At 59.3% G+C, this 57,671-nt stretch carries 53 protein-coding genes, 2 tRNA genes and 1 pseudogene (1 of these 56 running past the window's edge); 10 read left to right on the forward strand and 46 right to left on the reverse strand.

The window, feature by feature from the left end:
* Window positions 1-140: 140 nt before the first annotated feature.
* From AO277_RS08575 to AO277_RS08590, 4 genes are all read left to right on the forward strand, one after another.
* Window positions 141-1,535, forward strand: a complete 1,395-nt coding sequence (locus tag AO277_RS08575; RefSeq protein WP_044320033.1) for a D-2-hydroxyglutarate dehydrogenase — start codon at window positions 141-143, stop codon at window positions 1,533-1,535.
* A 66-nt stretch (window positions 1,536-1,601) separates the two neighbouring features.
* Window positions 1,602-2,267, forward strand: coding sequence for a fumarylacetoacetate hydrolase family protein (locus tag AO277_RS08580; RefSeq protein ID WP_044320034.1), 666 nt, complete (start codon window positions 1,602-1,604; stop codon window positions 2,265-2,267).
* Between the two features lie 182 nt (window positions 2,268-2,449).
* Window positions 2,450-3,394, forward strand: a complete 945-nt coding sequence (locus AO277_RS08585) for an SdiA-regulated domain-containing protein (RefSeq protein WP_010217056.1) — start codon at window positions 2,450-2,452, stop codon at window positions 3,392-3,394.
* 126 nt (window positions 3,395-3,520) lie between these two features.
* On the forward strand, window positions 3,521-4,426 hold the full coding sequence (locus tag AO277_RS08590; protein ID WP_044320035.1) for an SdiA-regulated domain-containing protein: 906 nt from the start codon (window positions 3,521-3,523) through the stop codon (window positions 4,424-4,426).
* A 45-nt stretch (window positions 4,427-4,471) separates the two neighbouring features.
* On the opposite strand, the gene rpiA is transcribed toward AO277_RS08590, so the two are convergent.
* On the reverse strand, window positions 4,472-5,143 hold the full coding sequence (gene rpiA, locus AO277_RS08595) for a ribose-5-phosphate isomerase RpiA (protein ID WP_002555749.1): 672 nt from the start codon (window positions 5,141-5,143) through the stop codon (window positions 4,472-4,474).
* A 163-nt stretch (window positions 5,144-5,306) separates the two neighbouring features.
* Here rpiA and ilvA point away from each other — a divergent pair.
* A pseudogene (ilvA, locus tag AO277_RS08600) lies at window positions 5,307-6,978 on the forward strand (threonine ammonia-lyase, biosynthetic).
* A 158-nt stretch (window positions 6,979-7,136) separates the two neighbouring features.
* Here ilvA and AO277_RS08605 read toward each other — a convergent pair.
* The 31 genes from AO277_RS08605 to AO277_RS08755 form a co-directional block, all read right to left on the reverse strand.
* Window positions 7,137-7,955, reverse strand: coding sequence for a DUF2242 domain-containing protein (locus AO277_RS08605; RefSeq protein ID WP_002552716.1), 819 nt, complete (start codon window positions 7,953-7,955; stop codon window positions 7,137-7,139).
* Window positions 7,956-8,188: 233 nt separating this feature from the next.
* A tRNA-Asp gene (locus AO277_RS08610) sits at window positions 8,189-8,265 on the reverse strand.
* A 66-nt stretch (window positions 8,266-8,331) separates the two neighbouring features.
* Window positions 8,332-8,407: transfer RNA gene (locus AO277_RS08615), tRNA-Val, on the reverse strand.
* Between the two features lie 149 nt (window positions 8,408-8,556).
* Window positions 8,557-9,321, reverse strand: a complete 765-nt coding sequence (locus AO277_RS08620; protein ID WP_161795781.1) for an SDR family oxidoreductase — start codon at window positions 9,319-9,321, stop codon at window positions 8,557-8,559.
* Window positions 9,322-9,371: 50 nt separating this feature from the next.
* Window positions 9,372-10,583 carry an O-succinylhomoserine sulfhydrylase gene (locus AO277_RS08625; RefSeq protein ID WP_044318131.1) on the reverse strand — a complete coding sequence of 404 codons (1,212 nt, stop codon included), beginning with the start codon at window positions 10,581-10,583 and terminating at the stop codon, window positions 9,372-9,374.
* A gap of 21 nt (window positions 10,584-10,604) precedes the next feature.
* Window positions 10,605-12,113, reverse strand: a complete 1,509-nt coding sequence (purF, locus tag AO277_RS08630; RefSeq protein ID WP_044318130.1) for an amidophosphoribosyltransferase — start codon at window positions 12,111-12,113, stop codon at window positions 10,605-10,607.
* Between the two features lie 12 nt (window positions 12,114-12,125).
* Window positions 12,126-12,713, reverse strand: coding sequence for a CvpA family protein (locus AO277_RS08635; RefSeq protein WP_002552712.1), 588 nt, complete (start codon window positions 12,711-12,713; stop codon window positions 12,126-12,128).
* Between the two features lie 118 nt (window positions 12,714-12,831).
* A complete protein-coding gene (locus tag AO277_RS08640; RefSeq protein ID WP_002552711.1) occupies window positions 12,832-13,497 on the reverse strand; it encodes an SPOR domain-containing protein in 666 nt (221 codons plus the stop codon).
* The gene (gene folC, locus AO277_RS08645; protein WP_044318129.1) at window positions 13,481-14,785 is read right to left on the reverse strand and encodes a bifunctional tetrahydrofolate synthase/dihydrofolate synthase; all 1,305 of its coding nucleotides are present in this window, start codon (window positions 14,783-14,785) and stop codon (window positions 13,481-13,483) included. The genes AO277_RS08640 and folC overlap by 17 nt, the downstream gene beginning before the upstream one ends.
* Window positions 14,782-15,702, reverse strand: coding sequence for an acetyl-CoA carboxylase, carboxyltransferase subunit beta (gene accD, locus AO277_RS08650; protein WP_002552709.1), 921 nt, complete (start codon window positions 15,700-15,702; stop codon window positions 14,782-14,784). The genes folC and accD overlap by 4 nt, the downstream gene beginning before the upstream one ends.
* Window positions 15,703-15,951: 249 nt before the next feature.
* Window positions 15,952-16,572, reverse strand: a complete 621-nt coding sequence (locus tag AO277_RS08655; protein WP_005733906.1) for a phosphoribosylanthranilate isomerase — start codon at window positions 16,570-16,572, stop codon at window positions 15,952-15,954.
* Window positions 16,573-16,633: 61 nt separating this feature from the next.
* On the reverse strand, window positions 16,634-17,458 hold the full coding sequence (truA, locus tag AO277_RS08660) for a tRNA pseudouridine(38-40) synthase TruA (protein ID WP_011168144.1): 825 nt from the start codon (window positions 17,456-17,458) through the stop codon (window positions 16,634-16,636).
* A gap of 130 nt (window positions 17,459-17,588) precedes the next feature.
* Entirely contained in the window at window positions 17,589-20,417 is a 2,829-nt protein-coding gene (locus AO277_RS08665; protein WP_044318128.1) for a motility hub landmark protein FimV, read from the reverse strand.
* A gap of 109 nt (window positions 20,418-20,526) precedes the next feature.
* Entirely contained in the window at window positions 20,527-21,537 is a 1,011-nt protein-coding gene (locus AO277_RS08670) for an aspartate-semialdehyde dehydrogenase (RefSeq protein ID WP_044318127.1), read from the reverse strand.
* 85 nt (window positions 21,538-21,622) lie between these two features.
* Window positions 21,623-22,183 carry a DUF1285 domain-containing protein gene (locus AO277_RS08675; RefSeq protein ID WP_044318126.1) on the reverse strand — a complete coding sequence of 187 codons (561 nt, stop codon included), beginning with the start codon at window positions 22,181-22,183 and terminating at the stop codon, window positions 21,623-21,625.
* 20 nt (window positions 22,184-22,203) lie between these two features.
* Window positions 22,204-22,806, reverse strand: coding sequence for a DUF4823 domain-containing protein (locus AO277_RS08680; protein ID WP_002552702.1), 603 nt, complete (start codon window positions 22,804-22,806; stop codon window positions 22,204-22,206).
* A gap of 123 nt (window positions 22,807-22,929) precedes the next feature.
* Window positions 22,930-23,592, reverse strand: coding sequence for a TetR/AcrR family transcriptional regulator (locus tag AO277_RS08685; RefSeq protein ID WP_004657874.1), 663 nt, complete (start codon window positions 23,590-23,592; stop codon window positions 22,930-22,932).
* Between the two features lie 155 nt (window positions 23,593-23,747).
* The gene (locus AO277_RS08690; RefSeq protein ID WP_044318125.1) at window positions 23,748-24,401 is read right to left on the reverse strand and encodes a LysE family translocator; all 654 of its coding nucleotides are present in this window, start codon (window positions 24,399-24,401) and stop codon (window positions 23,748-23,750) included.
* Between the two features lie 358 nt (window positions 24,402-24,759).
* Entirely contained in the window at window positions 24,760-25,545 is a 786-nt protein-coding gene (locus AO277_RS08695) for a TatD family hydrolase (protein WP_002552699.1), read from the reverse strand.
* Window positions 25,546-25,559: 14 nt separating this feature from the next.
* On the reverse strand, window positions 25,560-25,916 hold the full coding sequence (locus AO277_RS08700; protein WP_044318124.1) for a PilZ domain-containing protein: 357 nt from the start codon (window positions 25,914-25,916) through the stop codon (window positions 25,560-25,562).
* A 34-nt stretch (window positions 25,917-25,950) separates the two neighbouring features.
* On the reverse strand, window positions 25,951-26,937 hold the full coding sequence (locus AO277_RS08705; RefSeq protein WP_005733914.1) for a DNA polymerase III subunit delta': 987 nt from the start codon (window positions 26,935-26,937) through the stop codon (window positions 25,951-25,953).
* A complete protein-coding gene (gene tmk / locus AO277_RS08710; protein WP_002552696.1) occupies window positions 26,930-27,562 on the reverse strand; it encodes a dTMP kinase in 633 nt (210 codons plus the stop codon). Before tmk ends, AO277_RS08705 begins: the two co-directional genes overlap by 8 nt.
* 22 nt (window positions 27,563-27,584) lie before the next feature.
* On the reverse strand, window positions 27,585-28,709 hold the full coding sequence (gene mltG / locus AO277_RS08715; RefSeq protein ID WP_044318123.1) for an endolytic transglycosylase MltG: 1,125 nt from the start codon (window positions 28,707-28,709) through the stop codon (window positions 27,585-27,587).
* A 3-nt stretch (window positions 28,710-28,712) separates the two neighbouring features.
* Window positions 28,713-29,528, reverse strand: a complete 816-nt coding sequence (pabC, locus tag AO277_RS08720) for an aminodeoxychorismate lyase (RefSeq protein ID WP_044318122.1) — start codon at window positions 29,526-29,528, stop codon at window positions 28,713-28,715.
* A complete protein-coding gene (fabF, locus tag AO277_RS08725; RefSeq protein ID WP_044318121.1) occupies window positions 29,528-30,772 on the reverse strand; it encodes a beta-ketoacyl-ACP synthase II in 1,245 nt (414 codons plus the stop codon). The genes pabC and fabF overlap by 1 nt, the downstream gene beginning before the upstream one ends.
* 128 nt (window positions 30,773-30,900) lie before the next feature.
* Window positions 30,901-31,137, reverse strand: a complete 237-nt coding sequence (gene acpP, locus AO277_RS08730) for an acyl carrier protein (protein ID WP_002552692.1) — start codon at window positions 31,135-31,137, stop codon at window positions 30,901-30,903.
* A 191-nt stretch (window positions 31,138-31,328) separates the two neighbouring features.
* On the reverse strand, window positions 31,329-32,072 hold the full coding sequence (fabG, locus tag AO277_RS08735; RefSeq protein WP_003318510.1) for a 3-oxoacyl-ACP reductase FabG: 744 nt from the start codon (window positions 32,070-32,072) through the stop codon (window positions 31,329-31,331).
* A 15-nt stretch (window positions 32,073-32,087) separates the two neighbouring features.
* Window positions 32,088-33,026 carry an ACP S-malonyltransferase gene (gene fabD / locus AO277_RS08740; RefSeq protein ID WP_044318120.1) on the reverse strand — a complete coding sequence of 313 codons (939 nt, stop codon included), beginning with the start codon at window positions 33,024-33,026 and terminating at the stop codon, window positions 32,088-32,090.
* Between the two features lie 116 nt (window positions 33,027-33,142).
* Window positions 33,143-34,165, reverse strand: a complete 1,023-nt coding sequence (gene plsX, locus AO277_RS08745) for a phosphate acyltransferase PlsX (protein ID WP_002552689.1) — start codon at window positions 34,163-34,165, stop codon at window positions 33,143-33,145.
* A 4-nt stretch (window positions 34,166-34,169) separates the two neighbouring features.
* Window positions 34,170-34,352, reverse strand: a complete 183-nt coding sequence (rpmF, locus tag AO277_RS08750) for a 50S ribosomal protein L32 (RefSeq protein WP_002552688.1) — start codon at window positions 34,350-34,352, stop codon at window positions 34,170-34,172.
* A gap of 13 nt (window positions 34,353-34,365) precedes the next feature.
* On the reverse strand, window positions 34,366-34,893 hold the full coding sequence (locus AO277_RS08755; RefSeq protein WP_002552687.1) for a YceD family protein: 528 nt from the start codon (window positions 34,891-34,893) through the stop codon (window positions 34,366-34,368).
* A 106-nt stretch (window positions 34,894-34,999) separates the two neighbouring features.
* Here AO277_RS08755 and AO277_RS08760 point away from each other — a divergent pair, with 106 nt between their 5' ends.
* On the forward strand, window positions 35,000-35,578 hold the full coding sequence (locus AO277_RS08760; RefSeq protein WP_002552686.1) for a Maf family protein: 579 nt from the start codon (window positions 35,000-35,002) through the stop codon (window positions 35,576-35,578).
* Between the two features lie 55 nt (window positions 35,579-35,633).
* Here AO277_RS08760 and sppA read toward each other — a convergent pair whose 3' ends face one another.
* Genes sppA through rluC form a run of 3 tightly spaced genes read right to left on the reverse strand, consistent with a single transcriptional unit; the run spans window position 35,634 to window position 38,265 of the window.
* Entirely contained in the window at window positions 35,634-36,632 is a 999-nt protein-coding gene (gene sppA, locus AO277_RS08765) for a signal peptide peptidase SppA (RefSeq protein WP_005782203.1), read from the reverse strand.
* A 24-nt stretch (window positions 36,633-36,656) separates the two neighbouring features.
* A complete protein-coding gene (locus AO277_RS08770) occupies window positions 36,657-37,319 on the reverse strand; it encodes an HAD-IA family hydrolase (protein WP_002552684.1) in 663 nt (220 codons plus the stop codon).
* On the reverse strand, window positions 37,309-38,265 hold the full coding sequence (gene rluC, locus AO277_RS08775; RefSeq protein ID WP_044318119.1) for a 23S rRNA pseudouridine(955/2504/2580) synthase RluC: 957 nt from the start codon (window positions 38,263-38,265) through the stop codon (window positions 37,309-37,311). Before rluC ends, AO277_RS08770 begins: the two co-directional genes overlap by 11 nt.
* A 717-nt stretch (window positions 38,266-38,982) precedes the next feature.
* On the opposite strand from rluC, the gene rne reads away from it, so the two are divergent.
* On the forward strand, window positions 38,983-42,306 hold the full coding sequence (gene rne, locus AO277_RS08780) for a ribonuclease E (protein WP_442757256.1): 3,324 nt from the start codon (window positions 38,983-38,985) through the stop codon (window positions 42,304-42,306).
* 154 nt (window positions 42,307-42,460) lie between these two features.
* Here rne and murB read toward each other — a convergent pair whose 3' ends face one another.
* The 10 genes from murB to AO277_RS08830 form a co-directional block, all read right to left on the reverse strand.
* The gene (gene murB, locus AO277_RS08785; RefSeq protein WP_044318117.1) at window positions 42,461-43,480 is read right to left on the reverse strand and encodes a UDP-N-acetylmuramate dehydrogenase; all 1,020 of its coding nucleotides are present in this window, start codon (window positions 43,478-43,480) and stop codon (window positions 42,461-42,463) included.
* Window positions 43,481-43,514: 34 nt separating this feature from the next.
* Window positions 43,515-44,279: a 3-deoxy-manno-octulosonate cytidylyltransferase gene (gene kdsB, locus AO277_RS08790; RefSeq protein WP_044318116.1), complete on the reverse strand. Its 765-nt coding sequence runs from the start codon at window positions 44,277-44,279 to the stop codon at window positions 43,515-43,517.
* On the reverse strand, window positions 44,276-44,461 hold the full coding sequence (locus tag AO277_RS08795; protein ID WP_044318115.1) for a Trm112 family protein: 186 nt from the start codon (window positions 44,459-44,461) through the stop codon (window positions 44,276-44,278). The genes kdsB and AO277_RS08795 overlap by 4 nt, the downstream gene beginning before the upstream one ends.
* Window positions 44,462-44,478: 17 nt before the next feature.
* The gene (lpxK, locus tag AO277_RS08800) at window positions 44,479-45,474 is read right to left on the reverse strand and encodes a tetraacyldisaccharide 4'-kinase (RefSeq protein WP_044318114.1); all 996 of its coding nucleotides are present in this window, start codon (window positions 45,472-45,474) and stop codon (window positions 44,479-44,481) included.
* A complete protein-coding gene (gene pocB / locus AO277_RS08805; RefSeq protein WP_002552677.1) occupies window positions 45,474-45,905 on the reverse strand; it encodes a flagellar polar localization protein PocB in 432 nt (143 codons plus the stop codon). The genes lpxK and pocB overlap by 1 nt, the downstream gene beginning before the upstream one ends.
* Entirely contained in the window at window positions 45,902-46,579 is a 678-nt protein-coding gene (gene pocA / locus AO277_RS08810) for a flagellar polar localization protein PocA (protein ID WP_044318135.1), read from the reverse strand. Before pocA ends, pocB begins: the two co-directional genes overlap by 4 nt.
* 81 nt (window positions 46,580-46,660) lie before the next feature.
* Window positions 46,661-48,877 (reverse strand): DNA internalization-related competence protein ComEC/Rec2, encoded by a 2,217-nt coding sequence (locus AO277_RS08815; protein ID WP_044318113.1) that lies wholly within the window; start codon window positions 48,875-48,877, stop codon window positions 46,661-46,663.
* A gap of 136 nt (window positions 48,878-49,013) precedes the next feature.
* Window positions 49,014-49,802, reverse strand: a complete 789-nt coding sequence (locus AO277_RS08820) for an ABC transporter permease (protein ID WP_044318112.1) — start codon at window positions 49,800-49,802, stop codon at window positions 49,014-49,016.
* Complete coding sequence (locus AO277_RS08825; RefSeq protein ID WP_044318134.1) at window positions 49,799-50,731, reverse strand: ABC transporter ATP-binding protein; 933 nt, start codon at window positions 50,729-50,731, stop codon at window positions 49,799-49,801. Before AO277_RS08825 ends, AO277_RS08820 begins: the two co-directional genes overlap by 4 nt.
* A 183-nt stretch (window positions 50,732-50,914) precedes the next feature.
* Window positions 50,915-51,538: a glutathione S-transferase gene (locus AO277_RS08830; RefSeq protein ID WP_044318111.1), complete on the reverse strand. Its 624-nt coding sequence runs from the start codon at window positions 51,536-51,538 to the stop codon at window positions 50,915-50,917.
* Between the two features lie 162 nt (window positions 51,539-51,700).
* Here AO277_RS08830 and AO277_RS08835 point away from each other — a divergent pair, with 162 nt between their 5' ends.
* The 3 genes from AO277_RS08835 to AO277_RS08845 all read left to right on the forward strand — a co-directional run bounded on the left by AO277_RS08835 (window position 51,701) and on the right by AO277_RS08845 (window position 55,692).
* On the forward strand, window positions 51,701-54,148 hold the full coding sequence (locus AO277_RS08835; protein WP_044318110.1) for an acyl-CoA dehydrogenase: 2,448 nt from the start codon (window positions 51,701-51,703) through the stop codon (window positions 54,146-54,148).
* Between the two features lie 77 nt (window positions 54,149-54,225).
* Window positions 54,226-54,636: a PA2817 family protein gene (locus tag AO277_RS08840; RefSeq protein ID WP_044318109.1), complete on the forward strand. Its 411-nt coding sequence runs from the start codon at window positions 54,226-54,228 to the stop codon at window positions 54,634-54,636.
* A 201-nt stretch (window positions 54,637-54,837) separates the two neighbouring features.
* Window positions 54,838-55,692, forward strand: coding sequence for a pirin family protein (locus AO277_RS08845; RefSeq protein ID WP_044318108.1), 855 nt, complete (start codon window positions 54,838-54,840; stop codon window positions 55,690-55,692).
* Window positions 55,693-55,799: 107 nt separating this feature from the next.
* On the opposite strand, the gene aceE is transcribed toward AO277_RS08845, so the two are convergent.
* Window positions 55,800-57,671 carry the 3' portion of a pyruvate dehydrogenase (acetyl-transferring), homodimeric type gene (gene aceE / locus AO277_RS08850; RefSeq protein ID WP_044318107.1) on the reverse strand. The gene runs 798 nt beyond the window's last position, so 1,872 of the gene's 2,670 nt are visible here — the last part of the coding sequence; its start codon lies off the right edge, out of view; the stop codon is at window positions 55,800-55,802.

Raw genomic sequence — 57,671 nt, forward strand, 5'->3', positions numbered from 1 at the left:
TTTGGTCGGCATACATGCACCTCTAGCTACATGTTATGCCCGAACACAAAATTTCTGACAGTCTCTATGAGCCCCGCGAAACCTCATCCCGAACGTGAACCGTTCTCAGGATGCCCATGAATCGTTCGAGAGTTGATTCAATGACCGATCGCGTTTTGATTGATGAGCTGCAGACCCTGGTTGACCCCGGCAAGGTACTCACCGATGCCGGTTCTCTGGAAACTTACGGCAAGGACTGGACCAAGCAGTTCACTCCTGCGCCACTGGCCATCGTATTCCCCAAGACCACCGAACAGGTGCAGGCCATCGTACTCTGGGCCAATGAGCGGCTCGTGGCGCTGGTGCCTTCGGGTGGACGAACCGGGCTTTCGGCGGCCGCGGTGGCTGCCAACGGTGAAGTGGTCGTCTCGTTCGATTACATGAATCAGGTGCTGGATCTGAATCTCACCGACCGGACGGCGGTCTGTCAGCCTGGCGTGATCACCCGGCAATTACAGGCGCTGGCTGAAGAGAGCGGCCTTTATTATCCGGTCGACTTCGCTTCTTCGGGCTCCAGCCAGATCGGCGGCAATATCGGCACCAATGCGGGCGGTATCAAGGTCATTCGCTACGGCATGACCCGCAACTGGGTCGCGGGCCTGAAAGTGGTCACCGGCAAGGGCGACCTGCTGGAATTGAACAAGGACCTGATCAAGAACGCCACCGGCTACGATTTGCGCCAGTTGTTCATCGGTGCCGAAGGTACGCTGGGCTTTGTCGTCGAAGCGACCATGCGCCTGGACCGTGCGCCGAAGAACCTCACAGCGATGGTGCTGGGCACCTCGGACTTCAACTCGATCATGCCGGTGCTGCATGCCTTTCACGGCAAGCTCGACCTGACCGCCTTCGAATTCTTCTCGGACAAATCCTTCGCCCGGGTCATGGCGCGCGGTGATGTGCCGTCGCCTTTCGACACGCCATGCCCGTTCTATGTGTTGCTGGAGTTCGAAGCGACCACCGACGACCTGGCCGATCAGGCCCTGGCGACCTTCGAGCACTGCGTCGAGCAGGGTTGGGTGCTGGACGGCGTGATGAGCCAGAGCGAACAGCAATTACGCAACCTGTGGAAGCTACGCGAGTACATCTCCGAAACCATCTCGCACTTCACACCGTACAAAAACGATATCTCGGTCACTGTCTCGAAAGTGCCGGAGTTTCTGGCTGAAATCGACGCGATCGTTGCCGAACACTACCCAGACTTCGAAGTGCTCTGGTACGGCCACATTGGCGACGGCAACCTGCACCTGAACATCCTCAAGCCCGAAGGCCTCGACAAGAACGAGTTCTTCGTCAAATGTGCCCGGGTCAACAAGTGGGTATTCGAGACTGTCGAAAAGTACAACGGCTCGATTTCGGCCGAGCATGGTGTCGGGATGACCAAACGTGACTATTTAACGTACAGTCGCTCGCCGATCGAAATCGAATACATGAAGGCGTTGAAAGCGGTGTTCGATCCCAACGGGATCATGAATCCCGGCAAAATCTTCGCCGTTTGATCCGTCGCAACCTTTTGATCCGTCGCAACAATAAGCAGGCTACCTCTTACAGCCTCAGGAGACGTCATGAGCTACCAGCACAAATATGTCGATGGCACCAACATTCACTTCCCGCTGGGTAAAGTGGTCTGCATCGGGCGTAACTACGCCGAACACGCCAAGGAACTGGGCAACGCGGTGCCTACCGAGCCACTGCTGTTCATGAAACCCGGCAGCGCGGTGGTTGCGCTGGAGGGTGGCTTCACTATGCCGGCAGACCGCGGCTCGGTGCATTACGAAGCAGAGATCGTGGTGTTGATCGGCAAGCCCCTGAGCAAGAACCCTTCGCGCGAAGAAGTGCTAGACGCGATCAGCGGCTTTGCGCCCGGCCTGGACCTGACCCTGCGTGACGTGCAGTCGCGTCTGCGTGAGAAAGGCCTTCCATGGGAGCTGGCCAAGTGTTTCGACGGCGCTGCGGTGATTCCGCCGTTCGTGCCCGCCGAGACCTTCCCAGATCTGGAGGACATCGGTATCCGCCTGACCCTCAATGGCAAGGTGGTTCAAGACGGCAACAGCAACATGATGCTCAACCCGATCGTGCCGATGATCCAGCACATGGCAGCCAACTTCTCGCTGCAGGCCGGTGACCTGATCATGACCGGCACGCCTGCCGGTGTCGGGCCGTTCGAAGCCGGCGACCAGATCGCGCTGGAACTGGTCGGGCAGACGCCGTTCGAGAGCGTCGTCAGGTAACCCGACAGCATCTTCAGGCTGCACCCAAAGCCACGCGGGATCACTCCCGGGTGGCTTTTGTTTGTGGAGTGACTGATAGTTCAGCCGATTTTGCGTTTTTTTCACACCTGTTCTGGATAATCCGGCCGTCCCTGCAAGGGCACCACGTCGTCATGAAGTCTCATTTGCTCAGGAACACATGAATGGCCAGTACTGCCGCAACGCCGCCTCGTAACAAAAAACGCTTCGCTTACTTACGCAACATGCGCTGGTACTCGTGGTTGTTAGTGGTTGTCTTGCTGGGCTATGGGCTGGCCTTCATCATGCATTGGGATGATCGCGCGCTGCTCTGGTTTCAGGAGCGGTTCGAGAGCAAGGCAGGTCGTCACGCCAGTATCTGGCTGCCGGACTACCATGTGGATATCGACGCAAAGGTGCTGCCGGGCATGGAAAAGGACGAGGCGTCGGACCTGTCCTATAACCCGGTGACCAAAACGCTGTTTGCGGTCATGGGCAAAAATGCGTTTCTGGTGGAGCTGACGCTCACGGGCGATGTACTGCGCAAGATCCCGCTGGTGGGCTGGAGCAATCCGGAAGGTGTTGCCGTCATGAACGATGGCCTGATTGCGATCACTGATGAGCGCCAACACAAGTTGACCATCGTTAAAGTGAACGCCGACACCACCACCCTGAACATCGCGGATTTCCCCCAGTACGAACTGGGCAAGTCTGCCAACCAGAACAAGGGCTTCGAAGGTATCGCCTGGGACCCGCAGCGTCAGCAGCTGATACTGGGCGAGGAGCGACCTCCCGCGCTGTACACCTGGAAAAGTGATGGCAGTGACGTGCTGAAAGGCGACAAGCAACCGCTGTCGAGTCGCTCGCTGGACATGCGCAATCTGTCGTCATTGAGCATCGACCCGCGCACCGGCCACATGCTCGCGCTGTCTGCCGATTCGCACTTGTTGCTGGAAGTCGACGAGCAAGGCGAGCAGGTAAGCTTCATGACCCTGCTGGGCGGCATGAACGGTTTGAAGGACACAATTCCGCGCGCAGAAGGCGTGGCCCTTGATGAGGCCGGTACGCTGTACATGGTCAGCGAACCGAACCTGTTCTATTCGTTTCACCGGGCGCTTCACAAGCACTGAGCCAGGACGGCAACTACACAGGTCGCCGATACACAATCGGCAAAAATATAGCACCATGCCATTAAGCTTGCTTTCAGGATGGCATGGTATCAATCCCGTCCGCTCAATCTGTTCGAGTCACCCTTCATGCGTCGCTCTACTCGCTCTTTAGTCCTGCTTCTGGCCCTTGTACCCCTGATCGTTGTGTTCGTGATCGCCAATCAGCGATACCGCTATGTTGAAAGTGCCCTGTTCGACTGGCAGGTGTTCTGGCAGTCCGACTCGCTTCAGTCCATTGGCCTGGATCAGTACCGCGTCGTCACCGAAGCACAGGTGATCGACGGGCTGCAGGATGATGTCTCGGGCCTGAGCTACGACCCGGACCGCAAGAGCCTGTTTACGGTGACCAACCAGACCCCCGAACTGGTCGAGCTGAGCCTGGACGGTCGTGTGCTGCGGCGCATTCCGCTGGTCGGGTTCGGTGATGCCGAGGCTGTCGAATACATCAGCCCGGGCACTTATGTGATCAGCGATGAGCGCCGGCTCCGGCTGATTCAGATTCACGTCGATGACAACACCAAAAGTCTGGACGCCGCCCAGGCAGAACAATTGACGCTGGGCATCACCGCCAGTGGCAACAAGGGCTATGAAGGGCTGGCCTATGATTCGGTCGGCAAGCGCCTGTTTGTCGCCCGCGAGCGTGATCCGGTGCAGATCATCGAAGTGCGCGGCTTTCCCAGAACCAACTCCGAGGCTCCCGGCAATCTGCAGGTCATCTCCAACAGCAAGCGCGATGGCCGACTGTCGGTTCGTGACCTTTCCAGCCTGCAATTCGATGAAACCAGCGGCCATTTGCTGGCCTTGTCCGATGAGTCGAAGCGCATTCTTGAACTCGACACCAGCGGTCATCCGATTGGCAGCGGCTCGCTGGCAAAAGGGGCGATGGGGCTGAGCAAGGACGTGCCGCAGGGTGAAGGGATGGCTATGGACGCAGAAGGGACGCTGTATCTGGTGAGCGAGCCGAACCTGTTTTACGTGTTCCGCAAGCCTTGAGCCTGTGAGGGTCATGCCCACCTTGCGTGGGCACGACCGGTTTTATCAGCGCGTCAGGGTTTTCACGCCTTCGGTGGTGCCCAGCAGCAACAGGTCGGCCGGACGGGCGGCGAACAGGCCATTGGTGACCACGCCGACGATGGCGTTGATCTGTGCTTCCAGCTCCACCGGATTGGTGATGCTCATGTTGTGCACATCAATGATGATATTGCCGTTGTCGGTTAGAACACCTTCGCGATAAACCGGGTCGCCGCCCAGTTTCACCAGTTGTCGCGCAACATGGCTGCGGGCCATCGGAATGACTTCGACCGGCAGCGGGAACGCGCCCAGCACCGGCACCAGCTTGCTGCCGTCGGCGATGCAGATGAAGGTCTTGGCCACGGCCGCTACGATTTTCTCGCGAGTCAGTGCCGCGCCGCCGCCCTTGATCAGGTTCAGGTGCTCGTCGCTTTCGTCGGCTCCGTCGACATAGAACTCCAGATCGCTGACCGTGTTCAGCTCATACACCGGAATGCCATGGCCCTTGAGGCGCGCGGCGGTAGCTTCCGAGCTGGCGACTGCGCCATCGAATGCCGCCTTGTGTTTAGCCAGCGCATCAATAAAGCAATTGGCCGTGGAGCCGGTGCCGACGCCCACAATGCTTTTGTCATCGAGCTTCGGAAGGATGAAGTCGACAGCTGCCTGGGCGACTGCCTGTTTGAGTTGATCCTGGGTCATGCGGGCTCCACGGTGCCTGATGTAGGTAAAAAGAGGGGGTATGTAAAAAAGGCCCGCATTATAGCGGCGACTGCGCCGCAAAGCCCTGTCATTCGTATGGTCGTCTTTCGGTGCGCAGAGTAGACTTCCCGACCTTGCCCGCTTCGTCAGTGATGCCACCCCGATGCTTGAACAGTACGTCAAGAAAATCCTCACCTCCCGCGTGTACGACGTGGCGGTCGAAACCCCGCTGCACGGCGCTCGCCAGCTGTCCGAGCGGCTGGGAAACCGGGTATTGCTCAAGCGCGAAGACCTGCAGCCGGTGTTCTCCTTCAAGATTCGCGGCGCGTACAACAAGCTGGCGCAATTGACCGCAGAAGAGGCCGCACGCGGCGTGGTCACGGCCTCGGCGGGTAACCACGCGCAAGGTCTGGCACTGGCAGCGCGTGAACTGGGCATTCTGGCGACTATCGTCATGCCGCGCACCACCCCGGAAATCAAGGTCGAAGGCGTGCGCTCACGGGGCGCCACGGTGGTGCTGCACGGCGACTCCTTCCCCGAGGCGCTGGCCTATTCGCTGAAACTGGTCGACGAACAGGGTTTCGTCTACATCCACCCGTATGACGACCCCGATACGATTGCCGGGCAAGGCACCGTGGCGATGGAGATTCTTCGTCAGCAGCCGGGGCAGCTGGATGCGATCTTTGTTCCGGTCGGGGGCGGCGGTCTGATCGCCGGTATCGCAGCGTATGTGAAATACCTGCGCCCGGAGATCAAGGTGATCGGCGTCGAGCCGGACGACTCCAACTGCCTGCAAGCGGCGATGGCCGCCGGGGAGCGCGTGGTGCTGAGCCAGGTCGGGCTATTTGCCGATGGTGTGGCGGTGGCGCAAATCGGCCATTACACCTTTGAAGTGTGCCGTCATTATGTCGATGAGGTGATCACCGTCAGCACCGATGAAATCTAGGCGCAAATCGGCCATTACACCTTTGAAGTGTGCCGTCATTATGTCGATGAGGTGATCACCGTCAGCACCGATGAAATCTGCGCGGCGATCAAGGACATCTACGACGACACCCGCTCGATCACCGAGCCTGCGGGCGCGCTGGGTGTTGCCGGGATCAAGAAATATGTCGAGCAGCGCGGCATCAGCGGTCAGACACTAGTGGCCATCGACTCCGGAGCCAACGTCAACTTCGACCGTATGCGTCACGTGGCCGAACGTGCAGAGCTGGGCGAAGGTCGCGAGGCGATCATTGCCGTGACGATTCCTGAACAACCGGGCAGCTTCAAGGCGTTCTGCGAGGCCATCGGCAAGCGGCAGATCACCGAATTCAACTACCGCTATCACACTGATCGCGAGGCGCACATCTTCGTCGGCGTGCAGACCCATCCCGAGAACGACCCACGCAGCGCCCTGATCGCCAGCCTGACCGGCCAGGGCTTCCCGGTGCTGGACCTGACCGAATCCCGAGAACGACCCACGCAGCGCCCTGATCGCCAGCCTGACCGGCCAGGGCTTCCCGGTGCTGGACCTGACCGACAACGAACTGGCCAAACTGCACATCCGCCACATGGTCGGCGGCCATGCCGAACGCGTCGACAATGAAGTAGTGCTGCGTTTCGAATTCCCAGAGCGACCGGGCGCGCTGTTCAACTTCCTCAACCGCCTGGGCGGACGCTGGACCATCTCGATGTTCCATTACCGCAACCACGGCGCAGCAGACGGCCGTGTGGTCGCCGGGTTGGTTGTGCCGGAGGAAGAGCGGCACCTAGTGGGCGCAGCGCTGGACGAGATTGGTTACCCGTATTGGGATGAAAGCGAGAACCCGGCGTACCGCTTGTTTCTGGGCTGAGGACGTGGATACCTCTCGTTCCTCATGCGGACCGGCATACCCACGCGGAGCATGGGCACGATAGAGGTTCTCTGGACACCTTGATTATCGTCCCCACGCTCTGCGTGGGGATGCAGTTCTGGACGCTCTGCGTCCGCCGTGCATGATCACGACAGCCGTTATTGAGCGGGCTCAGCCTCGGCTGGCTTGGCGCTGTCTGCTGGCTCGGCTGCCGGTGTGTCGACCGTTTCCGCCTTGAACGATGCAGGCTCGGCTGGCGCTGGCAGTGGTTCGCTTGCCGCGGGCGGCGTGGCTGATTCGGCAGCGGGTTCGGCCTTGGCGGGCGACTCCGTTGCTGCTGGAGCCAGTTTGGCGGGTTCGGCCGCCTTGGCCGGCTCGGCTGCGGCAGGGGCTACATCAGGAACACCCAGATCTGCCTTGGGCTTCTCGACAATATGCGCAGCTTTTTTCACTTCCGGTGGCAGGAAGTTTTCCACGAGGCCGAAAAAGCGCTCGTAGAACTTCGCCGATGACACGGTTTCACTGGCCACCTTGACCATCGAGTCGTCAGTGGAGCCTATCGGCATCGAGACAGAGCCCAGCACTCCAACCCCGAGGCTGGCCGAGTTGTTGGTCTTCTTCAGCGCATAGCGGTCCTGCAGAGCGTTTGCGAACATGGTCGAACTGCCATCCTTCGCATCAGCGGCGCACACCAGATTGAAGCTGATTTCAATATGCGCATCGCCGGTCTGTTGAAAGCTCTTGCGACCGGCAATCATCTTCGGGTCGCTGCTGGTGATGATATAGCCCTGGCTCAACAAGGCACGCCGCCCCGCTTCGCAATAAGCCAGGTCGGTGGCGGGATAACTACGGGAGAAGGTCCCGGCGTCATCGAAATGTTCGTGGTCATAAACCGCCTGCTTGGGCGATGAACAACCAGCTGCCATCAACACGGCAGAGATCCAGAATGCGGTACGAACGTTCAGTAGCTTAAACATCGAAAATCCTGAGGAAGGAAAAGACTGCCAGCAAGACTGCGAACTGGGAAATGGCGGTAAGTCTGCAACAAGGCCGACGCTGGATCAACGTACAGATCAAAAGGATTTGGATACAACACGTGTTCAGGCCAACCACCCTACTCGCCTGCGGACAAAACGCAGACAACAAAAAAGCGACCCGAGGGTCGCTTTCGTGTTTGCTTCAAGGAGTTCAAGGGCCTTGAAGCGGTGTATGGCGCAGCGGACGGGACTCGAACCCGCGACCCCCGGCGTGACAGGCCGGTATTCTAACCGACTGAACTACCGCTGCGCATTGTGGACTTGCGTCCTTTTGATACTTTGAAAGCCCTCGTACTTCAGCTTTCAAACTCAACGATGGTGGGTGATGACGGGATCGAACCGCCGACCCGCTGCTTGTAAGGCAGCTGCTCTCCCAGCTGAGCTAATCACCCTTTGCTTCGTTGAGGCCGCAAAATTTACGCACCTAACGAACCTAAGTCAATAGCCTGATTGAAGTTTTTTAAAAAACAGGCTCAATCGCAAAACCGCTACCACACATCAAAAGCACAACAAAGAGTCAATGTTGGCAGACTGCACGAAACTATTCGGCGTAGACCATCTTGCGCGTCATGCCGCCGTCGACCACAAATTCCTGCCCGGTCACAAAACCGGCGTTTCTGGACAACAACCACGCAACCATCGCGGCCACATCTTCTACCGTCCCTACCCTGCCGGCAGGATGCTGGGCGTGATCGGTCTCGGACAACGGCTCGGCCTTGCGCAACGAGGGGTCGCGCGCATCAATCCAGCCGGGACTGACGGCGTTTACACGTATCTCCGGCCCCAGACTGATTGCCAGCGCGTGCGTCAGCGCCATCAGGCCGCCCTTGCTGGCCGCATAAGCTTCGGTATCGGCCTCGGACTGGCGGGAGCGAGTAGAGGTAAGGTTGACGATGCTGCCACAGTGCGCACGCAGGTAAGGCGCGCAATGCTTTGCGAGCAGCATCGGACCGCCGAGGTTGACTGCCAGTACACGGTTCCAGTGCGACAGCTCAAGGCTTTCCAGCGTAGTGTTGTGCGGAACGGCAATCGCGGCGTTGCACACCAGCGCATCGAGACGGCCAAACTGCCTGAGCACCTCGGCCACACCTGCCGCGACCTGCTCTTCACTGGCAACGTCCATGGCAATGAACAGGGCATTTTCACCCAGTGCACCCGCCACTTTGAAGCCCCTTGCACGATCCAGATCGGTCAGCACCACTTGCCAGCCCTCGGCAATCAGCCACGCCGCGATACCCAGCCCGATGCCGCGCGCGGCACCTGTCACCAGAGCAACACGGCCGTTGTGGGTGCTGGCAAATTTCAACGCCCACTCTTCGCCCGTCTCGCCACTGTTTTTGTTACCGGACTTGTCGTTCACAATGCCGCCAGACCACGAGCCAGGTCGGCTTGCAGGTCCGTCACATCTTCCAGGCCCACTGCAACCCGTATCAGGCTGTCCCGAATACCCGCTGCCTCACGCTCCTGAGGTGCCAAACGACCATGAGACGTAGTGCTCGGGTGAGTGATCGTGGTTTTGCTGTCGCCCAGGTTGGCGGTGATCGAAATCAGCCGCGTGGCATCGATGAAGCGCCATGCGCCATCCTTGCCACCCTTGACTTCGAAACTTACCACCGCGCCAAAACCCTTTTGCTGACGCTGTGCCAGCTCATGCTGCGGATGACTCTTGAGTCCGGCGTAGTGGACCTTTTCGATACCGTCCTGCTGCTCGAGCCACTCGGCCAGCGCCTGGGCATTGGCACAATGAGCGCGCATCCGCAGGTTCAGGGTTTCCAGGCCCTTGAGGAAGATCCACGCGTTGAACGGGCTGAGCGTCGGCCCGGCCGTGCGCAGGAAACCGACCACTTCCTTCATCTGCTCGCTGCGGCCGGCAACCACGCCGCCCATGCAGCGACCCTGGCCGTCGATGAACTTGGTAGCCGAATGCACGACGATATCAGCACCCAGCAACAGCGGCTGCTGCAAGGCCGGCGTGCAGAAACAGTTGTCGACGATCAGCATCGTACCTTTGGCGTGAGCGATTTCAGCCAGTGCAGCGATATCCACCAGCTCGGCCAATGGATTGGACGGCGACTCGACAAACAGCATTTTGGTGTTGGGCTTGATCGCCGCGTCCCAGCCGCTCAGCTCTGCAAGCGGAACGTAATCCACCTCGATGCCAAAGCGTTTGAAGTACTTGTCGAACAGGCTGATGGTCGAGCCAAAGACGCTGCGCGACACCAGCACATGATCCCCGGCACTGCACAGGCTCATCACGACCGCCAGGGTCGCCGCCATGCCGGTGGCCGTAGCGACGGCCTGTTCGGCGCCTTCCAGCGCGGCGATGCGCTCTTCAAAAGAGCGCACGGTCGGGTTGGTATAACGCGAGTAGACGTTGCCGGGCACCTCGCCAGCAAAACGCGCGGCCGCATCGGCAGCCGTGCGAAAGACATAGCTGGAGGTAAAGAACATGGGATCGCCATGCTCACCTTCCGGGGTGCGGTGTTGCCCGGCACGTACGGCAAGGGTATCGAAACCCACACCTTCAAGGTCGCTGTCCAGCCGACCTGCATCCCATTCCTGAGTCATGCCGCCCACTCCTTGTCCAATTTAGTTGTTGTACAGATCGATGATCGCGCTCACGGCCTGAGTCTTGATCTTGGAGGCGTCGTTACGCGCGCTCTCGATCCTGTTCAGATAATGCTCGTCGATGTCACCGGTCACGTACTTGCCGTCGAAAACCGAGCAATCGAAGTTGTCGATCTTGATTTTCTTGCTGCCGCTGACCGCTTCGATCAGGTCATTCAGATCCTGATAAACCAGCCAGTCGGCACCGATGAGGTCGGCCACGTCCTGAGTGGTGCGGTTGTGGGCAATCAGCTCGTGAGCACTCGGCATGTCGATGCCGTAGACGTTGGGGTAGCGCACAGCCGGGGCTGCAGAACAGAAGTAGACATTCTTGGCACCGGCTTCACGGGCCATCTGGATGATCTGCTTGCAGGTCGTGCCGCGCACGATGGAGTCATCCACCAGCATCACGTTCTTGCCACGGAACTCCAGCTCGATGGCGTTGAGCTTCTGGCGTACGGATTTCTTGCGCGCAGCCTGGCCCGGCATGATGAAGGACCGGCCGATGTAGCGGTTCTTGACGAAACCTTCGCGGAACTTGACGCCCAGATGATTGGCCAGCTCCAGCGCAGCGGTACGGCTGGTGTCCGGAATCGGGATGACCACATCGATATCGTGATCCGGACGCTCGCGCAGGATCTTGTCGGCCAGCTTCTCGCCCATGCGCAAACGCGCCTTGTAGACCGAAATGCCGTCGATGATCGAGTCAGGACGTGCCAGATAAACGTGTTCGAAGATGCACGGCGCATACTTGGGGTTGGCCGCACACTGACGGGTATGCAGCTTGCCATCTTCAGTGATGTAGACCGCTTCGCCCGGTGCCAGGTCGCGAATCAGGGTAAAGCCGAGCACGTCCAGCGACACGCTTTCCGACGCGATCATGTATTCGACGCCTTCGTCGGTATGACGCTGGCCAAACACGATAGGACGAATGGCGTCCGGGTCACGGAAGCCGACAATGCCGTAGCCGGTGATCATTGCCACGACCGCATAGCCGCCACGGCAACGATTATGCACGTCGGTCACTGCGGCGAAGATATCCTCTTCGGTCGGCTGCAACTTGCCACGCACGGCCAGCTCATGGGCGAAGACGTTGAGCAGCACTTCCGAATCGGAATTGGTGTTCACATGGCGCAGGTCGGATTCGTAAATCTCCTTGGCCAGTTGTTCGACGTTGGTGAGGTTGCCGTTGTGCGCCAACGTGATGCCATAAGGCGAGTTGACGTAGAACGGCTGGGCCTCTGCAGACGTCGAGCTGCCCGCCGTTGGATAGCGCACATGACCAATGCCCATATGCCCGACCAAGCGCTGCATATGGCGTTGATGAAACACATCACGCACCAATCCGTTGTCCTTGCGCAGGAATAACCGGCCATCGTGGCTGGTTACGATACCGGCAGCGTCCTGGCCGCGGTGCTGGAGGACGGTAAGCGCGTCATACAGCGCCTGATTGACGTTCGACTTGCCGACGATACCGACGATGCCACACATGCGACACAACCCCTACTTAGTGGAACTGGATTTACCGAGCACATCCTGCGGCATTGTAGACGGCAGGATCTGTTCCTTGAACGGCAGATCAGCGGGTACGCTGATGCCGCTGGCGAGCCACTTGCTGGACATCCCTAGAATCAGGTTTTTCGACCAGTCAGCGACCATGAGAAATTGCGGCACCAGCCTGGACTGCTGCCACCATTGATCCTGTTGCACCGGCCCCAGGCTCAACAGCCCTACCGCCACAACGACAAGCAGGCCTCCGCGTGCTGCGCCGAAGACCATGCCGAGAAAACGATCGGTCCCGGAAAGCCCGGTGACGCGAATCAGCTCGCCTATCAGAAAGTTGACCATGGCGCCTACCAGCAAGGTGGCGACAAAAAGAATGGTGCAGCTCGCAATCACGCGGGCCGAAGGTGTTTCTATGTAATTGACCAGATACTGCGACAGCCCCGCGCCAAACATCCAGGCCACAACGCCTGCAATGATCCACGTCGTCAACGACAGTGCTTCTTTTACGAAGCCGCGCTTCAGACTGATCAGGGCGGAGATGGCGACAATTCCCAGAATTGCCCAGTCAACCGGAGTAAATGGCACGTTGCAGCCTGCAGACGGATAAGGCGGCGCATTTTAGCAGAGCGCCCGCCTGCCGGTAAGCAGCGATTACCGGCGCGAGGCATTTTCCTTTAACGCAAGGGCACGAGGTGCCGAACGGTCAGCCCCGCTCAGGCTGAAAGCGCACCACAATACCTTTGAGCTTTTGCTGTTTGTCGAGCTGATCGCGCAGACGATCAGCTTCGGCACGCTCGATAAGCGGGCCGACAAATACCCGATTAACGCCATCGGCAGTGCGAATGTAAGCGTTGTAACCTTGAGTTCGCAGGGTCTTTTGCAGGTTATCGGCGTTGGCACGGTTGGACATGCTTGCCAGTTGAACCGACCAACTGATCGACAGCCCGTTGGCATCGACGCCAGCAGGTGCTGCTGGCTTGGCGGGTGCCGCAGGGGCTGCCGGGGCCGGGGCCAGAGCAGGCGCAGGTGCCGGCTTGGCAGCAGGCTTCGGGGCCGGGGCGCTGGCAACCGGGGGTGCAGCCGGAGTACTTGGGGCAGGTGCGATCGGCATGGAAGGCGGCTGGCTGCTGCTCATGTCATCGTCGTTGGGCACAGGCTCCTGAGGCAGGGCCTGAGGCTCCGGAACAGGCACCGGGTCGACCCGGATCTGCGAAGCCGCGGGTGCCTGGGGTGCGGACGGTGCATCGACCTGCACCTGACGCGTTTCATCTTCCCGCGTGAAGAGCATGGGCAAGAAGATGACCGCCACAGCGATCAGCACCAGTGCTCCAACCATTCGCTGCTTGAATACGTTATCCAGCAAAGCCATTTGCAGCGTCCTCATCGGTGTACCGGGCCACCCATTCCAGGGCCTCGGCAACACAGTAAAATGATCCGAACAGCAGAATCTCGTCATCGGGCGTGGCGTGCGCGCACTGAGCTTCCAGCGCCAACGCAACACTCTGATAGGACGTCACGCAGGCGCCAAGGTTCTGCAAGGCCGAATGCAACTCTTCTGCCGGTCGGCTGCGCGAGGTAGGAAGCGGCGCAACGGCCCACTCATCGATGACCGGCACCAGATGCGCGACCACACCCTCGAGGTCCTTGTCGTTCAACAGGCCAAATACGGCGCGACGCTTGCCGACAACCGGCTGGCGCGCAAGGCATTGCTCCAGAAATTGCGCCGCATGGGGGTTGTGACCCACATCGAGAAGCAGATTGAGCCGCTTGCCTTGCCAGCTGACAGTTCTGCGATCAAGACGACCGGCGAGCCGGGTCTGCGCCAGAACCTGCCCTACTGCATCCGTTTGCAGCGGGTACCCCAGCAAGGCAAACGCCTGAAGTGCCAACGCTGCGTTCTGCATAGGCAGGTCCAGCAGTGGCAGACCGCGCAGTTCGACCTGTTCGCCGTGAGCAACACCACGCCAGTCCCAACTGTCCTTGCCTATCGAGAGGTCGAAATCACGACCACGCATCAGCAGCGGGCAACCCAACTCACGAGCCTTGGCCAGCAGCGGCTCGGGTGGTTCTGGATCGCCGCACAACGCTGGGCAACCGGCACGAAAGATTCCGGCCTTTTCGAAGGCGACCGACTCACGGGTGTTACCCAGATACTCGGCGTGATCAACACCGATACTGGTGACCAGCGCGAAATCCGCATCAACAAGATTTACCGCATCCAGGCGACCACCCAGACCGACCTCCAGAACGACCGCATCCAGCCGGGCCTGTTCGAACAGCCAGAATGCCGCCAGCGTGCCCATTTCGAAATGAGTCAGGGTTACATCACCACGCGCCGCTTCAACCGCCGCGAACGCATCGCATAACTCCAGGTCGGTTGCCTCGACACCCTGCACTTTCACCCGCTCGTTATAGCGAATCAAATGTGGGGAGCTGTAGACACCGACTTTCAAGCCCTGAGCCTGCAACAAGGCAGCGACAAAGGCGCAGGTTGATCCCTTGCCGTTGGTGCCCGTCACCGTAATCACCCTGGGAGCCGGACGCGTCAGCCCCAACTGCTGCGCTACCTGCCGAGAACGATCCAGCCCCATGTCGATGGCGGATGGATGCAGTTGCTCCAGGTAAGCGAGCCAGTCGCTCAGGGATGTAGAGGTCATATCGTGGCCGGTGCCGGTGGAACGACGATAGGCTCGATGACCGGCGCTACAAAACGAGGCGTCGGCAGGTTCATCATCTGCGCCAGCAGGTTACCCAGACGCGGACGAAGCTCGCTACGCGAGATGATCATGTCGATAGCACCGTGATCCAGCAGGAACTCGCTACGCTGGAAGCCCTCTGGCAGCTTCTCGCGAACGGTTTGCTCGATCACGCGAGGACCGGCGAAACCGATAAGCGCCTTGGGCTCGGCAACGATGACATCGCCCAGCATGGCCAGACTGGCGGAAACGCCGCCGTAGACCGGGTCCGTCAACACCGAGATAAAGGGCAGGCCTTCTTCGCGAAGACGTGCCAGAACGGCCGAGGTCTTGGCCATCTGCATCAGCGAGATCAGTGCTTCCTGCATGCGCGCACCGCCGGAAGCGGCGAAGCAGATCATCGGGCAACGATTTTCCAGGGCGTAGTTGGCGGCGCGCACGAAACGCTCGCCGACGATGGCGCCCATAGAACCGCCCATGAACGAGAACTCGAATGCTGACGCCACCACCGGCATGCCCAGCAGGGTGCCGCTCATGGAAATCAGCGCATCCATTTCACCGGTCTGCTTCTGCGCAGCGGTCAGGCGGTCCTTGTATTTCTTGCCGTCACGGAATTTCAGACGGTCGACCGGCTCAAGATCGGCACCCAGCTCTTCGCGGCCTTCAACATCCAGAAAAATATTCAGGCGTGCGCGCGCACCGATACGCATGTGGTGGTTGCATTTGGGGCAGACGTCCAGGGTCTTTTCCAGCTCCGGGCGATACAGAACCGCCTCGCAGGACGGGCATTTGTGCCAGAGGCCTTCGGGAACCGAGCTCTTTTTGACCTCGGAACGCATGATCGATGGGATCAGTTTGTCTACCAACCAGTTGCTCATGCTTTATATCTCCAGTACCGGTGTGGCTCGAACGGCTGGCGATAACGCGCCAGTCGCATGCCCTCGGATAAATTCGTGTATGGACGATGATGAAGGATAGCGATCGACCCAAGCCAGACCTGCACATCCCTCACCCCGATTTTTTACAACGACGGCGTTGCACTCTGGCACCACCGCTTACTTGATTCGACCCGCATGCCTCGTGGCAGGGACAGGCTTATGGACGGCGGCCGACCGGCAACCGTCACATCAGGTGCCATGCACCGCACTCATGAACGCAAGGATCTTTTCCCGATCCTTGATGCCCCTGCTCTTTTCGACACCGCCGCTGACATCCACGGCGTAGGGCCGAACCTGAGCAATGGCCTGTGCCACATTCGCCGACGTCAGCCCGCCCGCCAGAATGACCGGTTTATCCAGATCGTCCGGAATCAGCGCCCAATCGAAGGTTTCTCCGGTGCCGCCAGGAACACCCTCTACATAGGTGTCGAGCAGCACGCCTCGCGCATTGCGATAGGTACGGCAAACCTGAGCGATGTCATCACCCGCCTTGACCCGCAAAGCCTTGATGTAGGGGCGATGATAACCATCGCATTCATCAGGTGTTTCATCGCCATGAAACTGCAGCATGTCCAGCGCAACCGCATCCAGCGTCTCGTTGAGTTCGCAGCGGCTGGCGTTGACGAACAGGCCGACAGTGGTAATGAACGGCGGCAACGCGGCAATGATAGCGCGAGCCTGCAGCACTGTTACTGCACGCGGACTTTTCGGGTAGAACACCAGGCCAATTGCATCGGCTCCTGCCTCGGCTGCAGCCAGAGCATCCTCTATGCGGGTAATCCCGCAGATCTTGCTGCGAACGGCTGACATATAGTGAGCAACCTCAGACCTTTCGGAAAGTCCCGGATGTTAGCAAATGCTGCTCGGGTCGTCAGCCGTCCAGTTCTGCAAAGCCCGTAAGAAAATGCGGACCTACAAAACGCTCGGGCAGCGGAAATTCATCACGGTACTCGACCTGAACAAGGTACAGACCATAAGGATGGGCTGTCACACCACCGGTACGCCGAACCCGGCTTTCCAGCACGTCCCGCGCCCACTCAACCGGACGTTCGCCAGTGCCGATGGTCATCAGAACACCGGCGATGTTGCGCACCATATGGTGCAGGAAGGCATTGGCGCGCACGTCGATCACGATCATCTTGCCGTGACGCGTCACGCGCAGGTGGTGCAACTGCTTGACTGGCGACTTGGCCTGACACTGGCCGGCGCGGAAAGCGCTGAAGTCGTGAGTACCGACCAGATACTCGGCTGCCAGTGCCATCCGCTCTACATCAAGTGGGCGATGATTCCAGGTAATTTCCTGATTCAGGTGCGCCGGGCGAATCTGATCGTTGTAGATCACGTAGCGATAACGACGGGCAATGGCCTTGAAGCGGGCATGAAACGTAGCGGGCATGACCCGGGCCCAGGTTACGCTGACGTCATGGGGCAGATTGATATTTGCGCCCATGACCCAGGCCTTCATGGTGCGCTCGGCCTGCGTATCGAAATGCACCACCTGCCCGCAGGCATGCACGCCAGCATCTGTGCGGCCGGCACACATCAGTGATACCGGTGATGCAGCCACTTTTGACAAAGCGTCTTCAAGAGTTTCCTGCACGGTCAGCACACCGGATGCCTGACGTTGCCAGCCGCAATAGCGCGAGCCCTTGTATTCAACGCCCAGCGCGATTCGGGAAAAACCCTCGGCAGCCATTTCGGCTGCCGGGTTGTCTATGTTCGCCAAAGTGGTACAGCCTGTCGGTTCGCAAAAAGTCGGTCATTATACGGCCGCAAGAAAAACACGCTACCAAGCCGGGCGTTTGCAGGTTGTTGCCTTAGGGGGATCAGGCCAGCCGCGAAAGCATCTCCCGCGCTTCGCTTTTCTGTCCGTCATCGCCCTCGGTGACCACTTCGTCAAGAATATCCCGGGCACCGTCTGCATCGCCCATGTCGATATAGGCGCGCGCCAGATCAAGCTTGGTCGCGGCTTCGTCAGTGCCGGCCATGAAGTCGAAGTCCGGTTCGTCATCCAGTGCCGCGGCATCTTCGGCCGTGAACCTTGGTTCATCAAGCGGCGGATGCTCGAGATTCTGTGAAAGGCGGTCCAGCTCGGCATTGACGTCGTCGATTTCGGTCGCGAATGCCTGGCTGGCCTGATCGGTTTCAATCTCGTCCGCCAGCGACAGATCAAAGTCTTCCGGAAGCTCAAGGTCATCACTGACAGGCGGCACAGACTGCGTTTCACCCAGATCAAGTGGATCATTGCCAAGGCCGAGCAGGAAGTCATCCTCGTTCTTGAGCGCCGGATCTTCTTCGGACAGGTCCAGATCGAAGTCGGCAAGGTCTTCCGGCGTAGTCGCCGCACGGGCCTCTTCCTGTTGCTGCATGATCGACTCGAAGCTCAGCTCCTCGTCATCCGCTGCTGCCTGCACCTTCGGCTCATCCAGCATCAGGTCGTCAAGCTCGTTCACAGTGGTGACTTCAGGCGTGGGCGCTTCTTCGAATTCATCCAGGCTCAAGTCAAAATCGTGATCGAACGGGTCCGCTTCTTCAGCACGTTCTGCGGCCAGCGGCGTAACCACTTCAGGTGCGGGCTCGGGATCTGCTGTTACAGCGACTTCAGGCTCAGGTTCAACCTCTTGCTCTGCCGAATCATCGGCCAACAGCTCTTCAACATACTTGGCGTCAAGCTCTGCAACCAGCGCAGCAGCACTGGCAGCTGCCGCCGCGGCCACTGCCGGAGCAGCCGACGCAGTAGCAGATTCAGAAACCGCTGGCGCAGCAACAGGCGCTACCGGCTTCAGGGTCGAGTTAAGTTCTTCCTGCTGCTCGACCTCAGCTTCACGCTTTCCCGCTGCCACCAGTTTGCGTTCGTGGGCGGCGTAAGCTTTGTTATTACCCTGCTCGGCGTAGATTTCCATCAGCTTGAGGCGAATATCATCGCGCTTCGGATCTTCCTTCACTGCTTCTTCAAGCAGTTCGACAGCCTGATTCATGCGCCCGTAAGCAATATGGATCTCGGCCTGAAGCAGCGGATCGGCAGGACGTTCGCGAGCGGCGGTGGCAGCGGCGGCACCAGCAGCCCCCATGCGAACGTTCGGTGGTGGCACGTCCAGGCCATCGAAGCTGGCTGGCGGTGCATTCATGTCCATGTCTGAAACAAAATCCGACTCCTCAGCCAGAGCACGCGCCATACGCTTGTGCTTCTCGGCTTCGGCCTTCGCAGCGCGACGACGCGCCAGGAACAACAGCAACAAGGCCAGAATCAACAATACGGCACCGCCGATCAGGCCAAGCAGTACCGGGTTGTTGAGGATTTTCTGCAGCACGTCTTCATCTTCGGCTGCAGCCACCAGCTCCACAGCCAGCGGCTGATCGGCTGCAGGAGTCGCAACCTCGGCGGCACCTGCCGGCAATGCATCCTCAGGAGCAATCTCCCCAGCCGGTTTGACCGGAGCTCCATTGGCATCGACCAGCGAAGCAGGCACTGCCGCATTGGCAGGCGTGGTGGCTTCCGGGGTGGCAGCAGCCGGAGGCACAGCTGCACCGGCGGCCTGCATTTTGGCCAACTGACCGTTTTTCAGCTCAATCAGTCGCTGTAGCTTGTCGAGCTGGCTTTGCAGGTCGTTCATGCGGCTTTTCAGCTCGGCATTGTCACGGCGCGTGGTGTCCAGAGCTTCCTGAGCCACCGCCAGCTTGTTGCCAAGATCACTGTCACCCGCTGCACCTTTTGCCGCAGGCTTGCCGCTTGCCGAAACCAGGCTCAGGTTGTCGGAGGTATCGACCTTTGAAGGAGCAGCGCCAGCGCGATCACGGCGGGTGGCATCGACCTGGCGCGTGCCGGCAGGCAGGCGACGGCCTTCACGCCAGGCGCTGTACTGCCGGGAAACTTCTGCAACTGCCTGCGGTTGTGGCAACGCGGTGGTTTGCTGCGGAGTCGGAAGGCGCAGCACCTGCCCCTTCTTCAAGCGGTTGATGTTGCCGCCGATGAAGGCTTCCGGGTTCAACGCCTGAATGGCCAGCATGGTTTGCTGGACAGTGCCGCCAGTACGTACCTTCGCGGCAATTTCCCACAACGTATCGTTATTGGCGGTGACATATTGTGCCTGTTTGTCCGCGGCTGGCGGCGGCAATACCGGCGCACTGGCGGCAGGTGCTGGAGCCTCGGGTGCCGCAGCCTCTGTCGACGGCGCGACTGTCGCCAGTTGCGCGGGTGCGGCAGGAGCAGCAGCTGGTGCCGGGGCGGCGGCCGCAGCGGCGGCCTCTGGAGAAAACTTCGGTGGATCGAGCAGAAGGCTGTATTCACGCAGCAACCGGCCATTTGGCCAGAGCACCTGAACCAGGAACTTCACGTAAGGCTCGCGCACCGGCTTGCTGGAAGTAATGCGCAGGACACTTTTACCGCTGGCGTTGATAACCGGGGTAAAAGTGAGATCGTTGAGAAATGCCTGACGGGTAACGCCCGCCTGAGCGAAGTCAGCAGTGGTCGCCAGGCTCGGCACAACTTGCGTTGCGTTAAGCCCCTGCGCCTCAGTCAACTCTATTTCCGCTACCAGGGGCTGATTCAGGGTCGACTTGACCGACAATTCCCCGAGCCCCAGCGCCTGCGCCATACCCGATGACAGCGCTGAAGCCGCAGCGATTGCTAATACCAGTTTACGAACCTGAACCATAGCCCATCCCTTGTTTAAAGATTCCCCGAGATCCGGGGAGGTAGTCCTGCATTTGGGTGTAAGGCGTATCGCCGCTAAAACAATTATTCAAATTGTTGCCAAGTATCTTTTACACATAGTCTTTTATCAACAATTCGCCAACCTGCACAGCATTGAGCGCAGCGCCTTTTCGTACATTATCTGACGTCAGCCACAGATTCAGCTGCTCGGGATCGTCAATTCCCGCCCGAACGCGCCCCACATAAACCACGTCCTGCCCTACGGCATCACCCACTGGCGTAGGGTAATCACCCTCATCGACCAGTTCGATTCCGGCGGCAGACTCGAGTGCCGCATTGATCGCCGCAACATCGACCGAACCTGCGGTGCGCAGCGTTACGGTAAAGCTGTCGCCAAAGAACACCGGCACTTGAATGCAGGTAGCAGACACTTTGAGCAATGGCAGCGTCAGCAGTTCGCGTAATTCATCGACCAGACGCCTTTCCAGCGGCAAATGCCCCGACTCGTCAGGCGTCCCGACCTGGGCCAGTAGGTTGAACGCCATCTGACGATCAAAAAAGCGGGTTTCCAGCGGGCGGACATTCAATAGCTCGGTAGTCTGACGCGCCAGCTCACTGACGCCTTCGCGCCCGAGTGCGGAGACCGCCAGACAGGCCGTTACTGTCACCGACTGGATATCGATCAACCCGCGCAACGGCGCCAAAGCCAGTGCGACCGCAGTGGCAGAGGCGCTCGGGCTGGCCACCAGAGAGGCGGCCGCGCCGCTGTGCAAAAGCGTAGCATTTATTTCCGGCACGATATTAGGTGCCTGCACGACGGGAAATGCACCGGACAAGTCGACGACCGAGCACCCCGCCGCCACGGCCTTTTCGGCGTAACTGCGGCTTACCGCCGGGCCAGCGGCGAAGAATGCCAGGCGCACCTTGCTGAAGTCGAACTCATCGACTTCCCGTACGCGTACATTCTTGCCCCGAAACGGCACCGAGTGACCCGCAGACTCGATACTTGCCAGCAGGTGCAGATTGCCGACCGGGAAGTTGCGCTCCTCCAGCACCTGGACAACGGTTTCGCCGACAGTACCGGTTGCGCCGATTACGGCGATATCAAAGGACTGGCTCATGCAAAAACCTCAGGGAAATCAGGGAGCGGCACTTTAACTGTCGCACTGGCGACAGGCAATTCAAGCCGGCAAATAGCCGTGTTTTTCAAGGTTCAAGACCCACCGGGAAAAACACGCCGTGACTCCAGACACCCAGCCAGCGCTGCCCGTTGATCTCGCGGGAGACCGCCAGCTCGACCAGTTGATAAAAGACATTGCGGTGAATCAGCGCCTCAAGATTGCTCCGCACATGGATATACGGCGCTGGCTCCTGAGTATCAGGGTTTGTCACAACCCGCAAAGGGTGCTCCGGCCCCGCTTCAGTCTGATCCTCGACATTGGTCAGGAAGCGCAGCACCTGACCCTCACCCTCTCCCAGCACCTCAAGGGTTACGGCGACAAAAGGCGCGTCATCGACCTTGATGCCAACTTTCTCGACAGGGGTAATCAGAAAATATTCATCGCCGTCGCGACGCATGATCGTCGAGAACAACCTGACCATCGGTTTGCGGCCGATCGGGGTGCCCAGGTAATACCATGTCCCGTCTCGGGCGATACGCATGTCGATATCGCCACAGAAATCCGGATTCCACAAATGAACAGGCGGCAACCCCTTGGTTTTGGGGATCTGCGCAAACAGATCACCCGCCTTGTTTGAATCGGTCACTCCACTCTCCTGACGCTGGCTTAACGTTCGACGCCCAATAAGGTACGAGCGTAGTCCTCAAGAGGCGGACCCAGCAAATCTTCGGGGCTTTTGTCGTAAAGCGTCAGCAATCCGCCACGGCTGCGAATGCGCGCGCTGTCGATAAGATAACGGGTGCTGGTTTCGATCAGCATCAGTTGAATGACACCGCTGTCGACACCCAGACGGTCCACGGCTTCCTGATCGGCCCACTGATCGCCGGTGCCGATGCGATCATCGGCCTTGGCAAAACGGGTGTAGAGCAAATAATGTGCGCCTGCACTGCGCGCCTCGATCATGGCCTCATCCAGGCCCATTGGCCCACGGGCACGACGGACCATCGGGAAGTACTCGATGAACCCCTTGAAGGCCTCTTCAGCCACCACATTGGGCCGCGGATAGGCATTGCCTGGCGGCACGAAGGCACCTTGCGCGATGTAAATGAACGAGTCGGGCTGCACACGCCAGTTGGCAGTACGGCGAGTGTCGCTGTGATCGAGCAGACCCGCATCGCTGAATTGCTCGCGAACCCCCTCGCCCATGTCACTGACTTTCATGCAGCCACTCAACGCCAAAAGCGCGAGCAGCATAACCAGGCTACGCATCATCCCCTCCCAAATACCGGTGACGGAAAACCGGCGAATGGTCGTCGGATGCAGCTTCCGCGCCATCTCTGGCACAGCAGGCACCAAAGCCTTGAAGCAGATGCTCAAGACCGGACCGGGGCGTTATTCCGTAGCAGGGTCGGGTTTGGGCTCGGCGATGACGTCGGCATCGCGCTTGCGCTTGTTGCCCATACGCACGCCGATGTCCATGAGGAAGTGGAAGAAGCCTTCCTGATCTTCCAGCACATTGCTCCAGAACGGCGAGTGGTACAGCGCAACGGCGCCATGCACCAGCGCCCAGGCGGCACAGTAGTGGTAGTAAGGCGGGACATCTTCGAGCTTGCCTTCGGTGATGCGGCCTTTGATCAGCAGGGTCAGGTGTTCGAAGTTGGAGGCGCGGATCTTGTGGAGCTCTTCGACCAGCTCGGGCACCTGATTGCCCTTGACCACTTTTTCCTCCAGGCGGTCGAACAGGCGATAGCGCTGCGGATCACGCATACGGAATTCGAAGTAGGCACGTGAGAGCGCCTCCTTGTCCTTGTCGACATCAGCGGAGTGCAGCAGCTCGTTCAGGTCCCGCTCATAGTCGAGCATCAGGCGCAGATAGATTTCTGCCTTGGACTTGAAGTGCTTGTAGATGGTGCCTTTACCAATGCCGACGGCGTCCGCGATCATCTCGACAGTGACGCTGTCTTCGCCCTGCTCCAGGAACAGCTTTAGCGCGGTGTCGAGAATTTCCTGCTCACGGCGGCGAAATTCACGGACCTTACGAGGTTCTTTCTGCATAGAGAGGTCTGTCAGGATCGAAATCGAAGCCGGGTATTATGCCCAATCGGCGCTAAATTGCACGGATCATCCTTACTTGTCGACCTTTATGAACGAAACCGGCGAAAAATTCGCATTTTGGCGTCAGCTTCGCAAACCGGACACACGACGGTATGCTACGACGCAGGCATTACCGGGGATGCAGCGACAAACTCCAGGTAACCCGTGATCACTACATACAACGTGAAATAGGCAAAGATCAGCGCCGAGGCAATGTAGGACCAGCGCAACATACGCTCCCCCATGAAACGCCCACCCTGATGTGCCAGCGCACACAGCGAGATCGACCAGACCACGCCCGCCGCAACGAACCCGGCAAGAAAGGTCGAGGCACTGGCAAGATCAGAACCCTGTCGAGCAATCAGCGCACCGCCGACTGCAGCAAACCAGAGAATGGCGCTGGGTGATGACATCGCCAGAAAAATTGCGCGCAGGAACAACGCCAGGCTGGATTTTTCCGATTGAACATCCTGATTATCGAGGCCGGCACTGACCGCGGTGGCACTCATGACCATCCTGAAGCAGAACCAGGCCAACACCGCCGTACCGCCGAGCCAGAGCACGTAGCGTACGGCTTCATATTGCAGCAGCACCGCCATGCCGAGCATGGCCAGGACCGCATAGGCCAGATCGCCGACACAGGTTCCCAACCCAAGCCACAGCCCCTTGGAAAAGCCGCGCTGCATGGACAGCGTGATCATGGCTATGTTTGCCAGGCCAATATCCAGGCATAACGACAGACTCAGTAGAAAACCGTTGGAAAACTCCACTCGAACACTCCGACCAGGCACTGAAAAACCTCGGCATGCCTGACCTGCTGGCGTACACGGGCAAATTTGATGCGATGGCCTTGTATCCCGTCCGGCAAAAAGTGCTCATCAAGGACTCAAGAATCGCTTTAGTATTCCAAAACTGTTTAAAAAACGATCACAAGGCACTGGACGGTACGCCATGCTGGGCAATACTTAAGCCACTGACGGGTCATCATTCCCCAAATGACTCGCCAGTAAAGGTGCCTAAGGACTAGCGTGCCTTTGTTTTACTCCTAATGGTCTTAACCCGGCTTCACCCCCCCAGAATCCGGGTTTTTTTTGCCCGCGATTTGCCGTCAGTCAACGTGTATGCCACTCAGCGTTGAACATGCGCCAGCGGGAACAGGCGAGCGAAGTTAGCGGTGGTCTGCTCGGCGAAATGTTCGTAGGACTCGCCCCGTAGCATCGCCAGAAACTCGGCAACTTCGCGTACGTACTGCGGCAGATTCGGTTTGCCCCGATAAGGGATAGGCGCAAGGTACGGGGAATCGGTCTCGACCAGCAGCCGGTCAGCGGGGACTTGCCTTGCGACATCCCGCAGGGCGTCGGCGTTGCGAAAGGTCACGATGCCGGACAGCGAGATGTAGTAACCCATATCCAGCGCCGCCCTGGCCATCTCCCAGTCTTCGGTAAAGCAATGCAGAACGCCCGCCTGAGGCAGCGCGGCATCACGCAGAAGGCTCAATGTATCGGCGCGCGCGCCACGGGTATGGATGATCACCGGCTTGCCAGTGACACTGGCTGCCTCCAGGTGCAACCGAAAAGAAGCCTGCTGCAGCTCGGCAGCTTCGGGTTCGTAGTGATAGTCCAGACCGGTTTCACCTATCGCCACCACTCGCGGGTGATCCAGCTCCTTGAGCAACCAGTCCAGAGGCGGCATCTCACCGGGCTTCACGTCCAGCGGATGAATGCCTACCGAGCAGTCGACATCGGCGTAGCGCTCGGCGAGCGCCTTGACCGCGCCCGCATTGTCGGCGCTGACACCGATACAGAGAAAATGCCCGACCCCTCTGCCCCGAGCGGCTTCAAGGGCTGCATCCAGCGAACCGTCGTGCTGGGCAAGGTCAAGGCGATCAAGGTGACAATGGGAATCTACAAGCATGGGTTAAAACACAACTACATCGTATGGGTTGGACGATCGGACTTCAGAGCACCGACCAGATGAGTTTCGATCAGATTGCGCGCGGCATTGTCGCCATCATTGAATTGCACGCCGACACCGGCAGTCCGGTTGCCCTGCGCACCTTTTGGCGTAATCCAGGCGACGCGGCCAGCCACCGGAACCTTCTCCGGTTCGTCCATCAGATTGAGCAGCATGAACACTTCATCACCCAGCTTGTAGCTTTTGCTGGTGGGGATGAACAGCCCGCCGTTTCTGATGAATGGCATGTAGGCAGCGTAAAGCACGGATTTGTCCTTGATGGTCAGGGACAGAATGCCATTACGTGGACCTGTGTTCAGCGGCAGACTCATGACAACACCTCAACGGTTCCGGATAACGCCGAGTCTACGCCTGTCCCGGCAGGCCTGCCCACTGCACCAGCAATGCTTCAAGCAGCAAGACCCGGTTTAGATTGGCCTTGGACATGACTTTTTGCCTCTGTGCCAGAATCCAGTCCTGGATCTCCAGCACTTTTGCGCGAGAAGACTTCTGCGCCAGGTATTGAACGACCTTGCGCATGTCGCCAAGACCAAGGCCTTCCTCGTCCTGCGTCATCTGATAGCGCAGGATCAGGTGCGACCAGTCACAGAACCAGTCGAACAACAATAACAACGGGATATCCTTCCAGCCTTCGGCCAGCTGGGTAGCCGATTGCTGTTGCTTGAGTAGCTTCTTGACGCCATCCACCACCAGCGCGCGTTGTTCGCGAACGCCTTGCGTGTAAAGTGCCACGGCAGCCAGCGGCGACCCCGCTGCCAGCGTCAGCAATTCGAAGCGTTCTTCCTGCGTGCAATCAGGCAGGGCATTGCCCAGCCAGTCCAGACTCATCTGCTCACTGGGCAATGGGCAGGCCTGCTGCACACAGCGACTTTTTACCGTTGGCAGCAAGCGGCTCGGCTGATGGCTGACCAGCAATAGAACGGTATTGCCCGACGGCTCCTCAAGACTCTTCAACAAGGCATTGGCAGCGTTGATGTTCATCGCTTCCACCGGCTCGACAAGCACCACCTTGCGACCGCCCATCTGGGCGGTCTGCACCACAAAGCTCACCAGGTCACGGACCTGATCAACCTTGATCGGCTTGTCTGCTTCTTCCGGCTCCAGCACATAGTTGTCCGGATGACTGCCAGCCGCCAGCAGCAGACAGGATTTGCAATGCCCGCAGGCCTCAAGCGCTTCGGGAGCCTTGCACAGCAGGCTGGCCATCAGGCGCTCGGCCAGTGCCCGCTTGCCGATACCAGCCGGACCGTGCAGCAGATAGGCATGAGCGTGCTGAGCACGACCGGCCATCTGCTGCCAGAGTGATGCCTGCCAGGGGTAGGCTTCAGCCACGTCGCAGCTCCAGCAACTGCGGCAGCAATGCATCAAGGGAAGCCTGAACGTCAGCCAGCGGCTGGGCCGCGTCCACCAGACGATACCGCGCAGGATCCGCCTTCGCCCGCTGCAGATAAGTCGAGCGCACCGCGTCGAAGAAAGCCCGGCCTTCCTGCTCGAAGCGATCGAGTCGGCCACGTGCTGCGGCACGTGACAGACCGATTTCCACCGGCAGGTCAAACACCAGCGTCAGATCAGGCCGCAGATCGCCTTGAACAAACTCTTCCAACACGGCAATACGCTGCTGAGACAAGCCGCGGCCACCACCTTGATACGCGTAGGTTGCATCGGTAAACCGATCACAAAGCACCACCTCGCCACGCGCCAGAGCCGGGCGAATGACCTCGGCCAGGTGTTGTGCGCGCGCGGCAAACACCAGCAGCAGTTCGGTGTCGGCACTCATGGCTTCATCACTGGGAGCCAGCAGCAGTTCGCGAATGCGCTCGGCCAGCGGAGTGCCGCCCGGCTCGCGGGTCAGCAATACCTGAACGCCCTGCGCGCGCAGCTGTGCCGCCAGGTATTCGCGATTGGTACTTTTGCCAGCACCTTCCGGGCCTTCAAGGGTGATAAACAAGCCAGTCACAGGTAATCCTTAATTATTGCCATCATTGCGCATTCGGCTCGGGCTGAGGGGCATCTGTTGCAGTCGCAGGCTCGGGCTCTGAAGAGGGAGAATCAGTTGATGGTGCCGGTGCAGCAGGTGCCGGGCTGGAGCGATAATCTGCGCGGCGCTTGAGCTGATAGTCACGCACCGCTGAGTTATGGGCATCCAGATCGTCCGAGAACACATGGCTGCCGTCCCCCTTGGCCACGAAATACAGGCTGCTTCCCGCTACCGGGTTGAGCGCGGCATGAATCGCCTCGCGCCCCACCAGTGAAATCGGTGTCGGCGGCATACCGGCTATCACGTAGGTATTGTAAGGCGTGGGTTCCTTGAGATTGGCCCGGGTCAACTTGCCGTTGTAGCGCTCGCCCATGCCATAGATCACGGTCGGATCGGTCTGCAACTGCATGCCCAGCTTCAAGCGACGCACGAACACACCCGCGATCTGGCCACGCTCCTGAGGCACACCGGTTTCCTTCTCGACCAGCGACGCCATGATCAGGGCCTGATAAGGATTGGAATACGGAGCCTCAGACGACCTGGCGTTCCATTCTTCATCCAGCACTTCTTCCAGACGACTGTAAGCCTGCCTGAGCAATTCGGCATCGGTCATGCCGCGCACATAGCGATAGGTGTCAGGAAAGAAACGCCCTTCAGGGAATACATCAGGATGGCCGATTTTTGCCATCAGCTCGCCGTCGGACAAGCCAGCCAGCGTTTGATCGAGCTTGGCCTGTTTGGCCAGCGCAGCCCGCACCTGGCGGAAATTCCAGCCCTCGACCAGCGTCAGGCTGTATTGCACAACCTCCTTGCGCTTCCAGACGTCGAACAGCCCCTTGACGTTCATGCCCGGCACCATGCGGTATTCGCCGCTGTGCAGTGCCTGTCCGGAGAGGTTGAAACGCCAGTAGAGGCGCAACCAGAAGGCGTCCTTGATCACGCCATCGGCCTGCAGTCGATTAAGCACACCGGTCGGCGTTGAGCCGGCCGGGACATCCAGCAGTTGCTCCTGAGCGACTTCGAGCGGCTGGCTCAGCGCCTGATGTTGCTGCCAGAACGCAAAGCCGAGCAAAAGGCCTGCCAGAACGACAGCTGTTTCCAGCAACACCAATATTTTTCGGATCACAAATCAGATATCCAGAAGGGTGCGAGCAATACCTTGCAGTTTACGGGTGAGCGGCCCGACCGGCCAGCTCAAGACTGTAAAGCCGCGAACCGGCCAGACGCCGTAGACGCTATTGCATAGAAACACTTCGTCCGCCGATTCAAGGTCGGACAGGTGCAAATCACGGATATCGACAACCAGTCCCAGGTTTCGTGCCTGATCCAGTAACTCGGCACGCATCACCCCCGCTACCCCGCAGCGGCTCAGATCGGCAGTCAGCAGGCGGCCCTGGCTTACCAGAAACAGATTGCTGTAGACACCCTCGATCAATCGCCCGGAGGTATCGCGCATCAAGCCTTCGGCATGCTCGCTATCGCTCCATTCCGAGCGGGCCAGCACCTGTTCCAGGCGATTCAGATGCTTGAGTCCAGCCAGAAGCGGCTGTTCCGCCAGACGCGTCTGGCAGGCAAACAGGCGCACGCCCTGCTCGGCATGCACACCCGGATAGGCTGGCGCAGAGCCGCCCTGCAGGATTCGACGCGATTGGGCATTGGGGGCTGGAGCGTAACCGCGCTGGCTGTCGCCGCGGGTAAGGATCAGCTTCATGACCCCATCGCCAAGCTCTGCAGCGAAGCGGGTCATTTCTGCACGGATAAGCGCATGATCGGTTGCGATCGACAAGCGCGCGCATCCGTTTTCGAGACGCTTCAGATGGCGCTCCAGGAGCAATGGCTGCCCGGCCTTGACGACGATGGTTTCAAACAGTCCATCGCCGTAGGCCAGCCCCCGGTCCTTGAGGGACAAGGCGTCTGCGGGGCAGCCATCGACCCAGGCGGGCATTACTCGGCGAACCGACGGAATACCAGCGAACCGTTGGTGCCACCGAAGCCGAACGAGTTCGACAGAACGACATCGATCGGCATGCGGCGTGCTTCGTGAGGCACGAAATCCAGATCGCAGCCTTCGCTTGGCTCATCCAGGTTGATGGTCGGCGGAGCCACCTGATCAACCATTGCCAGCACACTGAAGATCGCCTCGACAGCACCAGCAGCGCCCAGCAGGTGGCCGGTCATCGACTTGGTCGAACTGACAGCCAGCTTGTAGGCGTGATCACCAAACACCGACTTGATCGCAGAGGCCTCGGCCAGATCGCCCGCAGGCGTCGACGTACCGTGTGCGTTGATGTACTGCACCTGATCGGCATTGACCTTCGCATCACGCAACGCATTGACGATGCAGCGTGCAGCACCGGCACCGTCATCAGTTGGCGAGGTCATGTGATAGGCATCGCCGCTCATGCCGAACCCGACCAGTTCAGCGTAGATGGTCGCGCCGCGTGCTTTGGCGTGTTCAAGCTCTTCAAGCACCATCGCACCGGCACCGTCAGACAGGACGAAACCATCACGGCCTTTGTCCCAGGGACGGCTGGCACGGGTCGGGTCGTCGTTGCGGGTCGACAGCGCACGCGCGGCACCGAAACCACCCAGCCCCAGGCCACAGGCAGCCATTTCAGCGCCACCGGCAATCATCACGTCCGCTTCGTCATAGGCGATGTTGCGAGCCGCCATGCCGATGCAGTGGGTCGCCGTGGTGCAAGCCGTGGCGATGGAGTAATTAGGCCCCTGTGCACCCAGATGGATAGACAGGAAACCGGAAATCATGTTGATGATCGAGCCCGGCACGAAAAACGGTGAAATCCGTCCTGGGCCTTGCTCGTGCAGCAGACGACTGCTGTTTTCGATGTTGGTCAGACCACCGATACCCGAACCCATCGCGACGCCGATGCGTTCACGGTTTGCATCAGTGACTTCGAGGCCTGCATTACGCACCGCCTGAAAGCTGGCCGCGAGGCCATACTGAATGAAGAGATCGAGCCGGCGCGCTTCTTTGGGCGCGAGGTATTCTTCGACGTTGAAACCCTTGACCGAACCGCCGAAACGGGTGGTGAAGGCCGACAAGTCCGTGTGCTCGATAAGGCCAATGCCACTGCGGCCCGCCAGAATGCCCTGCCAACTGCTGGGCACGTCATTGCCCAGTGGCGAAAGCATGCCCATCCCGGTGACCACGACGCGTCTACGCGACACAGGACTCTCCTTCTCTCTTGTTTACGGAACAATCAGTTACGAACAATCACAGCGTTTTCTAAAGAAAAAACCGCACGCCGGTTAAAGCAGTGCGGTTTTCCCGTGACAGCAGTCAGCGATTACAAATCTTAAGCCTGGTGGCTAGTGACGTAGTCGATTGCTGCTTGAACGGTAGTGATCTTTTCCGCTTCTTCGTCAGGGATTTCGGTCTCGAATTCCTCTTCCAGAGCCATTACCAGCTCGACAGTGTCCAGGGAGTCAGCGCCCAGGTCTTCAACGAAAGAAGCAGTGTTGACAACCTCTTCTGATTTGACGCCAAGTTGCTCTGCAACGATTTTCTTGACGCGCTCTTCGATGGTGCTCATACCTAGTTTTAACTCCTAGTGGAAATGTTCAGGCATCTGGCCAGTGGGTAAGTGTATAGAAGAGGTTTTGCGAATTTCAAGCTTAACGCTCTTCCCTTATGCCCAACCGTACCTTTGCCCATGCATAGATTGCAGCTTTATAACGGATTTTAGACAGCTCGTATGACATTTTTTTGAAACAGGTGGTCACATTAGCTCATGTACATGCCGCCGTTAACAGGGATTGTGGCCCCGGTAACGTACCCTGCGCCTTCGGAGGCAAGAAAAGCGACTACATGCGCAATCTCTTCGGCCTGCCCCAGACGGCCCAGGGGTATCTGGGTAATCAGTGACTCACGCTGAGCCTCAGGCAGCTCACGCGTCATATCGGTGTCGATGAAACCAGGCGCAACCGAATTCACGGTTACTGCCCGCGAGCCCACTTCACGGGCCAGAGCCCTGCTGAAACCTTCCAGCCCGGCCTTCGCGGAAGCATAGTTTACTTGACCGGCGTTGCCCATGGCACCCACAACCGAACCAATGCTGATAATACGGCCCCAACGCGCTTTGGTCATGCCGCGCAAAACACCCTTGGAAAGGCGGAAAAGGCTGTTCAGATTGGTGTTGACGACGTCATACCATTCGTCATCTTTCATGCGCATCATCAGATTATCACGGGTGATGCCGGCATTATTGACCAGAATCAACGGTGCACCGACGCGCTCCTGAATGGTCGACAGGACCGAATTCACAGACTCGGCATCGCAGACATCGAGCATCAGGCCAAAGCCTTCAATGCCGTTTTCCTTGAACGTCGCACTGATGCGCTCGGCGCCGGACTCAGAGGTCGCGGTGCCCACAACGACAGCACCATTGCGACCCAATTCCAGGGCGATGGCTTGACCAATACCGCGACTCGCACCGGTTACCAGTGCAACTTTACCTTGAAGGCTCATACAGGCTTCTCCTAATCAGGCCAGTGCCGCGCGCGCGGCGGCAAAGGCGTCCGGGGTATCAAGGTTGTAAGTAATCACGCCTTCGGCGCAACGCTTGTTCAGACCGGCCAGGACTTTGCCCGGCCCACATTCCAAAAGCTGGTTCGCACCACGGCTCGCCAGGCATTGAATGGATTCAACCCAGCGAACCGGCTTGTACAACTGTTCCAGCAAGTCACGCTTGAGCGTCGCCAGATCACTGACAGCACTGGCACTGACGTTTTGTACCAGCGCGATTTCCGGCGCCTGCCATTCGATGGCCTCAACAGCCTCGGCGAAACGTTCGGCAGCCGGGCGCATCAGTTCGCAGTGCGATGGCACGCTGACCGGCAACGGCAAGGCGCGCTTGGCACCACGGGCCTTGCACAGCTCCATGGCACGCTTGACGGCCTCGGCGGAACCGGCAATCACCACCTGACCCGGCGAGTTGAAATTCACGGCACTGACGACTTCGCCCTGCGCCGCTTCGGCGCAGGCTGCGATAACGTCGGCATCATCCAGCCCCAGAATGGCGGCCATGCCGCCCTGACCCGCTGGCACCGCTTCCTGCATCAACTGGCCGCGACGCTCGACAAGCTTCACGGCGTCGGCCAGGCTCAGGCTTTGCGCGGCCACCAGTGCGCTGTATTCACCCAGGCTGTGACCGGCGACGAACGCAGGAACCGCACCGCCCTCGGCCAGCCACACATGCCACAAGGCAACGGAAGCGGTGAGAATGGCCGGCTGGGTCTTGCCGGTCTGATTGAGCAGCTCGGCAGGACCGTTCTGGGTCAACGCCCACAGGTCGTAGCCAAGGGCTTCGGAAGCCTGCTCGAAAGTGTCGAGGATCAGCGGATGCTGCGCGCCTTGCTCGGCGAGCATACCGAGCGATTGCGATCCTTGACCCGGAAAGACGAATGCGAGGGATGCAGACATTTGACAAGCCTCTGAATTATTGTAGCCAAAATGGGCGTCCGGACAGGCCGAACGCGGGTATTCAAATTTACATGACTGATCGGTTGGATGACTGACCAGTCTGATGCGTCACATTTTCAGGCTCCGCCGTTCTGGAGAAGCAATTCAAGCCGCCCCTTCAGGCGCTGCGGCAGGTTTTCACGGGATTCAACGATCGCTCGCTGAATCGCACTCTGGAACCCTGAAACACTGGCCGAACCGTGGCTTTTCACCACAACCCCCTGCAACCCGAGCAAGCTCGCGCCATTATGACGAGCAGGTGCCAGATCAGTCTGCAGTCGCTTGAGCAACGGCAACGCCAGCGCTCCGACCGCCCTGCTCAGCAGGTTGCGGTTGAACAGTGTATCGATTCTGGCGGCAATCATGCTCGCCAGCCCCTCGCTCGACTTGAGCAGTACATTGCCGACAAAGCCATCACACACCACAACGTCAGCCTCACCCCGGTACAAACCGTCGCCTTCGATGTAGCCAATGTAGTTGAGCCCCAGGGCTGCCTGCAGAAGACCAGCGGCAAGCTTGACCTGCTGATTGCCCTTGATGTCTTCCGTGCCCACGTTAAGCAAGGCAACCCTGGGTTTTGTGACGCCCAGGGTCTCGGCAAGAACAGAGCCCATTACGGCAAACTGATAAAGCGCCTCGGCGCTGCAATCGACGTTCGCACCCAGGTCGAGCAACTGGCAATGGCCAGACCGGGTGGGAATGGCTGCGATCATCGCGGGACGGTCGATACCGGGCAAGGTCTTGAGCACAAACCGCGAAAGCGCCATCAGCGCACCGGTATTACCAGCGCTGACACATGCCTGGGCCTGCCCGCTCGCAACAAGCTCAAGCGCAACGCGCATGGACGAGTCAGGCTTGCCACGCAGGGCCTGGGACGGGCGCTCGTCCATTGCAATGGCTTCACTGGCATTTACGACACGCAGACGCGAGTGATCCACGGCACCGTGACGGGCAATGAGTTCTTCAATCAGGGAGGCTTGGCCGACGAGGACCAGATGAAGCGAGGGCGTAGCTGTCAGGCACGCGAGGCTTGCCTGAACAATGTTGCGGGGACCGAAGTCCCCGCCCATTGCGTCGATCGCTATGATCGGAGCGGACAAGAAATTACTCGTCAGCGCCCTTGTCGATCACTTTACGACCACGGTATACGCCTTCTGGCGATACGTGGTGACGCAGGTGAATTTCACCAGTGGTCTTTTCTACCGACAGAGTGCTTGCCTCAAGAGCGTCGTGCGAACGACGCATGTCACGGGCAGAGCGGGATTTTTTGTTCTGCTGAACAGCCATAATTGATTAACTCCTAAACGTTTGGGTCACGCTTTAACTGCGCCAATACACTGAACGGGTTGGACCGCGTTACCTCGTCCACGCTCGGTTCGGGCTCATCGAGACCCGCCGGTTGCTGGCATTCTTCAGGATGATGAGCAGGCACAATGGGCAAGGCGAGCAATAGCTCCTCCTCGATCAATGCCAGCAGATCCAAAGGATCTTCGCCCAGTTCCAGCACGTCATAACCTTTCGGTAACGACTGGGTATTCGCACCCTCCTTCACCACGGCGTAACTGCATTCGCTGTGGATCGGCAGGGTCACCAGCTCAAGACAACGCTGGCAAACCATCTTGACCGGGACGTCTATCGAACTGTGGATAACCACAGAACGGCGCTCGTCACGCTCAAAAACGAATTTCGCCTGCACCGTACCGACAGTGTCGGCAAGCGGGTCGCAGAGTCTCTTCAAATCGCCCAGCAGCACTTCACCCTGAAGGGTAGTGCCGCGATCAGACAATTTGCGCGGGTCAACGTGAGATGGAATCGGGTCATTCAACATAGGCCCAGCATTCTAGGGATGCCCCCTTGGCATGTCAAAGGAAATTCAGGCCTGTTCGTCACTCCGGCCACTCTTTAGAATCGACGCTCAGCCTACGGAGAACCGCATGCCATCCCTGCTCCTTGCCTCCAGCTCTTCATACCGGCGCGAACTGCTCACTCGCCTGCGCCTGCCATTCACCTGCAAGTCCCCGGACATTGATGAAAGTCACCGACCGGACGAAACCGCACACGACCTCGTTCGACGCCTTGCCTTAAAGAAAGCCGAGGCGCTGGCGGGCGAATATCCGCATCACCTGATCATTGGCTCCGATCAGGTTGCCGTCCTAGACGGGCAGATACTCGGCAAGCCACATACCTTCGAGCGCGCACTTGAGCAACTGACGGCTGCCAGTGGCACCAGCGTAACCTTCCTGACCGGACTGGCCCTGCTTAATAGCTCGACAGGCGAGCATCAGGTCGATTGCGTACCCTTTACCGTGCACATGCGCGAACTCGATCAAGCCAGCATCGAACGCTATCTGCATGCAGAGCAACCTTATGACTGCGCCGGCAGCTTCAAGGCTGAAGGGTTGGGGGTTAGCCTGTTTCGCAGCACCGAAGGCAGCGACGCGACCAGCCTGATCGGCCTGCCACTGATACGCCTTGTGGACATGCTAATAAAGGAAGGGGTCAGCGTACCCTGACGCTCAGACAAAGAACCCGGCCATTGGCCGGGTTCTTCATTTCTGCATCAAGCCGTCAGCGCAGGCTTGGACCGTTGAAGCCGACCAGCATGGCAATGCGCTCAGCGATACTGGTGCCCAGCTTTTTCGAAAAGCGGTCGAAAGGCGACTCTTCGACGGTGTATTCAACGATATCCTTTTCCTTGATCACATCCCGCGCGACATAACTGGCGCTGCCAAGACCGTCCACCAGACCGAGCGCAACGGCCTGCTCACCGGTCCAGATCAACCCCGAAAACAGCTCGGGATGATCCTTGTCCTTCAGACGATCACCACGACCCTGCTTGACGCTGGCAATGAACTGACGATGCGTTGTGTCCAGCACACCTTGCCAGAACTGCGTCTCATCGGCCTTCTGCGGCTGGAACGGATCAAGGAATGCCTTGTGCTCGCCCGATGTGTAGGTACGACGATCAACGCCGAGCTTGTCCATGGCACCGACAAACCCGAACCCCGCCGCCGTCACACCGATCGAACCCACCAGACTGGCCTTGTCGGCGTAAATCTGGTCAGCGGCACTGGCGATGTAATAAGCACCCGAAGCACCCAGGTCGGTAATGACCGCATACACCTTGATGTCCGGCTTTGCAGCACGCAGACGACGGATTTCGTCATAGACATAGCCCGACTGCACAGGACTGCCGCCCGGGCTGTTGATACGCAGAATCACGCCCTTGGTTTTCTCATCCTCGAACGCCTTCTGCAGCGCCGTGACGATATTCTCGGCACTGGCCGACTCCTTGTCGGCAATCACCCCTTGCACATCAATCAGCGCGGTGTGGCTGGAGCGGCGCGATGTACCACCTTCGAAATCCAGCATCGGAACGACCACTGCAACGAACAGAAACGCGAACGTCAGCAGCTTGAAGAAGATCCCCCAGCGACGCGCACGACGCTGCTCCTGAACACTGGCCAGCAGCGTCTTTTCCAGAAGTTTCCAGCTTTTTGCTTCTTCCTTGCCATTGATGCCCTCGTCCGCGCTTTGCGAGACGGGTGCCTTCCATTCGTCAGACATGTTCCAATCACTCCAACCCTAAAACTAGACGCCGCGCCCATTCAACCAGGTGCGCAGCTCGGAAAAATGCTCAATAGCCAATCGTGGCTGAAACTGGCGCAACGACTCCAGCGACTGAGCGCCATAACCCACCGCAACCGAATCCATACCTGCGTTGCGGGCCATCAGCAGATCGAATGACGCATCGCCGATCATCAACGAACGCTGCGGCGCAACATCACAATGCGCCATGATCTCGTTCAACATCAGCGGGTCCGGCTTGCTGGCGGTTTCGTCGGCAGCCCGGGTGGCATCGAAGTAATCTCCCCAGCCATTGGCCTGCAGCACCCGATCCAGCCCACGGCGCGCCTTGCCGGTAGCGACCGCCAGACGATAGCCGTCCTCGCGAAACGCCTGCATCGACTCCAGAACGCCCTCGAACAGCGGCGAAGGCACGTTATCCATGGCCATGTAGCTGTCAGCGTAGCGTTGCCGAAAGTCGATCACCTGACTGTCGCTGATCTGCGGATAAAGGGTTCGAATCGCCTCGGGCAGACCCAGACCGATAATGCCCTTGATCGCCGGATCATCACGAACCTCCAGATCAGTCTCGATAGCCGCGGTACGCATGGCCAGAACAATTCGCCCCACAGAGTCGGCCAGCGTGCCGTCCCAATCGAAAATCAACAGGTCGTAATTACGGCGCACTCAAACGCTCCACTGTCTTGGCCCACATTTCGTCCACAGGCGCCTGCACATTCAGTTTGCTGCCATCGGGCATCGGTACCGTCAGCATATAGGCGTGCAGGAACAGACGCTTGCCGCCCAGATCACGAATCTCGCGACTGAAATTCTCGTCACCGTATTTGGTATCGCCTGCAATGGCGTGCCCCGCATGCAGCGTGTGCACGCGGATCTGGTGCGTGCGCCCGGTCACCGGCTTGGCTTCGACCATGGTGGCAAAGTCACCGAAACGACGCAGTACCTTGAAGATCGTCAGAGCCTCCTTGCCCTCTTCATTCACTTCGACCATGCGCTCGCCGGAGCGCAGATTGCTTTTCATCAGCGGCGCACGCACCTGTTTCTGAGCCGTTGCCCAGTTACCGCGGACGAGCGCCATGTAGCGCTTGTCGACGCCGTCGCCGCGCAGGGCTTCGTGCAGATGACGCAGCATGCTGCGTTTCTTGGCAATCATCAGCAGACCGGACGTGTCGCGATCGAGACGGTGCACCAGTTCGAGCTCCTTGGCATCCGGACTCAACTGACGAAATGCTTCGATTACCCCGAAACTCAGGCCGCTGCCGCCATGCACAGCGATACCCGCAGGCTTGTTGAGCACGATCAGCGCCTTGTCTTCGTAGACAATCGCAGCCTCGAGGCGCTGCAGCAGAGCCTGCGCAACCGGCACCGGCTCGTCGCGCTCAGGCACGCGTACTGGAGGAATGCGCACGATATCGCCTGCCTGCAACTTATACTCCGGCTTGATCCGCCCCTTGTTCACACGCACTTCGCCTTTGCGCAAAATGCGGTAAATCAAGGTTTTGGGCACACCCTTGAGATAAGTGATCAGAAAATTATCGATGCGTTGACCGGCAAGTTCCGGGGCAACCTCAACCAGCTGGACGCCGGGGGTTGGAGGGGCAATATTCGTCATGCCGCAAATGATAACAATTTTTTATGGATTTGAAGCACTTAATGATTGCTGCTATAGTCGCGAACGCCGCCAAAAGCGGCCGGACAGCGGACCAACGGTTGACAACCGGCCCTGACCAACGCAATTCACAAGGACGGGAGGCCGTCCTACGCAGTGTTCGGTGACAACGGAGCACGCTGAAAACGTAACGAGCGCAGGTGACATGAGGCCGGAAACACGCCTGACAGCAGAGCAGACAGCTCGCTGCCGGTGCGGACAGTTCATGGCCAGTTCACAAAGTGCAGTCGCTTTCAGACGCTACGAGCGAATGCTTCGGGAACAACGCCTCAAGCCATGATGCGCGACCTTCCCTATCGAAGATCGCGGTAAATGCCAACCCGCTGCGGATTCTGCGCGCGGCAGCACCCGAATTATCAGGGATACGTGTAGGGTGGAGACGCACAACCATCGGACTGTGTAGCACAAGGCTTGTTCTAGACGCTTCATCTCGTCCGCTACCGATGGTCGATTCCTCCTCCTGACAAAGCTTTTGCTGAAAAGGGTGTCTTATGCCACCACAGCAAGCAGGAAACGTCGTCGCGACCCTCCGCCCCCTCTGGGCGAGGACCTCGCTAGACACTGGAGTGTCCAACCACTCCTGACGTGCCCTGACACCGACCGTGAGAAGTCGTGTGTGCCGAACGCCGTTTCCGGCAGCCCGGAAACCGACGGTACTACATGAAAAGAATGCTGATTAACGCAACTCAACCCGAAGAGTTGCGTGTTGCACTGGTAGACGGCCAGCGCCTCTACGACCTGGACATCGAGTCAGGTGCACGCGAGCAGAAGAAGGCCAACATCTATAAAGGCCGAATCACTCGCATCGAACCCAGCCTTGAGGCTGCCTTTGTCGATTTCGGCTCTGAGCGCCACGGCTTTCTGCCCCTCAAGGAAATCTCCCGCGAGTACTTCAAGAAAGCCCCTGAAGGCCGCGTCAACATCAAGGACGTCCTGAGCGAAGGCCAGGAAGTCATCGTTCAGGTCGAGAAAGAAGAGCGTGGCAACAAGGGCGCAGCCCTGACCACCTTCATCAGCCTTGCAGGCCGTTATCTGGTCCTGATGCCGAACAACCCTCGCGCCGGTGGCATCTCGCGCCGTATCGAAGGCGAAGAGCGCAACGAACTGCGTGAAGCCCTCAACGGCCTGATCGCTCCAGCCGACATGGGTCTGATCGTTCGTACTGCCGGCCTGGGCCGCAGCAGCGAGGAAATGCAGTGGGACCTCGATTACCTGCTGCAACTGTGGACCGCCATCAAGGAAGCATCCCTGGACCGTTCGGCCCCTTTCCTGATCTATCAGGAAAGCAATGTCATCATCCGCGCCATCCGTGACTACCTGCGTCAGGATATCGGCGAAGTCCTGATCGACAGCGTCGAAGCCCAGGAAGAAGCCCTGACCTTCATCCGTCAGGTGATGCCGCAGTACGCCAGCAAGATCAAACTGTACGAAGACAGCGTTCCACTGTTCAACCGCTTCCAGATCGAAAGCCAGATCGAAACCGCCTTCCAGCGCGTGGTCGAACTGCCTTCCGGCGGCTCCATCGTCATCGATCCGACCGAAGCCCTGGTGTCCATCGACATCAACTCGGCGCGCGCCACCAAAGGCAGCGACATCGAAGAAACCGCCCTGCAGACCAACCTTGAAGCGGCTGAGGAAATCGCCCGTCAATTGCGTCTGCGCGACATCGGCGGCCTGATCGTCATCGACTTCATCGACATGACACCGGCCAAGAACCAGCGCGCCGTGGAAGAAAAAGTCCGCGAAAGCCTGGAAGCCGACCGCGCCCGCGTTCAGATCGGTCGCATTTCACGCTTCGGCCTGCTGGAAATGTCCCGCCAGCGTCTGCGCCCATCGTTGGGCGAAAGCAGCGGCATCGTCTGCCCTCGCTGCAATGGCACCGGCATCATCCGTGACGTCGAATCGCTTTCTCTGGCCATTCTGCGCCTGATCGAAGAAGAAGCCCTGAAAGACCGCACTGCAGAAGTGCGCGCTCAGGTGCCGATCCCGGTCGCTGCGTTCCTGCTCAACGAGAAACGCAACTCGATCACCAAGATCGAACTGCGCACCCGTGCGCGCATCATCATCCTGCCGAACGACCAGCTGGAAACCCCGCACTTCGAAGTTCAGCGTCTGCGTGATGACAGCCCGGAAGCACACAACAGCCAGACCAGCTACGAAATCGCCGCGGCTGCAGCCGAAGTGGAAGAAATCGCCCCGCTGGCTGCCGCAACCCGCACTCTTGTTCGCCAGGAAGCAGCCGTCAAGACTGCACCTGCTCGTGCCAATGCGCCGGTTCCGGTAGAAGCCGTTGCGCCTGCCCCAACGCCTGCACCGGTCGCTCACGAGCCGAGCCTGTTCAAGGGCCTGGTGAAGTCCCTGGTCAGCCTGTTTGCGACCAAGGAAGAGCCTGCCGCTCCGGTAGTGGTTGAAAAACCTGCTGCCGAACAGCGTCCGGCCCGTAACGAGGAACGCCGCAACGGTCGCCAACAGAGCCGTGGCCGCAACAACCGTCGTGACGAAGAACGCGCGCCCCGTGAAGAACGTGCCGAACGCGCGCCGCGCGAAGAGCGCGCCCCACGTGAGGAGCGTGCACCTCGTGAAGAACGCGCACCTCGTGAAGAGCGTACCGTTCTCGAACCGCGTGAAGCCCGCGAGGATTCAGCACCACGTGAAGAGCGTCCAGCCCGTACTTCCCGCGAGCGCAAGCCACGTGAAGCACGCGAAGATCGTCCGGTCCGCGAACTGCGCGAGCCTCTGGATGCAGCCCCTGCCGTAAACCTTGCTCGTGAAGAGCGTCCTGAACGCGCACCACGCGAAGAACGCCAGCCGCGCGCGCCTCGCGAAGAACGTCAACCACGCCCCGAACAGGCCGCGGCTGCCGTGAGCGAAGAGGAAGTGCTGCTCAACGAAGAGCAGATCAATGACGAGAACCAGGAAGGCAACGACGGTAGCGAAGGCGACCGCCCTCGCCGCCGCTCCCGTGGCCAGCGTCGTCGCAGCAACCGTCGCGAGCGTCAACGTGATGCCAATGGCAACGTGATCGAAGGCTCTGAAGAAAACGGTTCCGAAGAAAACGGCTCGGCAGAAAATGCTGAACAAGGCAGCAGCGCCACCGATCTGTCGGCTGGTCTGGGATTCAACGCAGCAGCTGCGGCTGGCGGCGTGATCAGCGCCACAGCAGAAGCCGATGCACACCAGCAGGCCGAGCGGGCCAACAGCACTGCTGTAGACGCTCCAGCCGTAGAGCCCGCGCAGCAAGCGCCTGTTGCCGAAGCAACTGCTGCCAAGGCACCGGAAGCTGACGCACCGGCAATTGAAGCATCCACTCCAGAAACTCCGGTAGCAGCAGAACCGGTCGTTGAAGTGCCTGCCGTTGAAGCGCCGGTTGCGGATAATGCGCCAGTCGCCAAACCGGCTCCGGAAGTAGAGGTTCAACCTGCTGCGGTCGAAGCACCTGCCATTGCCGCGCAGACCGAGCTGTTCGAAGCGCCGCATGCAGAGCGCGTCGTGCCGTTCACACCAACGCCAGAGCCAGCGCCACAAGCGCCGGTCGAAGCAGCGGCCCATGAAGAAGTGCCAGCCACTGAATCGTCCGAACTGCCAACGCCTGCTACTCCTGCTGCCGAGCCTGTCGTCGTGAAGGAGGAGCCTGCTCCTTACGTCGCGCCCAAGGCCGTCGAAGAAGCAGCGCCTGCACCTGCAGAGCAACAACCTGTGATCGTGGAAACACAGGTCGCACCGGTCAGCAGCACCGGCCGTGCACCGAACGATCCTCGTGAAGTTCGTCGTCGCAAGCGTGAAGAAGAAGCGCGCCGTCAGCAGGAAGCCGCTGCGGCCAGCACTCCAGTCATCGCCGAAGCAGCACCTGTTGCCGCTGAAGCAGAATCGGTCCAGCCTTCTCAGGCTATCGAGGAAAAGACTGAAGAAGCGGCGACTGAGCAACCAGCAGTCAAACCGCAACATGAGGCCGAGAAAGAAAACGAGCCTAAACCACTCGTCTAACTCCGGCCCATGAAAAAGCCCCGCCTGTGCAAACAGGCGGGGCTTTTTCATGTCCGCTGATTGAGGACTGCACTGCGTTCATCTTCAATACACAGCGCTTGATCTAATCCCTTCGCGAGCAAGCTCGCTCCCACAAGAGACCATCCCCAGGCTATCAGTAGAGGTTCGGCTCCATTTCCAGCTCTACACCAAAACGCTCGACGATGTCGCTTTGGATGCGGCGCGCAAGGTTCAATAGCTGCAAGCCACTGGCCTGCCCGTAATTGACCAGTACCAGCGACTGGAGCTTATGCACGCCAGCGTCGCCGTCACGATAACCCTTCCAGCCAGCCTGCTCGATCAACCACCCCGCTGCCAGCTTCACCCGGCCATCGTCCTGCGGGTAGCCTACGACACCAGGGTGCTGCTGTTTGATCGTCGCGTACAGTTGGGCAGGGATAATCGGGTTTTTGAAGAAACTGCCGGCATTGCCCAGTACCGCTGGGTCAGGCAGCTTTTCACTGCGAATGGCGCAGATTGCCCGGCTGACATCGAAAGGCGTCGGTTTATCGATACCCAACTCGTCGAGACGCTGACGAACCGGACCATATTCAAGGTGCAGATTGGCTACGCGGCTGAGCTTGAAGCGCACCCGCAGGATCAACCAGCGCGCGACCTGATGCTTGAACACGCTGTCGCGGTAGCCGAACGCACAGTCCTCCAGGGAAAACTCGCGCAATTCACCCCTTTCACGATCCAGCGCAGTCAGGCTATGGAATATATCCTTGATCTCGACGCCATAAGCACCGATGTTCTGCATGGGTGCCGCCCCAACGGTGCCTGGAATCAGACTGAGGTTTTCCAGCCCCGCCAGCCCCAGTTCCAGACAGGACTGCACGAACGGATGCCAGGGCTCGCCAGCCTCTGCCTCGACAATCGACTCGAGACAGTCCTCATGCACGATGCGAATGCCGCGACTGGCCATGCGCAGCACCAATGACTGCACGTCACCGCTGAGCAGCAGGTTACTGCCACCGCCAATAACCAGCAGCGGTACATCGTGCTCGACCGAATACGCCAGCGCCTCGCGAACATCGTCATCGCTATGCGCTTCGGCAAACAAGCGGGCCTGAACATCCACGCCAAAGGTGTTGAAAGGTTTGAGGGAAATCGCGGACTGCACCTGCAAGGTCATACTCTCGCCTTCCCGAACCACTGGACGAAGCGCATCAACCCTCCAGCAAGCGCCTTACGCGCTCCAGGTCTTCAGGCGTATCGACGCCACCGGGTGGCGCTTCAAGCGCGTCGGCAACGTGAATTCGCACGCCATTCCACAACGCACGCAGTTGCTCCAGGCTTTCGGTGTTTTCCAGCCAGCACGGACCCCAGCTAACGAAGTCATGAAGAAAGCCCGCACGATAGGCGTAAATACCGATATGACGACGATAAGGCACGCCAGCGGGCAACTCGTCCCTGTTTGCGGTCAGCGCGTCACGCGCCCAAGGCAATGGGGCACGGCTGAACGTCAGCGCCAGGCCGTTGATGTCTGTTGCGACCTTGACGATGTTCGGATTGAACAACGCGGCCACATCGTCGATAGGCTCGGCCAGCGTAGACATGCCGGCTTCGGGGTGAGCCGCCAGGTTGGACGCCACCTGATCGATCACCGCAGGCGGGATCATTGGCTCGTCGCCTTGCACATTGACCACAATCGCATCAGCAGCCAGCCCCAGTTGCGCAGCCACCTCGGCCAGACGATCGGTGCCGGAATTGTGATCCTCGCGGGTCAGCAGCACTTCTGCACCAAAAGCCTGACAAGCCTCGACGATGCGCGCATCGTCGGTGGCAATCACCACACGCTCGGCGCTGCTTTTGCACGCCTGCTCCCAGACAAGCTGAACCATGGGCTTGCCAGCAATGGTTTTCAGTGGCTTGCCGGGAAAACGGCTGGAGCCGTAACGCGCAGGAATGACAACGGTGAACGCTGCTGTCATTTTTCCAGCCGCTCATCGGTGCTCAAGGTGCGTGCTTCGCTTTCGAGCATCACCGGGATGCCGTCGCGTACCGGGTAGGCAAGGCCTGCCCCTTTGCTGATCAGCTCGGTCTTGTCGGCGCTGAGCTTCAATGGTCCCTTGCAGATAGGGCAAGCGAGGATATCGAGTAGTTTGGTGTCCATAGGAGATCCTGAAGCAATCATGGAGAGAGACGTAGCAGTTGCTCATCGAACCAGTCGACAAAAGCATCGGACGGTACTGCATCCACTGCCAGATACCACCAGTCATCGGCTGCAAAGGCACGACATTTCACCGCATCCTTCTCGGTCATGACCAAGGGCAATGCCGGTGTGAATGTCAGCGCCTGGGCACTGTAGACCGCATGGTCGGCGAACGCGTGAGCCACCGGCCGCCAGTGTAATCCTTCGAGGGTATTGAAGAAACGTTGAGGATTGCCGATTCCGGCGACCGCATGCAGCGCCTGCCCGGCCGGGAAATAATCCACCGGCTGGCGTTCGCCACTGCGCAGATTGATAAGGGCTGACGGTTTGAGCATAAATGCGTAGCCATCGTCACGATCAGCCATCGCGCCGTTGTAAAGCAAAGCGTCGACACTGCCTAGGCGCTCAACCGGCTCGCGCAATGGCCCGGCAGGCAGACAACGACGGTTGCCCAGCCCGCGGGCGGCATCGATCAGCACCAGCTCCAGATCGCGAGCCAGACGATAATGTTGCAGGCCATCGTCGGAAAGAATCAGATCCAGAGGCTCGGCAGCGAGCAGGGCCTGCACGGCGCGACTGCGATCCGGATCGATTATCAGCGGCACGCCACTGCGTTTAACGATGAGCAAAGGCTCATCGCCCGCCTCGCTGGCACTCTGGTCGGCCTTGACGCGCCAGGGCAGGCTGGGAGGTTTGGCACCGTAACCGCGACTGACCACACCAACGCGCAGGCCACGACGACGGCAGTGCTCGATCATCCATAGAATCAGTGGCGTCTTGCCAGTGCCGCCGATGGTGATATTACCCACCACAATAACCGGCACCGGAGCGCGGTAGATAGTGCCCTCACCCGCCAGAAAACGCGCGCGCTTGCCCTCTACGACGCGCCGATAAAGGCCTTCGAGCGGACGCAAAAGCGCCAGCGCAGGGTGGCCCTTGTACCAGGCATCGAGCAAACGGTCGGTAAATGCCATCAGTTAGCCGGTGTGGCCTCGACAGTGGTCATGCGCAAATGGCTGAAACCCAGTTTACCCGCCGCATCCATGGCCGTAATCACCGATTGGTGAGGGGTCTTGCCGTCGGCACTGATCGACAACGGCAGGCTGGTATCGCCCGCCGACTCGCGTTGCAGCGCTTCGATCAGGGTTGCCAGATCGTTCTTGGGCAACAGTTGGTTGTTCAGCGAGAAGATCCCGTCGGCGTTGATGGCGATGTCCAGATGCTTAGCGCTGGCGTCCACCTCCGGCGTACCGGTGACCGCCTGTGGCAGATCCACCCGCAACTGGGTTTCACGGGTGAACGTGGTCGTCACGATGAAAAACAGCAGCAGGATGAACACCACATCAATCAGAGAGACCAGATTGATGTCGATGTTTTCCCGGGGTCTGCGACGGCGAAATTTCACTTCTTCTTGCCCCCGCCCACTCTGGCCAGCGACTTGAGATCGATTTTGGCGTCGATCAGATCGACATCGCGGTCGCCCTGCACCACTTCAACCAGACGAATGGCCTGCTGCTCCATGCCGACCACCAGTTCATCGACGCGACTTTGCAGAAAGCGATGAAAGAAGATTGCCGGAATAGCCACGATAAGGCCCGACGCGGTACAGATCAGCGCCTTGGAGATACCACCGGCGAGTACACCGGCATTGGCCGTGGCCCCCGAACTGTTGAACGAGCCGAAAATATCGATCATGCCCAGCACCGTACCCAGCAAGCCAAGCAGCGGTGCCATGGCGGCAATCGAACCCAGCGCGCTCAGGTAGCGCTCCAGTTCATGGATAACCCGGGCGGCGGCTTCTTCGATGCATTCCTTCATGATCTCGCGACCGTGCCTGGAATTGGCCAGACCTGCGGCGAGAATTTCACCCAGAGGCGAGTCGGCGCGCAGTTGCTTGAGCTTTTCGCCGTCGAGCTTCTTTTCCTGAATCCACTGCCAGACCTGTCCGAGCAGATGCGGCGGCGTGATACGGCTGGCACGCAGCGTCCACAGACGCTCGATGATAATGCCGGCAGCGGCGATGGAGCTCAAAATAATCGGCAGCATCATCCAGCCGCCAGATTTGACAAGTTCCCACACAGTGATCACTCCCTCGAAAAATTGGCGCCACTCTATCATAGGGTCGTCAAGTGCCGAACGCCGAGATCGATATCCATTCACTCAGTCACGCCAGAAACGCCGTTGCGCGCGCTCTGCCTGCGGCGTGCCGAACGTCCCCAGCCGCAGACTGACAGCGCCCAGCTCAGCGCTGTCATAACTGGCCATACCCAGCCATCGATAACGCGCCATGACCAACGGATGCGGGTGGCCGAAGGCGTTGTTACGGCCACGGGAGATCAGCACGCCAACCGCTCCGACGGCCTGAAGAAATACTTTGGATGACGAGGTCCGGCTGCCGTGATGCGGGGACTGCAACCAATGGGCACGAAGGTCGAAACCGCTGGCGATTGCCGCACGTTCCGCGTCGACGTCTATATCACCCGTCAGCAGCAGACGCTCGCCCCCTGCGTCGACACTCAACATGCAGGATGCCGGATTGCCATCAGGGCCCTGCTCCCAGCGCCAGGTGGAGAACATCACCCCATCCCACTCCCAGCGCGCATCGCTCTCACACAACCGCGCGTCGAGTTGCGGCGCGAGCCTGGCCAGCTCACCGCCCAGTACACGGTCAACCGGAAATGCCTGATGAACCGCCGCTGCGCCCCCGGCATGATCGGAGTCGGCGTGACTGATCAACATCAGGTCCAGATGACGCACACCGGCCTTGCGCATGGCGGGCACGACCACACGCTGACCGATATCGAACTCGCCGAAACGTGGACCTGCGTCGTACAAGAGCGTGTGATTTCGAGTGCGCAGGAGAATGGCCAGGCCCTGCCCCACGTCCAGCTGCAATACTTCTACCTGGCCTGCAGGCACTGAGTCGAGCGGTGGAAAAACGCACAGCAACAGCAATGGCCAACCCAGCAGACGCATCGGCACGCCTTTGGGCAGTAATAAAAGGAAGGCCCCGAGCAGACTAAGCAGCCACGCCCAGCCTGGCATTGCACTGGGCAACCAGGCGGGCAAGACTGCGGCAACCCAGCCGAGAAACATAAACAGCCACTCCAGCGCCCCTCCGGCCAGCCAGAGCAAGCCTTCGCCCACACCAGAGACCGGCAGCAGCAGTGTTCCAAGCAACGCAGGCGGCAGGACGATCAAGCTGACCCAGGGCACAGCCAGCAAATTGGCAAACGGCCCGCTGAGGCTGATCGGCAGGTTCAGCGCCAGCAGAATAGGCAGCAAGCCAATTGCGATCAGCCACTGCGCACGCGTCCAGCTTTGCCACCAATTCCAGGCACCGAGACGTCCACTGAAAATCAGCACCAGAATGCCAACCGCCGCGAAAGACAGCCAGAACCCCGGCTGCAGTGTCACCAGCGGCTCGAAAATCAGCACCGCGTTGAATGACAGTAACAACGGCCAGACAACGCCCAGGTGCCGAAAGCGCAAACGCCACAGCAGTACCATCGCGACCATCACACAGGCACGCCGTACCGGCACCTCGAAACCGGCCAGCAGCCCGTAACCCAGCGCAGCGATGAACGCCAGCGCACAGGCCCAAGGCAGCCAGGGTAAAGCCCGTGGCCACAGCCCCCAGCGTGCAAGGCCTGCGACCAGCGCGTAAATCACCCCGGCCAGCAAACCGATATGCTGGCCGGAAATCACCAGCAGATGCACCGTGCCGGTGTCCTGCAGCACCTGCCAATCGGTGCTCGACAACCCGGAGCCATCGCCCAGCACCAGCGCCGCCAAGCCGCCCTCTCTGCCCTGCGCATCGACCGCCAGCAAGCGCTGACGAATAAGGTCGCGCCACGCCCCGCGCGCAGGTGTCAGCAGTTGACCATCCACCACCGTACCGGTGGCACCGATGCGCTGCGCCAACAGCCAGGCTTCGTAATCAAAAGCATCAGGATTGACCAGCCCGGCTGGCCGCTTGAGTTTGACCGCCATGCGCCAGCGCTCACCGCTGTTGACCTGCGGACCGCCGTACCACGCCACCCGGATGCGTGCAGGCAATATCGCCCTGCGCGACCTTGCCCCTTCCAGTTCGAAACGCACCACGCCCTCGGCGACACTGGGCAAACCGACTACCTTGCCTTGCAGCCACAGCGTCTGACCGTCCAGACGATGAACCAGACGGTCATTCAACGCCCACTGCGCAGAAACACACGCCCAGGTAAAACCGAGCAGGAACAGCGCCAGTGGATAGGTGCGAAACGGTAGCAGCATCAACGCCAGTATCGGTATCAGCAGCAACAGCCAGGTCGGCGGCAAAGCAGGCAGAAAGCGTAAGGCCACAAGCCCCGACGCGAGCGCGATCATCCCTGTGCGCATGGTGATTCCTTGAAGCGGAAAGCTTCAAGGATCAGCGCAATATGGAAATGTCGGAAGTGATGGTGTGTTGCAAAACCTGAACAGCCGGTCTCGGCAGACAGCCGACCCGCCAGGCTGGCGGGTCGCAAAGCATGTGTTACTGACGCATACCGCGCCCGCTCACCAGCAACCGTGCGCAGCCGAAGTACAGCACAAACGTTGCCACGATCATGAACGCCAGGGCGATGCTGATCTTTATGTCGGAGACGCCCAGAATGCCGTAGCGGAAGGCATTGACCATGTGCAGGACCGGGTTGGCCAGCGATACGGTCTGCCAGAACGGCGGCAACAGGTTGATCGAGTAGAACACGCCACCCAGATAGGTCAGCAGGGTCAGGACGAAAGTCGGGATGATCGAGATATCGTCGAAGTTGCGCGCGAACACTGCGTTGATGAAGCCCAGCAGCGAGAAGATGGTGGCGGTCAACACCACCACAAGGATGGTTACGCCCAGGTGATGCACTTGCAGGTCGGTGAAAAACATCGACAGCATGGTGACAATGAAACCCACCATCAGCCCGCGCAACACGCCGCCCAGGGTGTAGCCAATCAGAATGGTGTGCGGCGAGACCGGCGAGACCATCAGTTCTTCGATGGAGTGCTGAAACTTGGCACCGAAGAAGCTCGAGACCACGTTGCCGTAGGAGTTGGTGATCACCGACATCATAATCAGCCCCGGCACGATGTACTGCATGTAGGTAAAGCCGCCCATGTCGCCGATCTGGCGACCGATCAGGTTACCGAAGATGACGAAGTACAGAACCATGGTGATGGCTGGCGGCAGCAGGGTCTGCGGCCAGATCCGCATGAAGCGGTGTACTTCACGGTAGACGATGGTTTTCAGGGCAATCAGGTTGGGGCGCAACTCGCCGCTCTGCACAGTCATAGCGCCACCTTCGCAAGGTTTTTTTCCACCAGGGACACAAACAACTCCTCAAGGCGATTGGATTTATTGCGCAGGCTCAAGACTTCGATGTTCTGGAAAGCGAGCTGGCTAAACAGCGCGGTGATGCCGACACTCTTGTCGACCTGAACTTCCAGGGTGTGGCTGTCGAGCAAACGGCAAGGGAAACCGGGCAGCTGCGGCGCGGTCTGCCAGGACGCCTTCAGATCCAGCACGAAGGTTTCGACAGTCAGGGTGCTGAGCAATTGCTTCATGCCGGTGTTCTGCACGATCACCCCGTGGTCGATAATGCCGATGTTGCGGCACAGCTGCTCGGCCTCTTCCAGGTAGTGCGTGGTGAGGATGATGGTGATGCCTTTTTGATTCAGTTCGGTCAGGAACGTCCACATCGAACGGCGCAACTCGATGTCCACACCAGCAGTGGGCTCATCGAGGATCAGCAGACGCGGCTCATGAATCAGCGCACGGGCGATCATCAAGCGCCGTTTCATACCGCCTGACAGCGACCGCGAAGGCACGTCGCGCTTGTCCCACAGGCCCAGTTGAGCCAGGTACTGCTCGGCGCGCTCCTTGGCGATCTTTGCCGGGATGCCGTAGTAACCCGCCTGGGTGACGACGATGTCGAAGGTCTTCTCGAACTGGTTGAAGTTGAACTCCTGCGGCACCACGCCAATGGAACGCTTGAGCGCAGCGGGCTCGCGATCCAGATCGTGACCGAAGATGTTCACCGTTCCGCTGGTCTTGTTGACCAGCGTCGAGATGATACCGATGGTGGTGGACTTGCCTGCGCCATTAGGGCCAAGCAAAGCGAAGAAATCACCCTCGGCCACGTCCAGATCAATGCCACTCAAGGCCTGGAAACCGTTGCCGTAGGTTTTGGTTAGCTGCCGAATGGACAGAGCGGAAGACACATCGGAAAGAGTACTCATCAGGAAAAAGGAATGAAGCTGACCGGGAACACACGCCTGTCATGACGACCCAGGCGTGCAATGGTGCTCGGCTGGGTCATTCAAGTACAGACACATCTGTTAATAGTAAATATCAAGAGCCGAACATGAGCCCGATCAACTGTTTTAAATGCTCAGACTGCATGCTCAGGTCAGCGGACTCATGACGGCCTTGCGATACGCCGGACGCGTCTTGAGGCGTGCATACCAGGCTTGGAGGTGGGGCAGCGGCGGACGTTCAATCGGCATTTCGAACCAGCCGTAAGCGAAGCACCCCAGGGGAATGTCGCCCATGCCAAAAGCTTCGCCGGACAGGTAAGGCTGGCGAGACAGGGCCTCATCGGCGACCAGCAACAGACTGTGCAGGGTCTTGATGCCTTGCTCGATGGCCGGCCAGTCCTGTTTCTCGGGCGGGGTGCGTACCACGCCCCAGAATACCGGGCTGAACGGGGCCGCGATGGTCGAGGAGGTCCAGTCCATCCACTTGTCTGCGTTGGCGCGGGCCTGAAGGTCAGCGGGGTATAAGTCCGAGTCCGGGGCATGGCGGGCGGCCAGATAGCGTACGATCGCGTTCGACTCCCAAAGCACGAAGTCGCCGTCTTCAATCATGGGAATCTGGCCATTGGGGTTTTTCGCGCGGTAAGCTGCTTCATTGACCAGCCCGAATGCCCCACCGGCGTCCTGCGTCTCGTAGGGCACGCCCACTTCTTCGGCAATCCAGAGTGCCTTGCGCACATTGCTGGAATTCTTCCGTCCCCATATCTTGAGCATTGCGTTCCCCTCGCAGTCGCTGATAAATAAAGGCTCACAGTCTACCCAGAAGCGACGGCAACTTCCTCGTCAACCAGGGGTCACTATCGATGTCGCCTCACCACTGCCCGGCGACCAGTTCTTGATCGCTGCCACGGCGGCGGTCATCACGGAGGAATACCTATGCTGTTGTTGTGGATTGTAGTGCTGGTCGTCGGCATTGCCTGGCTGGCCCATCGGCGTACCGCCCCGCTCCCGGCGCTTGGCGTGGTAGCCGTCTACCTGCTGGCCATGGGCATTTTCAGCCACGCGCCAGGATGGCTGCTGACTGTTTTCTGGGTGCTGTGGCTGGCAGTGTTCGTACCTGTTGTGCTGCCCGACCTGCGCCGCAAGCACTTCACTGCGCCCATGTTCAGCTGGTTTCAGAAAGTGCTGCCGCCCATGTCGGAAACCGAGCGCGATGCGATTGACGCCGGTACGGTCTGGTGGGATGGCGAGATGTTCAGCGGTCGCCCGGACTGGGACAAGCTGCTGGCCTATCCAAAAGTCCAGCTCACCGAAGAAGAACAGGCCTTTATCGACGGGCCGACCGAAGAACTCTGCGCGATGGTCAGCGACTGGGAAATCGGTCAGGCCATGGACCTGCCGCCTGAAGCCTGGGCGCACATGAAAGAGCACGGGTTCTTTGCCCTGATCATTCCGAAAGAATTCGGTGGCAAGGGCTTCTCGGCCTACGCCCACTCTCAGGTGGCCATGAAACTGGCCACCCGCAGCGGCGACCTGGCCTCCACCGTGATGGTGCCCAACTCCCTCGGCCCTGCTGAATTGCTGCTGCATTATGGCACTGACGAACAGCGCAACCATTACCTGCCACGTCTGGCACGTGGCGAAGATATCCCCTGCTTCGCGCTGACGGGTCCATTGGCAGGTTCCGATGCGGGCGCGATGCCCGACACCGGGGTTATCTGCAAAGGTCAGTGGCAAGGCGAGGAAGTCATCGGCCTGCGCCTGACCTGGGAAAAGCGCTACATTACCCTTGGCCCGGTCGCCACCCTGCTCGGCCTGGCTTTCAAGGCTTACGACCCTGAGCACTTGCTCGGCGAAGAGGAAGATCTGGGCATCAGCCTGGCGCTGATTCCGACCGACACGCCCGGCGTTGAAATCGGCCGTCGCCACTTGCCGCTGGGCGCAGCGTTCATGAACGGCCCGAATTCAGGCAAGGACGTCTTTGTTCCGCTGAGCTACCTGATCGGCGGCCAGCCAATGCTCGGCAAAGGCTGGATGATGCTGATGAACTGCCTGTCGGTAGGACGTTCGATTTCGCTGCCCGCGGTCGGCACCGGCGCTGCCAAGTACACCAGCCTGGTGACCGGCCAGTACGCCAAGGTGCGCGAGCAATTCAATGTGCCGCTGTCGGCGTTCGAAGGTATTCAGGAAGCGCTGGCGCGCATCGGCGGCAACGCCTGGCTGATGGACAGCGCGCGCATGCTGACCGCCAATGCGGTCGATCTGGGAGAAAAACCCTCGGTGCTCTCCGCGATCCTCAAATACCACCTGACCGAGCGTGGCCGCGAATGTATCGGTCACGCCATGGATGTGCATGGCGGCAAGGGCATCATCATGGGCCCGAACAACTACCTGGGCCGCAACTGGCAAGGTGCGCCGATCTTCATCACCGTTGAAGGGGCGAATATCCTTTCACGTAACCTGATGATCTTCGGCCAGGGTGCCATTCGCTGCCATCCATTCGTGCTCAAGGAAATGGCCTTGGCCGGTCGCGAAGACAAGCAGCAGGCGCTGCTCGAGTTTGACGCGCTCCTGCTCAAGCACATCGGTTTTGCGGTGAGCAACGCCGCCAGCACCCTGATTCTTAATCTGGGCTTTGGCCATTTTGAAAGAGCACCGGGCAACAGCCTGAGCCAAGGCTACTTCCGCGCGTTGAACCGTCAGGCAGCAGCTTTCGCGATGTTGGCGGACTTGAGCATGATGCTGCTGGGCGGCGAGTTGAAACGCCGCGAACGCCTGTCGGCGCGTCTCGGTGACGTGCTCAGTCATATGTATCTGGCTTCGGCGGCACTCAAGCGCTACCACGATCTTGGCTCGCCAGATCACATGAGCCCGCTGTTTCGCTGGGCCATGGAAGAAAGTCTGGGCCACTCGGAACGTGCCATGGACGAAATCCTCGGCAACTTCCCTAACCGTGTGCTGGGTGGGCTGTTCCGTGCAGTGGTGTTCCCGTTCGGTCGTCGCCACAAGGGCCCTTCGGACAAGCTGGACGCCGAAGTTGCACAGGTACTGGGCCGCGCCAAGGGCGATCCGACACTGGAAGAGTTGCTCGCAGGCTGCTATCGCCCGCAATCGGCAGAAGATCCGGTCGGCGCGCTGCAACATGCCATCAACTTGCTGACTACTGCATATCCGCTGCACAAGAAGCTGCAAACGGCGCTCAAGAGTGGTCAGATCAAACCGGCCGCAGGCGAGCATGCCATCGACGCTGCGTTGCGCATCGGTGTATTGCAGGCAGAAGAGGCACAGACACTGCGTACAGCCGAAGCCGCCCGTCGCAAGGTGATCGATGTGGATGATTTCGACAAGGAAGAACTGACCCTGGCAGCGGGCAAGATTCGCTGACGTTCAAGGTCACACCACACAGCAGGCGCGTAGAGCTTTATACTCTCGCGCCTGTTTTTGCATTTGAGGATTACCCGATGGCCGACGCCACTCTCGATCACCAACTTGGCCTGCTGGCACACCTGCGCAGCATTCTGGTCGCGCTGGGCGAGGCCGAGCAGGTTCCGGAAGAAAGCCACGCGCTGTTCATGGAGCGCTTCGACGAACTGGTCGAGCAACTGCCGCAGGACCCGATAGAAAGCCAGTACCTGGGCCAGGACATCCTGTGTCAGATCATCCAGCGCTACCCGCAAATCGCCCACCTGGTGCCTCGCGACCTGCTGTGGTTTTTTGCCGGTGACTGCCTGCATTTCATGCCGGATGATGAAATCGAGCTGTATCAGGCGCTGGAAGAGCGCCGTTACGAAGCCGAGCAGAACGACGAACCATTTGACTGGAACCAGGAAAAGCAGCTGCTGGCCATGTCGACACAGGGCAGCAAACACTGATCACCTCTCGTTGTAACGCCTGGCCCGGAGTCTGTTCCGGGCAGGTTGCCTGTTACTCACGCCAATGTGTATCAACAGGCAACACATCGATAAATACGATCATTCCGTTCCGGGATTCGAATCAGTTAATCGAATAGACAGGCATACCATGACACTCCCTTGCGCCTGAAAAGGCCACCTGATAAGGAGTGCTCTCTTTCCATGACTCAATTTCGTAAAGTCCTGTCGATTCAGGCAGGCCAACCTGCCTCTGACGGCGCGGGAGTCAAACTGACACGCGTTTTCGGCGGACGGGGCGTGGAACAATTCGATCCATTCCTGATGCTGGACGAGTTCGGGTCGGACGTGCCTGATGACTATATCGCGGGCTTTCCACCTCATCCGCACCGTGGCTTCGAAACGGTGACCTACATGCTTGAAGGCCGTATGCGTCACGAAGACCATATGGGCAATGTGGGCCTGCTGCAGGGCGGCGGCGTACAGTGGATGACCGCCGCACGCGGGATCATTCACAGCGAAATGCCTGAACAGGAAGAAGGCACCATGCGAGGTTTTCAGCTATGGCTGAACCTGCCGGGCAAGAACAAGCTGAACGACGCCAGCTATCAGGACATCCAGCCGGAAAACGTTCCTCGCCTGACCACTGCAGCCGGTGTGCAGGTGGTGGTATTGGCCGGGCATTTCGACGATGGCCAGGTTCGACAGGCCGGTGCGGTACAGCGCCCGGATACCGAGCCCTTGTACTTTGACTTCGACATGCCTGCCGGCAGTCGTATCAGCCCGCGCATGCCCGAAGGGCATCTTGCATTGCTGTACGTGTACGAAGGCAGTATCGAAATAGAAGGCAGCGCACAGTCAGTGAGCAAGCGCCATCTTGCGCACCTGTCTGACACAGGGGATTTGCAGATCAGCAGCACCAAGGGTGCGCGCGTCTTGTTGATTGCAGGCAAGCCCTTACGCGAGCCGATCGTGCAGTACGGGCCGTTCGTGATGAACACCCGCGAAGAGATTGACCAGGCGTTGCGTGATTTCCGGGAAGATCGTCTGACGGCGTGACAGGCTAAAGTGAGCAGATACTCTCACGCAGGTAATCAGGAAACCGTGCACCCCGCTTGAAGTGCACGGTTTCGCAACTACTGTCTCGTGACAGAGACGAGCGCGACTCAGACCAGCACCGGGTTCTGCTTGCCTGGGTCGATCTTGTAGCGTTCGATGGCCTGGGCCACGACCTTACGCTCGACCTTGCCGTCATCGGCCAGCGCCTTGAGCGCAGCCACAGCCACGAAGTAACGGTCCACCTCGAAGAAATGACGCAGCGATTCACGGGTATCGGACTGACCAAAACCATCCGTACCCAGCGCCACGAAACGACGCAGGGGTACGAATGGACGGATCTGGTCAGCGAAGATCTTCATATAATCCGTTGCCACGACGACCGGCCCTTCCCTGTCGGCGAGACAGCTTTCAACGTAGTTCAGGCGCGGCTCCTGCTCAGGGTGCAGCAGGTTCCAGCGCTCGACGTCCTGGCCTTCACGGCGCAGCTCGGTGAGGCTGGTAACACTCCAGATTTCACTGCTAACACCAAAGTCGTCCTCCAGCAATCTGGCGGCCGCGATGACTTCCAGAAGGATCGACCCGCAGCCCATCAATTGCACGTGTTTGCCGGAGTTGACCGACGCACTGGCCTGCAATGGGTACATCCCTTTGATAATGCCGGCTTCGGCGCCCTCGGGCAGATCAGGGTGCGGGTAGTTCTCGTTGAGCAAAGTGATGTAGTAATAGATGTCCTCATTTTCGGCAAACATGCGGCGCATGCCATCTTGAATGATCACCGCCAGTTCAAAGGCAAACGTCGGGTCGTAAGACACACAGCACGGTATCGTCGACGACATCACGTGGCTGTGCCCGTCATCATGCTGCAGGCCTTCGCCCATCAGCGTGGTCCGGCCTGAGGTGGCCCCCAGCAGAAAGCCCCTGGCCCGGGCATCACCCGCCGCCCAGGCCAGATCGCCCACACGCTGGAAACCGAACATCGAATAGAAGATATAGAACGGCACGGTCATCACGCCATGGTTGGCGTAGGACGTACTGGCGGCAATCCACGAGGAAATGGCGCCGGACTCATTCAGCCCTTCCTGCATGATCTGCCCGTCGGTGCTTTCCTTGTAGTAGCTCAGTTGCCCTGCATCCTGTGGCGTGTACAACTGACCGACATGGGAATGGATGCCGATCTGGCGGAACAGGTTCTCCATACCAAAAGTTCGCGACTCGTCCGGCACAATCGGCACGATCAACTTGCCAATGTTCGGGTCCTTGAGCAGCGTCGAGAGGATGCGCACAAAGGCCATGGTCGTCGATATACCGCGATCACCGGTGCTTTTCAGCTGGGTATCCAGCACCGAAAGCGGTGGAACCTGCAAGGTGGCCGCGTCACTGAAACGCGCCGGAATGTACCCGCCCAGCTGAGCACGGCGGGCCTTGAGGTACAGTGCTTCGGTGCTGCCCTCGGCGGGTTTCAGATAAGGCATGTCGCCCAGTTGATCATCGGTGATGTCCAGAGAGAAACGGTCGCGGAAGGCCTTGATCGCCTCTGCCCCGAGCTTCTTCAACTGGTGGTTGATGTTCTGCCCCTCGCCCGCCTCGCCCATGCCGAAACCTTTGACCGTCTTGGCCAGAATCACGGTCGGCCCGCCCTTGTGACGCATTGCGGCAGCGTAGGCGTTGTAGACTTTTTCCGGATCGTGCCCGCCCCGCGAGAGCTTCCAGATATCGTCGTCGCTCATGTCGCTGACCAGCTCCAGCAACTCAGGGTACTTGCCGAAGAAATGCTCACGCACGTAAGCGCCGTTCTGGGATTTGTAGTTCTGGTACTCGCCGTCCACGCATTCCATCATGCGCTGACGCAGCAGCCCGCTCTTGTCCTTCTCCAGCAGCGCATCCCAGCCACTGCCCCAGATGACCTTGATTACGTTCCAGCCAGCGGCGCGATACAGGCTTTCGAATTCCTGAATGACCTTGCTGTTACCACGCACCGG

Origin of the sequence: Pseudomonas amygdali (assembly GCF_002699855.1) — a bacterium.
Taxonomy (GTDB): domain Bacteria; phylum Pseudomonadota; class Gammaproteobacteria; order Pseudomonadales; family Pseudomonadaceae; genus Aquipseudomonas; species Aquipseudomonas amygdali.

Coding starts and splice junctions, on each gene's coding strand:
- AO277_RS08605 (WP_002552716.1), bottom strand. CDS start 7,955: ATGTTTAAGCTACTGAACGTTCGTACCGCATTCTGGATCTCTGCCGTG.
- rne (WP_442757256.1), top strand. CDS start 38,983: ATGAAAAGAATGCTGATTAACGCAACTCAACCCGAAGAGTTGCGTGTT.
- AO277_RS08845 (WP_044318108.1), top strand. CDS start 54,838: ATGACTCAATTTCGTAAAGTCCTGTCGATTCAGGCAGGCCAACCTGCC.
- AO277_RS08590 (WP_044320035.1), top strand. CDS start 3,521: ATGCGTCGCTCTACTCGCTCTTTAGTCCTGCTTCTGGCCCTTGTACCC.
- sppA (WP_005782203.1), bottom strand. CDS start 36,632: ATGTCTGACGAATGGAAGGCACCCGTCTCGCAAAGCGCGGACGAGGGC.
- AO277_RS08695 (WP_002552699.1), bottom strand. CDS start 25,545: ATGCTTGTAGATTCCCATTGTCACCTTGATCGCCTTGACCTTGCCCAG.
- AO277_RS08670 (WP_044318127.1), bottom strand. CDS start 21,537: ATGAGCCAGTCCTTTGATATCGCCGTAATCGGCGCAACCGGTACTGTC.
- AO277_RS08685 (WP_004657874.1), bottom strand. CDS start 23,592: ATGCAGAAAGAACCTCGTAAGGTCCGTGAATTTCGCCGCCGTGAGCAG.
- AO277_RS08760 (WP_002552686.1), top strand. CDS start 35,000: ATGCCATCCCTGCTCCTTGCCTCCAGCTCTTCATACCGGCGCGAACTG.
- pabC (WP_044318122.1), bottom strand. CDS start 29,528: ATGCCCGCCTGGGTCGATGGCTGCCCCGCAGACGCCTTGTCCCTCAAG.
- AO277_RS08580 (WP_044320034.1), top strand. CDS start 1,602: ATGAGCTACCAGCACAAATATGTCGATGGCACCAACATTCACTTCCCG.
- rluC (WP_044318119.1), bottom strand. CDS start 38,265: ATGACGAATATTGCCCCTCCAACCCCCGGCGTCCAGCTGGTTGAGGTT.
- AO277_RS08665 (WP_044318128.1), bottom strand. CDS start 20,417: ATGGTTCAGGTTCGTAAACTGGTATTAGCAATCGCTGCGGCTTCAGCG.
- acpP (WP_002552692.1), bottom strand. CDS start 31,137: ATGAGCACCATCGAAGAGCGCGTCAAGAAAATCGTTGCAGAGCAACTT.
- fabD (WP_044318120.1), bottom strand. CDS start 33,026: ATGTCTGCATCCCTCGCATTCGTCTTTCCGGGTCAAGGATCGCAATCG.
- AO277_RS08840 (WP_044318109.1), top strand. CDS start 54,226: ATGGCCGACGCCACTCTCGATCACCAACTTGGCCTGCTGGCACACCTG.
- AO277_RS08585 (WP_010217056.1), top strand. CDS start 2,450: ATGGCCAGTACTGCCGCAACGCCGCCTCGTAACAAAAAACGCTTCGCT.
- folC (WP_044318129.1), bottom strand. CDS start 14,785: ATGACCTCTACATCCCTGAGCGACTGGCTCGCTTACCTGGAGCAACTG.
- accD (WP_002552709.1), bottom strand. CDS start 15,702: ATGAGCAACTGGTTGGTAGACAAACTGATCCCATCGATCATGCGTTCC.
- murB (WP_044318117.1), bottom strand. CDS start 43,480: ATGACCTTGCAGGTGCAGTCCGCGATTTCCCTCAAACCTTTCAACACC.
- kdsB (WP_044318116.1), bottom strand. CDS start 44,279: ATGACAGCAGCGTTCACCGTTGTCATTCCTGCGCGTTACGGCTCCAGC.
- purF (WP_044318130.1), bottom strand. CDS start 12,113: ATGTGTGGCATCGTCGGTATCGTCGGCAAGTCGAACGTCAATCAGGCG.
- AO277_RS08625 (WP_044318131.1), bottom strand. CDS start 10,583: ATGACTCAGGAATGGGATGCAGGTCGGCTGGACAGCGACCTTGAAGGT.
- lpxK (WP_044318114.1), bottom strand. CDS start 45,474: ATGGCATTTACCGACCGTTTGCTCGATGCCTGGTACAAGGGCCACCCT.
- AO277_RS08640 (WP_002552711.1), bottom strand. CDS start 13,497: ATGGCTTTGCTGGATAACGTATTCAAGCAGCGAATGGTTGGAGCACTG.
- truA (WP_011168144.1), bottom strand. CDS start 17,458: ATGGCTGCCGAGGGTTTTTCCCGAATCGCGCTGGGCGTTGAATACAAG.
- AO277_RS08755 (WP_002552687.1), bottom strand. CDS start 34,893: ATGTTGAATGACCCGATTCCATCTCACGTTGACCCGCGCAAATTGTCT.
- AO277_RS08830 (WP_044318111.1), bottom strand. CDS start 51,538: ATGCTCAAGATATGGGGACGGAAGAATTCCAGCAATGTGCGCAAGGCA.
- AO277_RS08700 (WP_044318124.1), bottom strand. CDS start 25,916: ATGAGTCTGCCGCTGAACACAGGTCCACGTAATGGCATTCTGTCCCTG.
- fabG (WP_003318510.1), bottom strand. CDS start 32,072: ATGAGCCTTCAAGGTAAAGTTGCACTGGTAACCGGTGCGAGTCGCGGT.
- AO277_RS08575 (WP_044320033.1), top strand. CDS start 141: ATGACCGATCGCGTTTTGATTGATGAGCTGCAGACCCTGGTTGACCCC.
- AO277_RS08820 (WP_044318112.1), bottom strand. CDS start 49,802: ATGACTGTGCAGAGCGGCGAGTTGCGCCCCAACCTGATTGCCCTGAAA.
- AO277_RS08795 (WP_044318115.1), bottom strand. CDS start 44,461: ATGGACACCAAACTACTCGATATCCTCGCTTGCCCTATCTGCAAGGGA.
- AO277_RS08680 (WP_002552702.1), bottom strand. CDS start 22,806: ATGCGTAGCCTGGTTATGCTGCTCGCGCTTTTGGCGTTGAGTGGCTGC.
- AO277_RS08835 (WP_044318110.1), top strand. CDS start 51,701: ATGCTGTTGTTGTGGATTGTAGTGCTGGTCGTCGGCATTGCCTGGCTG.
- AO277_RS08815 (WP_044318113.1), bottom strand. CDS start 48,877: ATGCGCACAGGGATGATCGCGCTCGCGTCGGGGCTTGTGGCCTTACGC.
- rpiA (WP_002555749.1), bottom strand. CDS start 5,143: ATGACCCAGGATCAACTCAAACAGGCAGTCGCCCAGGCAGCTGTCGAC.
- rpmF (WP_002552688.1), bottom strand. CDS start 34,352: ATGGCTGTTCAGCAGAACAAAAAATCCCGCTCTGCCCGTGACATGCGT.
- AO277_RS08655 (WP_005733906.1), bottom strand. CDS start 16,572: ATGTCAGCCGTTCGCAGCAAGATCTGCGGGATTACCCGCATAGAGGAT.